This is a genomic window from Mycolicibacterium sp. CBM1 (assembly GCF_054073305.1).
On record NZ_JBSXPP010000014.1, the window covers coordinates 1 to 57,671 of the forward strand.

General features: G+C 65.3%; 49 protein-coding genes (1 of these 49 running past the window's edge). 17 read left to right on the forward strand and 32 right to left on the reverse strand.

Annotated elements, in window-relative coordinates:
* Nucleotides 1–54 precede the first annotated feature (54 nt).
* The 4 genes from ACXDF8_RS18290 (at nt 55) to ACXDF8_RS18305 (ending at nt 5,434) form a co-directional block, all read left to right on the forward strand.
* Nucleotides 55–1,199 (forward strand): IS3 family transposase gene (locus tag ACXDF8_RS18290; RefSeq protein ID WP_457221679.1). Its coding sequence is split into 2 segments (ribosomal slippage): nt 55–322 and nt 322–1,199, totalling 1,146 coding nucleotides; the frame shifts between segments, so codons are not numbered across the junction.
* Nucleotides 1,200–1,366: 167 nt separating this feature from the next.
* The gene (locus ACXDF8_RS18295) at nt 1,367–2,452 is read left to right on the forward strand and encodes a C39 family peptidase (RefSeq protein ID WP_457224699.1); all 1,086 of its coding nucleotides are present in this window, start codon (nt 1,367–1,369) and stop codon (nt 2,450–2,452) included.
* A 57-nt stretch (nt 2,453–2,509) separates the two neighbouring features.
* The gene (locus ACXDF8_RS18300; RefSeq protein WP_457224700.1) at nt 2,510–3,700 is read left to right on the forward strand and encodes a C39 family peptidase; all 1,191 of its coding nucleotides are present in this window, start codon (nt 2,510–2,512) and stop codon (nt 3,698–3,700) included.
* Between the two features lie 90 nt (nt 3,701–3,790).
* Nucleotides 3,791–5,434, forward strand: a complete 1,644-nt coding sequence (locus ACXDF8_RS18305; protein WP_457224701.1) for a peptide chain release factor 3 — start codon at nt 3,791–3,793, stop codon at nt 5,432–5,434.
* Nucleotides 5,435–5,446: 12 nt separating this feature from the next.
* Here ACXDF8_RS18305 and ACXDF8_RS18310 read toward each other — a convergent pair whose 3' ends face one another.
* The 18 genes from ACXDF8_RS18310 to ACXDF8_RS18395 form a co-directional block, all read right to left on the reverse strand.
* On the reverse strand, nt 5,447–6,676 hold the full coding sequence (locus ACXDF8_RS18310; RefSeq protein WP_457224702.1) for a cysteine desulfurase-like protein: 1,230 nt from the start codon (nt 6,674–6,676) through the stop codon (nt 5,447–5,449).
* Between the two features lie 26 nt (nt 6,677–6,702).
* Nucleotides 6,703–8,430 carry an amidohydrolase gene (locus tag ACXDF8_RS18315; protein ID WP_457224703.1) on the reverse strand — a complete coding sequence of 576 codons (1,728 nt, stop codon included), beginning with the start codon at nt 8,428–8,430 and terminating at the stop codon, nt 6,703–6,705.
* Nucleotides 8,431–8,467: 37 nt separating this feature from the next.
* Nucleotides 8,468–10,126 (reverse strand): ABC-F family ATP-binding cassette domain-containing protein, encoded by a 1,659-nt coding sequence (locus ACXDF8_RS18320; protein ID WP_457224704.1) that lies wholly within the window; start codon nt 10,124–10,126, stop codon nt 8,468–8,470.
* Between the two features lie 71 nt (nt 10,127–10,197).
* Nucleotides 10,198–11,232 (reverse strand): glycoside hydrolase family 6 protein, encoded by a 1,035-nt coding sequence (locus tag ACXDF8_RS18325; protein WP_457224705.1) that lies wholly within the window; start codon nt 11,230–11,232, stop codon nt 10,198–10,200.
* 69 nt (nt 11,233–11,301) lie between these two features.
* Nucleotides 11,302–12,099: an IclR family transcriptional regulator gene (locus ACXDF8_RS18330; protein ID WP_457224706.1), complete on the reverse strand. Its 798-nt coding sequence runs from the start codon at nt 12,097–12,099 to the stop codon at nt 11,302–11,304.
* A 47-nt stretch (nt 12,100–12,146) separates the two neighbouring features.
* Nucleotides 12,147–12,626 carry a CAP domain-containing protein gene (locus ACXDF8_RS18335; protein WP_457224707.1) on the reverse strand — a complete coding sequence of 160 codons (480 nt, stop codon included), beginning with the start codon at nt 12,624–12,626 and terminating at the stop codon, nt 12,147–12,149.
* Between the two features lie 64 nt (nt 12,627–12,690).
* A complete protein-coding gene (locus tag ACXDF8_RS18340; protein ID WP_457224708.1) occupies nt 12,691–14,187 on the reverse strand; it encodes an MCE family protein in 1,497 nt (498 codons plus the stop codon).
* Nucleotide 14,188: 1 nt separating this feature from the next.
* A complete protein-coding gene (locus ACXDF8_RS18345) occupies nt 14,189–15,319 on the reverse strand; it encodes a virulence factor Mce family protein (protein WP_457224835.1) in 1,131 nt (376 codons plus the stop codon).
* 2 nt (nt 15,320–15,321) lie between these two features.
* Nucleotides 15,322–16,584, reverse strand: coding sequence for an MCE family protein (locus ACXDF8_RS18350; RefSeq protein WP_457224709.1), 1,263 nt, complete (start codon nt 16,582–16,584; stop codon nt 15,322–15,324).
* A gap of 44 nt (nt 16,585–16,628) precedes the next feature.
* On the reverse strand, nt 16,629–17,963 hold the full coding sequence (locus ACXDF8_RS18355; RefSeq protein ID WP_457224710.1) for an MCE family protein: 1,335 nt from the start codon (nt 17,961–17,963) through the stop codon (nt 16,629–16,631).
* Entirely contained in the window at nt 17,960–18,988 is a 1,029-nt protein-coding gene (locus ACXDF8_RS18360; protein WP_457224711.1) for an MCE family protein, read from the reverse strand. Before ACXDF8_RS18360 ends, ACXDF8_RS18355 begins: the two co-directional genes overlap by 4 nt.
* On the reverse strand, nt 18,985–20,361 hold the full coding sequence (locus ACXDF8_RS18365) for an MCE family protein (RefSeq protein WP_457224712.1): 1,377 nt from the start codon (nt 20,359–20,361) through the stop codon (nt 18,985–18,987). The genes ACXDF8_RS18360 and ACXDF8_RS18365 overlap by 4 nt, the downstream gene beginning before the upstream one ends.
* A 7-nt stretch (nt 20,362–20,368) precedes the next feature.
* Nucleotides 20,369–21,223, reverse strand: a complete 855-nt coding sequence (locus ACXDF8_RS18370) for an ABC transporter permease (RefSeq protein ID WP_457224713.1) — start codon at nt 21,221–21,223, stop codon at nt 20,369–20,371.
* Nucleotides 21,220–21,978, reverse strand: coding sequence for an MlaE family ABC transporter permease (locus ACXDF8_RS18375; protein ID WP_457224714.1), 759 nt, complete (start codon nt 21,976–21,978; stop codon nt 21,220–21,222). The genes ACXDF8_RS18370 and ACXDF8_RS18375 overlap by 4 nt, the downstream gene beginning before the upstream one ends.
* A gap of 525 nt (nt 21,979–22,503) precedes the next feature.
* Complete coding sequence (locus ACXDF8_RS18380; RefSeq protein ID WP_457224715.1) at nt 22,504–23,169, reverse strand: TetR/AcrR family transcriptional regulator; 666 nt, start codon at nt 23,167–23,169, stop codon at nt 22,504–22,506.
* Between the two features lie 169 nt (nt 23,170–23,338).
* Nucleotides 23,339–24,643, reverse strand: a complete 1,305-nt coding sequence (locus tag ACXDF8_RS18385; protein ID WP_457224716.1) for a Rieske 2Fe-2S domain-containing protein — start codon at nt 24,641–24,643, stop codon at nt 23,339–23,341.
* Between the two features lie 277 nt (nt 24,644–24,920).
* Nucleotides 24,921–26,504 (reverse strand): benzoylformate decarboxylase, encoded by a 1,584-nt coding sequence (gene mdlC, locus ACXDF8_RS18390; protein ID WP_457224717.1) that lies wholly within the window; start codon nt 26,502–26,504, stop codon nt 24,921–24,923.
* Between the two features lie 77 nt (nt 26,505–26,581).
* Complete coding sequence (locus ACXDF8_RS18395; protein WP_457224718.1) at nt 26,582–27,544, reverse strand: PDR/VanB family oxidoreductase; 963 nt, start codon at nt 27,542–27,544, stop codon at nt 26,582–26,584.
* A 336-nt stretch (nt 27,545–27,880) separates the two neighbouring features.
* Here ACXDF8_RS18395 and ACXDF8_RS18400 point away from each other — a divergent pair, with 336 nt between their 5' ends.
* On the forward strand, nt 27,881–29,341 hold the full coding sequence (locus ACXDF8_RS18400) for a benzaldehyde dehydrogenase (RefSeq protein ID WP_457224719.1): 1,461 nt from the start codon (nt 27,881–27,883) through the stop codon (nt 29,339–29,341).
* Between the two features lie 48 nt (nt 29,342–29,389).
* Here the strand turns inward: ACXDF8_RS18400 and ACXDF8_RS18405 are convergent, their stop codons facing one another.
* The 8 genes from ACXDF8_RS18405 to ACXDF8_RS18440 all read right to left on the reverse strand — a co-directional run bounded on the left by ACXDF8_RS18405 (nt 29,390) and on the right by ACXDF8_RS18440 (nt 37,521).
* Nucleotides 29,390–30,739 carry an FAD-binding oxidoreductase gene (locus tag ACXDF8_RS18405; protein WP_457224720.1) on the reverse strand — a complete coding sequence of 450 codons (1,350 nt, stop codon included), beginning with the start codon at nt 30,737–30,739 and terminating at the stop codon, nt 29,390–29,392.
* A 138-nt stretch (nt 30,740–30,877) separates the two neighbouring features.
* Nucleotides 30,878–31,702, reverse strand: coding sequence for an alpha/beta hydrolase (locus ACXDF8_RS18410; protein WP_457224721.1), 825 nt, complete (start codon nt 31,700–31,702; stop codon nt 30,878–30,880).
* 5 nt (nt 31,703–31,707) lie between these two features.
* Nucleotides 31,708–32,721, reverse strand: a complete 1,014-nt coding sequence (locus ACXDF8_RS18415) for an LLM class flavin-dependent oxidoreductase (RefSeq protein WP_457224722.1) — start codon at nt 32,719–32,721, stop codon at nt 31,708–31,710.
* 79 nt (nt 32,722–32,800) lie between these two features.
* Nucleotides 32,801–33,214: a GlcG/HbpS family heme-binding protein gene (locus tag ACXDF8_RS18420; RefSeq protein ID WP_457224723.1), complete on the reverse strand. Its 414-nt coding sequence runs from the start codon at nt 33,212–33,214 to the stop codon at nt 32,801–32,803.
* 268 nt (nt 33,215–33,482) lie between these two features.
* Complete coding sequence (locus ACXDF8_RS18425; protein WP_457224724.1) at nt 33,483–33,872, reverse strand: nuclear transport factor 2 family protein; 390 nt, start codon at nt 33,870–33,872, stop codon at nt 33,483–33,485.
* An 81-nt stretch (nt 33,873–33,953) separates the two neighbouring features.
* Nucleotides 33,954–34,913: an SDR family NAD(P)-dependent oxidoreductase gene (locus ACXDF8_RS18430; protein ID WP_457224725.1), complete on the reverse strand. Its 960-nt coding sequence runs from the start codon at nt 34,911–34,913 to the stop codon at nt 33,954–33,956.
* A gap of 125 nt (nt 34,914–35,038) precedes the next feature.
* Nucleotides 35,039–36,664 (reverse strand): FAD-dependent monooxygenase, encoded by a 1,626-nt coding sequence (locus ACXDF8_RS18435; protein WP_457224726.1) that lies wholly within the window; start codon nt 36,662–36,664, stop codon nt 35,039–35,041.
* Nucleotides 36,665–36,735: 71 nt separating this feature from the next.
* Nucleotides 36,736–37,521: an enoyl-CoA hydratase gene (locus tag ACXDF8_RS18440; RefSeq protein ID WP_457224836.1), complete on the reverse strand. Its 786-nt coding sequence runs from the start codon at nt 37,519–37,521 to the stop codon at nt 36,736–36,738.
* 420 nt (nt 37,522–37,941) lie between these two features.
* Between ACXDF8_RS18440 and ACXDF8_RS18445 the strand changes: the two genes are divergently transcribed.
* Entirely contained in the window at nt 37,942–38,799 is an 858-nt protein-coding gene (locus tag ACXDF8_RS18445) for an SDR family oxidoreductase (protein WP_457224727.1), read from the forward strand.
* Nucleotides 38,796–39,656, forward strand: a complete 861-nt coding sequence (locus ACXDF8_RS18450; RefSeq protein ID WP_457224728.1) for a fumarylacetoacetate hydrolase family protein — start codon at nt 38,796–38,798, stop codon at nt 39,654–39,656. Before ACXDF8_RS18445 ends, ACXDF8_RS18450 begins: the two co-directional genes overlap by 4 nt.
* A 63-nt stretch (nt 39,657–39,719) precedes the next feature.
* Here ACXDF8_RS18450 and ACXDF8_RS18455 read toward each other — a convergent pair whose 3' ends face one another.
* On the reverse strand, nt 39,720–40,592 hold the full coding sequence (locus ACXDF8_RS18455; RefSeq protein ID WP_457224729.1) for a TIGR03619 family F420-dependent LLM class oxidoreductase: 873 nt from the start codon (nt 40,590–40,592) through the stop codon (nt 39,720–39,722).
* A 241-nt stretch (nt 40,593–40,833) separates the two neighbouring features.
* Between ACXDF8_RS18455 and ACXDF8_RS18460 the strand changes: the two genes are divergently transcribed.
* Complete coding sequence (locus ACXDF8_RS18460; protein ID WP_457224730.1) at nt 40,834–41,844, forward strand: LLM class flavin-dependent oxidoreductase; 1,011 nt, start codon at nt 40,834–40,836, stop codon at nt 41,842–41,844.
* Nucleotides 41,845–41,930: 86 nt separating this feature from the next.
* Nucleotides 41,931–42,665: a GntR family transcriptional regulator gene (locus ACXDF8_RS18465; RefSeq protein ID WP_457224731.1), complete on the forward strand. Its 735-nt coding sequence runs from the start codon at nt 41,931–41,933 to the stop codon at nt 42,663–42,665.
* Between the two features lie 83 nt (nt 42,666–42,748).
* On the opposite strand, the gene ACXDF8_RS18470 is transcribed toward ACXDF8_RS18465, so the two are convergent.
* Entirely contained in the window at nt 42,749–44,389 is a 1,641-nt protein-coding gene (locus ACXDF8_RS18470) for a class I adenylate-forming enzyme family protein (protein WP_457224837.1), read from the reverse strand.
* Nucleotides 44,390–44,993: 604 nt separating this feature from the next.
* Here ACXDF8_RS18470 and ACXDF8_RS18475 point away from each other — a divergent pair.
* From ACXDF8_RS18475 to ACXDF8_RS18495, 5 genes are all read left to right on the forward strand, one after another.
* Complete coding sequence (locus ACXDF8_RS18475; protein WP_457224732.1) at nt 44,994–45,818, forward strand: cupin domain-containing protein; 825 nt, start codon at nt 44,994–44,996, stop codon at nt 45,816–45,818.
* Nucleotides 45,815–47,059, forward strand: a complete 1,245-nt coding sequence (locus ACXDF8_RS18480) for a DUF3500 domain-containing protein (protein WP_457224733.1) — start codon at nt 45,815–45,817, stop codon at nt 47,057–47,059. The genes ACXDF8_RS18475 and ACXDF8_RS18480 overlap by 4 nt, the downstream gene beginning before the upstream one ends.
* Nucleotides 47,060–47,530: 471 nt before the next feature.
* Nucleotides 47,531–48,538, forward strand: a complete 1,008-nt coding sequence (locus tag ACXDF8_RS18485) for an LLM class flavin-dependent oxidoreductase (protein WP_457224838.1) — start codon at nt 47,531–47,533, stop codon at nt 48,536–48,538.
* On the forward strand, nt 48,535–49,374 hold the full coding sequence (locus ACXDF8_RS18490; RefSeq protein WP_457224734.1) for an alpha/beta fold hydrolase: 840 nt from the start codon (nt 48,535–48,537) through the stop codon (nt 49,372–49,374). Before ACXDF8_RS18485 ends, ACXDF8_RS18490 begins: the two co-directional genes overlap by 4 nt.
* 13 nt (nt 49,375–49,387) lie before the next feature.
* Nucleotides 49,388–50,917, forward strand: coding sequence for a M28 family peptidase (locus ACXDF8_RS18495; protein ID WP_457224735.1), 1,530 nt, complete (start codon nt 49,388–49,390; stop codon nt 50,915–50,917).
* Nucleotides 50,918–50,922: 5 nt separating this feature from the next.
* On the opposite strand, the gene ACXDF8_RS18500 is transcribed toward ACXDF8_RS18495, so the two are convergent.
* The 3 genes from ACXDF8_RS18500 to ACXDF8_RS18510 all read right to left on the reverse strand — a co-directional run bounded on the left by ACXDF8_RS18500 (nt 50,923) and on the right by ACXDF8_RS18510 (nt 53,998).
* On the reverse strand, nt 50,923–52,155 hold the full coding sequence (locus tag ACXDF8_RS18500) for a cytochrome P450 (RefSeq protein WP_457224736.1): 1,233 nt from the start codon (nt 52,153–52,155) through the stop codon (nt 50,923–50,925).
* Between the two features lie 11 nt (nt 52,156–52,166).
* Entirely contained in the window at nt 52,167–53,153 is a 987-nt protein-coding gene (locus ACXDF8_RS18505; RefSeq protein WP_457224737.1) for a PDR/VanB family oxidoreductase, read from the reverse strand.
* A gap of 71 nt (nt 53,154–53,224) precedes the next feature.
* Nucleotides 53,225–53,998 carry an IclR family transcriptional regulator gene (locus ACXDF8_RS18510; RefSeq protein ID WP_457224738.1) on the reverse strand — a complete coding sequence of 258 codons (774 nt, stop codon included), beginning with the start codon at nt 53,996–53,998 and terminating at the stop codon, nt 53,225–53,227.
* 203 nt (nt 53,999–54,201) lie between these two features.
* Here ACXDF8_RS18510 and ACXDF8_RS18515 point away from each other — a divergent pair, with 203 nt between their 5' ends.
* Nucleotides 54,202–55,395, forward strand: coding sequence for a 4-hydroxybenzoate 3-monooxygenase (locus ACXDF8_RS18515; protein WP_457224739.1), 1,194 nt, complete (start codon nt 54,202–54,204; stop codon nt 55,393–55,395).
* 136 nt (nt 55,396–55,531) lie between these two features.
* On the opposite strand, the gene ACXDF8_RS18520 is transcribed toward ACXDF8_RS18515, so the two are convergent.
* Nucleotides 55,532–56,503 (reverse strand): helix-turn-helix domain-containing protein, encoded by a 972-nt coding sequence (locus ACXDF8_RS18520; RefSeq protein WP_457224740.1) that lies wholly within the window; start codon nt 56,501–56,503, stop codon nt 55,532–55,534.
* A gap of 177 nt (nt 56,504–56,680) precedes the next feature.
* On the opposite strand from ACXDF8_RS18520, the gene ACXDF8_RS18525 reads away from it, so the two are divergent.
* Nucleotides 56,681–57,214 (forward strand): 2,4'-dihydroxyacetophenone dioxygenase family protein, encoded by a 534-nt coding sequence (locus ACXDF8_RS18525; RefSeq protein WP_457224741.1) that lies wholly within the window; start codon nt 56,681–56,683, stop codon nt 57,212–57,214.
* A 34-nt stretch (nt 57,215–57,248) separates the two neighbouring features.
* Nucleotides 57,249–57,671, forward strand: partial view of an MFS transporter gene (locus ACXDF8_RS18530; protein WP_457224742.1) — the 5' end (the start) only. Its footprint extends 882 nt past the window's final position; only the first 423 of its 1,305 coding nucleotides appear in the window; the start codon lies at nt 57,249–57,251; its stop codon lies beyond the right edge, outside the window.

Genomic DNA, 57,671 nt, shown 5'->3' on the forward strand with positions numbered 1-57,671 from the left:
AGCAAGTTCTAGAGTCCTGTAGCCCGATGGTGGGCGAGAAGGGACGATGAACGTATGGCTGGTCGGAAGCGGAACTCCGCAGAAGACATCGTGCGCAAACTGCGCCGTGCGGACGAACTGGCCGCCGAAGGCAAGACCGGCGAGGAAATCGCAGCCGAACTCGAGGTGTCTGCGGCGACGTTGTACAACTGGCGTCGCGCCTACGGCGGGATGGACACCGATGCCGCCAAGGAACTCAAGGAATTGCGCGAACAGAACGCCCGACTGAAGCGATTACTGGCCGAGGCCGAGCTGGTCAAAGACGCCTTGCGGGAGGTCGCAAAGGGAAAATTTTAGGCCCAGCTGCCAAGCGCCGCGCCGTCGGCATGCTCACCTCCATGATGGGCATGTCGGAACGGTTGGCGTGCAAAGCCGTTGGGCTGCCCCGCTCCACCTGCCGTCGCCTGCCGTTGTCGCAGACCCCCGCCGATCCCGATGCCGAGATGCGGGCCTGGCTGCGCACGTACGCGACGAAGAACCCATGCCATGGGTTCCGCCGTGCCTGGGCGGCGTTGCGCTACGACGAGCGCCGTGAGGTCAATTTGAAGAAGATCCACCGGCTGTGGCGCGAGGAAGGGCTGCAGGTGCGGGTGCACAGTCCGCGCAAGCGGGCCGGGGTGTCGTCGATCCCATCGATCGAGGCCGATGCCCCGAACGTGGTGTGGGCGATCGACTTCCAGTTCGATTCCACCGTCGACGGCAAGGCCATCAAGATCGCCTCGATGATCGACGAGCACACCCGCGTCTCACTGCTGCACATCGTTGAGCGGTCGATCACCGCCGACCGACTCGTCGCCGATCTCGCCAACGTGTTCGCCGCAGCGGGTGGGCCGCCGAAGGTGCTGCGGATGGACAACGGTCCGGAGTTCATTTCCCAAGCGCTGCAGCAGTTCTGTGACGGTCGGACTGGTATGTCGTATATCCCGCCAGGAGCGCCATGGAACAACGGACACATCGAATCGTTCAACAACCGACTACGCAAGGAGTGCCTCAACCGCAACCACTGGAACACCCTGCTCGAAGCCCGCGTGGTCATCGGCGACTTCAAGCACGAACACAACTACCGGCACCGCCACTCGGCCCTGGGCTACCGCACCCCGGCCGAGTACGCTGCCGTCTGCAGCTGCACCCACACCCCGATGGACTGCAACATCAACTGAAACTGGATCACACCACCCCGACTCAAGAACCGGGTGGACTCAGAATCGGGGACTCGCCAATGTGGGCGGGGGCCGACGTGACATCCATCAAGCGGGCTGGGCGACTGACGACATTCGGCTTCGCAGTCGGGGCCGGTCTGCTGATCGCCTCGGGCGCAGGCGCCGCGGTGGCAGCCGCCGCGCCCGATGACTCCGGGCACACGGCGACCACGAAGTCCGCGGCGGCGGGCAGCACTTCATCGGCGCGCTCGGCCCGTCCGACGTCCGGTAGCGCCGCAAAGACCACGCCGGTCCGCGCGAGCAGCTCGCGCAACGGCTATTCCGCACCCGTTGTCCAGCTGCATGCCACCAAGCGGGCAACGCCTGCGACCAGTGCGCCGCCAGGCTCCGCGACTGACGACAGTGACGGCATCAATGTTGTCCCGACCGCGTCCGCCAAGCAAGCCGCCCCGAAACGCGCTCCTGGACTTCCCACCCCAGATCAGGCGCTGCAGACCATCGCCGAGGGCCTCGGTGGCGTGCGCCGCAACCTTGATGATCTCCGCGGGAAGATCGAGACGTTGGTCCAGAACCAGATCGCCGGTTTCCAGAACAGTCTTCTGGACCTGCAGATCGATCTTCAGCGTCTCGTCAGCAACAAGCCCCTGCTGTACGGCAATCCCGCCAACTCCCAATTTTGGGCGGCTCAGGGTGACGAAACCGCCTATCTGATGGCCGCAGTCATGGCCATAAATCGGCTCACTGGTGAGACAGTGACCGCAGATTCCCTCGTGGCTGAGGCGATGGCTACCGACAGCACCATTCGGCCGGACCGCAAGATGTACCTCGGTCCGACCACCTCTGACTATGTCTGGCCCGCCGACGCGTACCAACTGATGGAAAAACACGGAGTCACGGTGACCTCCACGTTCTACAACCTCAGCCAAGGGCGCCGCGCGCTCAACGCGGTGGAAACCGCACTGGCCGAAGGCAAGACTGTCATCACGACCATCAACGGCCCGACCGTCTCGATTCTCGATCCCACACAACAGGATATGGACCAGCACCCCGTGGTGGTGCTCGCGATCGACGTCACCAACAACGTGGTCTACTTCAACGACGGCGCGCTGCCTGAGGGCGGCCAGAAACGGACGATGTCGCTCGACAAGTTCATCGACGCCTGGCGCGCCTCGTTCTACAGCACCACCTTCGCAGAGGCGGCCGCTGTCACGCCGCAGACCGAATCGCCGGCGACCGAGGCGGTCGCCGCGTGACTACCACTCCAGCGATCTCGATGATTGTCATTCACGTCGATGCGGGCGGGGGCCAACATGACTTCAATTAAGCGCGCGGGACGACTCACCACTCTCGGCTTCGCCGTAGGAGCGGGCTTGCTGATCGCCGCCGGCGCCGGTGCCGCGGTCGCGAGCGCCGCACCGGAGGACTCCGGGCACACCTCAGCCGGCAGCTCGTCGGCGTCGAGCAACTCGGCATCGGCAGCGCGTTCAGGCCGACCGTCAAGCAGCACGACAGCCGGAGCCAAGCAGACCCGCGCGGTCAGCACACGTGGCGACTATTCCGCTTCAGTGGTGCAGCTGCACACCCGCAAGCCGTCGAGTGCCGCCCCGACGTCATCTCGGACCACCTCCGCCACCGCCACCCAAGAACTCGCTTCGCCGCCCGCTCCGTCGGTCAAACAAGCATCGGCTCCGCGTGTCCCGGCAGCCGTCAAGGCACCGCAGGCGGCCGTTGACGTCGCACGCGATCTGAACACCCTGCACCGCAATCTCGAGCTGCTGATCCGCCACCAAGTCGACGACTGGCGCGACAACCTGACCGCCCTGCGCACCGACCTGGCCGCAATATTTGGCCCGGCCCGACGCCCCACCAACCCGGATATCCCCGCGGACGAAACACCCGGGGTGATCGGCAAGCCGCGCACTCGTGAGGTCTATTTCGTCTATCAGGGCGATACCAATACCTGCGCCCTGTCGACGGCCGCGATGCTGATCGGCCAACTGTACGGTCGCGACAAGATGCCGACCTGGGAGCAGATTGTCACCGAAGCGGCCACCACATCGAGTTACACCACACCCGGCAAGCCAATCTACGACCGGGTCAACGACACATTTGTCACCACCAAAGATGTGGTGCAGCTGCTGGCGACTCACGGGGTCGAGGTGAAGGCGACTGATTACACCCGCGGGCAAGGCGACCTGGCGTTCTCGAACCTCAAAGCGGCGCTGAGTCAAGGTGATTCGGTGGCCGTCTCGGTCAAGGCGCAGATCATCTGGGGACGCGGCGCACCCGATACCGCGTACAGGGCTGACCACCTGATCACCGTGCTCGGTATCGATACGACCAAGAACCTCGTCTACGTCAACGACAGTGCCTTTAAAGAGGAAACGGGTAAGGGCATGGCCATCGAGATGAAGGTGTTCATGAGCGCGTGGGCCGCCGACTCGTACACGACGCTGACCGCCGTGGCCGCGACGACGTCCCAAACCGCACTGACCGCCTGAGCGCGTAGGTCGCTCGGAGCGCGCCGGCCACGGTTCGACCCGTTCCCGATTAGAGGTTTTGCGCGGTCGGCAAATACCATCGACAGCGCAATGACAGATCACGACCTGGACGTCCGGACCCCCGGTGCGACCGCCGCGGCGACCCGGCTGGCAGCCGAAGCCGGCCGCCGCCGCACCTTCGCCGTCATCAGCCATCCCGACGCCGGTAAATCGACACTGACCGAGGCGCTGGTGCTGCACGCCAAGGTGATCACCCAGGCGGGCGCCATCCACGGCAAGGCCGGGCGACGCGCCACGGTGTCGGACTGGATGGAGATGGAGCAGGCCAGAGGCATCTCGATCACCTCGACGGCGCTGCAATTCCCCTACCGCTCCCCCGACGGCCAGGACTGCGTCATCAACCTGCTCGACACCCCCGGGCACGCCGACTTCTCCGAGGACACCTACCGGGTGCTGTCCGCCGTGGACTGCGCGGTCATGCTGATCGACGCGGCCAAAGGCCTCGAACCGCAGACCCTGAAACTGTTCCAGGTGTGTCGCCATCGGGGCATCCCGATCCTCACGGTGATCAACAAGTGGGACCGCCCAGGCCGCGACGCCCTGTCACTGCTCGACGAGATCGCCGAGCGCATCGGCCTCAAGCCCACCCCACTGACCTGGCCGGTCGGCATCGCCGGTGATTTCAAGGGGGTCCTGGACCGCCGCACCGGCAACTTCATCCGCTTCACCCGCACCGCCGGCGGCGCGACCGCCGCGCCCGAGGAGCACATCCCGCCGGCCCGCGCACACGACGCCGCCGGAATCGACTGGGACAACGCCGTCGAAGAATGCGAACTGCTGACCGCCGACGGCGGCGAGCACGACCAGGAGGCGTTCCTGCGGGGTGAGACGACGCCGGTGCTGTTCACCTCGGCGGCCCTGAACTTCGGGGTGAACCAGCTGCTGGACACGCTGGTGCGGCTGGCGCCGCCACCGAGCGGCCAAGCCGACGTCGACGGCAACGTCCGCCCGGTGGATGCGCCGTTCAGCGCCTTCGTTTTCAAGGTGCAGGCCGGCATGGACTCCGCCCACCGCGATCGCATCGCCTACGCGCGGGTCTGCTCGGGCACCTTCGAGCGCGGCGACGTGCTGACCCACGCCGCCACCGGAAAGCCGTTCGTCACCAAGTACGCCCAGTCGGTGTTCGGCCAGCAGCGCTCGACACTGGACAACGCCTGGCCCGGCGACGTGCTCGGCCTGGCCAACGCGGCGGCACTACGCCCGGGCGACACGCTCTACCGCGACGTCCCCGTGCAGTTCCCGCCGATCCCCAGCTTCTCCCCCGAGCACTTCGCGGTTGCCCGCGGCACCGACCCGAGCAAGCACAAGCAGTTCCGCAAGGGCATCGAGCAGTTGGAGCAGGAAGGCGTCGTGCAGGTGCTGCGCTCCGACCGACGCGGGGACCAGGCGCCGGTGCTGGCCGCCGTGGGACCGCTGCAGTTCGAGGTGGCCACCCACCGGATGGCCACCGAGTTCAGCGCGCCGATCGCCCTCGAGCCGCTGCCGTACACGGTGGCCCGCATCGTGGACCCCGAGGACGCTCCGTTCGTGGAGAAGCAGGTCTCGATGGAGGCCCTGACCCGCACCGACGGGGTCATGCTGGCATTGTTCACCACCAAGTGGCGGCTGCAGGGTTTCCAGGAAGACAACCCCACCGTGCGGCTGAGCCCGCTGGTGGCCGCCGGCGACGCCTGACCCAGAGCCCGGCTACCCGCCGAGGTAGGCCGCCAAGGCGGCCAGCAGCCGATCGACGTCGCCGATGTCGGAGTACGGGCTCAGCCCGATCCGCAGCCCGCCGTCGGGCAGACCGAGATGGCGGGCGGGTTCGTAGGCGTAGAACGATCCCGCCGGGGCATTGATCCCCTCGCCGGCCAGGTATGCACTGACGTCGGCACTCCGGTGCCCGGCGAAGGTCACCAACAACGTCGGGGTGCGGCGCTCGGCCCGCGAATGCACGCTCACCCCGGGCAGCTGCCGCAGGCCGTCCTCGATGACGAAGCGCAGTTGATCCTCGTGCCGGGCGACGGCGGTCATGCTCGCGACCAGGCGTGCGCGCCGGTCTCCGTCGAAACCGGTCATGCCGGCGATGAAGCCGACCGCGGCGCTGACGCCGGCCATGATCTCGTAGGGCAGCGTGCCGAGTTCGAAGCGTTCCGGGATCTGATCGGTGGACGGTGTGAGCTTGTCGGGGTGAAGATCTTCGAGCAGCGCGGGCCGCGCGGCGACGACGCCGCAGTGCGGTCCCAGGAACTTGTACGGCGAGCAGGCGAAGAAATCCGCGCCCAGGTCGGCGACGTCGACCACGCTGTGCGCGGTGTAGTGCACGCCGTCGACGTAGAGCAGCGCTCCCGCCGCATGGGTGTCGGCGGCGATGGTCTGGATGTCGGGCATCGTTCCGATGAGGTTGGACGCGGCGGTCACCGCGACCAGTCGAGTGCGGTCGGTGAGCAGGGCGGCGACGTTGGCGGCGGGCAGTTCCGCGGTGTCGGTGTCGAATTCGGCCCAGCGCACGGTGACACCCGCGCGCTGCGCGGCGAACAGCCAGGGCCGGATGTTGCCGTCGTGGTCCAACCGGGACACGACGATCTCGTCGCCCGGGCGCCACGTCGCGGCCAGGGTGCGGGCCAGGTCGAAGGTCAGTGCGGTCATGCTGCGCCCGTAGATCACCCCGCGCGGGTCGGCATTGAGCAGCTGACCCATCGACTTCCGGAACGCGTGCACGATCGCCTCGGCATTGCGCTCGGCGGCGGTGTTGGCGCCACGGTTGGACAGTGGGCGCAGCATGGCGTCGCGGATCGCGTCGGCGACGACGTCGGGGGTCTGCGACCCACCCGGACCGTCGAAGTACGCCGTCCCCGATCGCAGAGCCGGAAAGCAGACCCGGATGGCGTCGACGTCGAGATCCGGTGGTCGCACGGTGTCACCGGTGAAAGTCATCGCAGCACAACCCCTTTCGGCGAAGCTCAGCAGTGCGGTGGTTGGACGTTGCCCAGCAGGGCCTGGTCGTAGCCGGGGGCGACCTCCGCGACCGACGCCATGAAGCTCTCCAGGTCGACCGGGCGGCCCGAGATCCAGGTGCCCAGTACCTGCATGGTGTCTTGCAGTCGCGTCGGGTCGACCAGGTAGGGGTCGGTGTTGAGCAGCACGAAGTCGGCCAGCTTGCCGGTCTCGATGGAACCGATCTCGTGTTCGCGCTTCTGCTGCCAGGCCGCGTTGATGGTGTGGGCCTGCAGCGCCTCGTCGAGGGTGAGGCTCTGTTCCGGTGCGTGCACCGCGCCCGACGCGCTGCGGCGGGTGACCGCGTTTTGGATGGTCAACCACGGCAACGGCGGTGACACGAATCCGTCGTTGTGGAAGGTGGGCCGCACGCCACCGTCATAGGCATCCCGGTAGGGCTGCCAGCGGGCGCCGTAGGACGGTTCGAACATGACACCGTCGTAGAGGTCGCCCCAGTAGAGGGCTTGGAACGGTGACATCGACGCGGTGACCCCGAGGCTGCCGGCCCGGATGCACTGTTGGCGGCTCGGCGTGGAGAAGTGCTCGATGCGCCAGCGGTGATCCGATCCGGTCAGCCCGTGGGCGCCCAGCGCCGCTTCGTACCCGTCGAGCAGGATGTCGATACCGGCGTCGCCGTTGACATGGGTGGCGATCTGCACACCATCCACCACGAATTCCTCTGTCAGCGAGAGGAATTGGTCAAGCGTGTAGTTCATCACCGAAAGCCCCGGCGCGGTGCCCACTGGGATGCCGGCGATCCTGGCGCGATCGGAGTCGAGGTAGGGGACGCTGATCGACGCGGTGCCGATCGACGGGCTGCCGTCCATCCAGATCTTGTAGCCCACGCGCCGGATCATCGGTGACAGCTCGCCGAAATCCAACTCCGAGTGTGCCCCGGTGTCATACGTCGTCTGATACAGCGAGTAGCGGATCGGGCAGCCGGGCAGTTGGGCCAACGCCTCCAGTGGCCCGCGCAGCCGACTCACGAAGGCCATGTCGCACGCGGCGGTGAAACCGTTGCGTGCCAATGTCGAATACCAGGCACCGAGATTGGCCAGCGGTGAGGGGACGACACCTGGCAGGAAGGCGGCGAGCGCGACCATGAAGGCCTGGGTCTCGAAACCCACTCCGCCCGCTGTCCCGTCCGGCCGCCGGGTCCATCGCGCGTCGGGGGTGTCCGCCGGTGGTGTCGCCCGATGCCAGCCGAACACCGGCATCGCCTGGGAGTTGAAATACAGTGCGTGCCCGGTGATGTCGAGGATCAGCACCGGATGGTCGGGGAAGTACCTGTCCAGCCTCGTGCGATCGGGCATCGGGATGGACAGCAGCAGTCGGTCCAGACCGGAGAACAGCAGCGGTTGTCCGGCCGGGGTGCCGGCGCGTAGTTCGGCGAACAGGGCTTCTACGTGCTGCCAACTCGGATACCCCACGAACGGGGCGATCCAGTGTGCCGGTTGCTCGCAGAGCACGGCGGCCGGCACCGGGTGGTCGTGGGTCTGGATGAAGCCGGGCATCAGCACGGTCGGACCGAGATCCTCGACCGGACCGTCGGGTGCGGCGGCCCGGCACTGCTCGAGTGAGCCGACCGCGACGATCCGGCCGGTGTCACGATCCACGGTGACGGCTCGGGCCCGCGGCTGGGCGGGGTTCATGGTGATGACCGACGACGCTGCGAGAACCGACCGAGAGCCCACCGCATCTCCTATCCGTTGGCGCACACCGTACCGTGGCCTACAGCTCGGTGACGGCTCCAGCGTCGACCAGCCATCGCCGATCCAGCCGGACGTTCGCCAGCATCCGGCGGTCATGGGTCACCAGTAGTAATGCGCCGTCGTAGCTGTCGAGCGCCTGCTCGAGCTGCTCGATGGCCGGCAGATCGAGGTGGTTGGTGGGCTCGTCGAGGACCAGCACATTGGTGCCGCATGCCTGCAGCAAGGCGAGCCCGGCACGGGTGCGCTCACCGGGGGACAGTTCGTCGACGGGGCGCTCCACGTGATCGGCGCGCAACCCGAACTTGGCGAGCAGGGTCCGCACGTCGGCGGTCGACCACGTCGGCACCCGCTGCTCGAAGCGATCGACCAGCTTGTCGGTACCGGTGAATTCGGCACGGGCCTGGTCGATTTCGCCGACGGCGACGTTAGCGCCCAGGCTGGCCCGGCCCTCGTCGGGCGGGCGGTGACCCAGCAGCAGACGCAACAGGGTCGACTTGCCGGCTCCGTTCGGGCCGGTGATCCCGATCCGTTCGCCGGCGTTGACTTGGAGCGACACCGGTCCCAGACGGTGATCGCCTTGGCGCACAACCGCATTGTCCAGCGTCGAGACCACGGAGCTGGAACGTGGCGCCGCCGCGATGGTGAACTCCAGATTCCACTCTTTTCGGGGTTCGGCCACCTCTTCCAGGCGGGCGATGCGGCTCTCCATCTGCCGCACCTTCTGTGCCTGCTTCTCACTGGACTCGCTGGCCGCGCGCCGCCTGATCTTGTCGTTGTCGGGTGCCTTGCGGATGGCGTTGCGCACACCCTGGCTCGACCACTCCCGTTGGACGCGGGCGCGCGCCACCAGGTCGGCCTTCTTCTCGGCGAATTCCTCGTATTGTTCGCGCCGGTGCCTGCGGCCGACTTCGCGCTCTTCCAGGTAGCTCTCGTAGCCGCCGCCGAATACGGTCGTGGTGTTCTGGGCAAGGTCCAGCTCCAGGACGCGAGTCACGCTGCGGGCCAGGAACTCCCGGTCGTGACTGACCAGCACCACACCACCGCGCAGGTCGCGGACGAAGTCCTCCAGTCGGGCCAGGCCGTCGAGGTCCAGATCGTTGGTCGGCTCGTCGAGCAGCACGATGTCGAAACGCGACAACAGCAGCGCGGCCAGTCCCACCCGCGCCGCCTGCCCGCCGGACAGGGCGGTCATCAACGTCGTCTGCGGTCGCACCGACGAGGTATCCAGCCCCAGCCCGGCCAGCACCTCAGGCATCCGGTCGTCGAGGTCGGCCGCACCGGAGGCAAGCCAGCGATCCAGCGCGACCGCGTAGGTTTCGGCTGGGTCGATGCCCGAGGCAGCGGGTTCGGCCAGTGCGGCGGCCGCCGACTCCATAGCGATCGTCGCTTCCGCACACCCGGTGCGGCGGGCGATGTAGGCGGCGACGGTCTCCCCCGGCACCCGCTCGTGCTCTTGGGGCAACCACCCGACGAACGCGTCGGTCGGCGCCAGGCTGACCGTGCCCTCCAGCGGTTCGAGAGCCCCGGCCAGGATCTTCAGCAGCGTGCTCTTGCCGGCACCGTTGGCGCCGACGACGCCGACGACGTCACCGGGCGCCACCGTGAGGTCCAGGCCCTCGAAGAGTGTGCGATGGGCGAATCCGCCGGCCACGCTCCTGGCGACAAGGGTTGCGGTCATGGCCTCATCGTCGCATCACCGGTCTTCGACCGGGGTGGTGTGCGGCCGTCCCGGCGACTGGTTTGCGGACACTAGTGCCCGGCGTTGCGCGCCAGGTCGATCGCGTACTGGTTGATGAACCGACCGGCCCCGGGCTCACCACGCCCGCAGGATCCGTCGGATTCACCGGGGCGCTTGACCCACAGGAAGGCGTCGATGTGCCCGTTGCCGGTGTCGGTCGTCGGGGCGACGCCCAGGGCCCGGCCGACGGGGTTGCACCAGTACAGCGGATCGCCTTCGACCGGGCCGGCACCGTTGCGCGAGGTGTCGATGACGTAGTGGGCGCCGTTGGTCTGCCCGGAGATGGCCTCGCCGTAGCCGATCTCCTCGTCGGTGGTGAAGAAGTTCGCGGTGTTGAGGCTGAATCCCCGCGCCTTGCCGATATCGACCTGGTTGAGCCGGGCGGCCATCTCGTCGGCCCCGACCCAGCGGGAGTGGCCGGCGTCGACGTAGACGGCGGTCGCCGGGTTGGCGCTGAGTGTGTCGACCGCGTAGCGGATCAGGTCGAAACGCTCCTGGCGCTGGTCACCGGACAGGCAGTCGGCCATGGCGAGCGCGTCGGGTTCCAGGATGATCGCCGCGGGTCCGCCGCCGATGTCGGCGGCGACGGTGTTGATCCACCCGCGGTAGGCGTCACCGGAACCGAAGCCGCCGGCGGCGAAGCTGCCGCAGTCGCGGTGCGGGATTCCGTACAACGCCAGCAGCGGAATCGTGCCGGCCGCCTGTGCCGCGCTGATGTACTTCGCGTCGACCGCGGGCGTCGACAGCTGGTCCATCCAGTACGCCTGCGGGGTGTTGGCGACGTAGGTCAGCTCGGGGCTCGGCGGGTTGGCGCTGTTGGCGGCCCGCATGGCCGCTGAGTTGGGGTTGACGTACAGCGGCAGGCCGGCCAGCGGGTTGACGTCCTCCGCCAGCCGGATGGACGGAGCGGGCACCACCGGCGCCGGCTCGGCGACCAGCACCTGTCCGGCGAGAGCGGCAACCGTCAGAACGGGGGCGATCCAGCGCGTGAGGGCACCGGCAGCACAGAACGTCACCGAAAGAAAAGTAGTGCTGCGGCCCGACAAGTGCCAACTGCCGCTGGCTGCCGCCCCACTTCACCTCCCACGTTGCGTCTCACCCGGTGAGCAATGCGGTCAGGCCGGGCTGAGTTCCACGTCCAGCCGAGGTTGCGGGCGCCGCTGATCCAACGCTCTGGCGATACCGAATGCCGCCGCCATAACCGCGGAACTCCACTTGCGTGCCGAGGCCTGACCGACGGGCGTTACCACGGCCACCGCCGCGTGCACCCGGTCCCCTTCACCCCGGATCGGCGCGGCGCACGACACCACTCCCAGGCTCATCTCTTCGATCGCCACGGCAAACCCCCGACGCCGCGTGTCGGCGAGTTCGCGGCGCAAAGCCCGGGCGGAAGTCTTGGTAAACGGCGTATACGCCGCCAACGGCCGGGCAAGGATTCGGGCCCGAACCTCCTCTGGCGCCGCGGCCAACAGCGCTCGGCCCACTCCGCTCGCGTGCAGCGGCAGCCGTCGGCCGACCCGACCGACCGTATCGACGGCGTCCACACCGGCGATCTTCTCGATCAGCAAAGCGTGGTCGCCGTCGATCACGGCGAGCTGGACGTCGTGGCGGGTGAGGTCGTGCAGACCGTGAAGGAACGGCATCGCAGTTTCGCGTACGCTGCGGCTGCGCTGCGAGCTGGCAGCGATCTCCAGCAACGTGTTGCCCACCGTGTAATCACCACGAGACGTTCGCTCGAGCGCTCCCCACGCGGCCAGCTGCCGCACAATGCGATGCACCGTGCTCACCGGCAGACCCGTCGCGCGAGCCAGATCTGAAAGTGACAACGCTACTTCGGTCCCGGCGAACGCCTCAAGAATCATGCCGGTTTTCTGCAGGACTGTCTGCCCCGGAACCCTATTCTTTCCAGACACCCACTTCTCCGTTCTTCACGATGCCGGGCAGCGATGGCCGGATCTGACTAACCCTGTTCGGGCTTCCCGTAGACCGCGACCACGACGCTCCGGTCCAGACTGTTCTCCGACCACACCCCCATCTGTGTGAACGCACAGTTCTGCATGATCGCGAGATATTCTGGGACGGAATACCATTGGTTCATCACCTCGATGCCGGAAATCGCGAGAGCGGGATTGATCGCGATCGTCTCTGCGACGACGCCGTGGTATCCGGCAGCGTTGGCGCGGTCCTGCGGCATCGACCCGTCCGAGCCGACGTCGCCGGAGAGGTCGCGGTTGGCCATCAGGTCGTCGGTATGCCATTGAGCAGCAAGTTGGAGTTGCAGATTGGGCGCCACATCATTGGTGCAACCCGCGCGATGCTGAATCGTGAACACATTGGCGATCACCGAGTTGTTCAGCCGCTTGTTGTCCGCGTGCGCCGGGGCCACACCGATGCACATCACGAGCGCCACGGTCGCCGCGGCTGCCGCCCACCACCTCATCACAACACCCCTTTCTCTCTGCGGAGTCTGACCGACGCGGCAGACGAGGACTGCCCGGCGATGGTCAGTTCCTCGCATTCGGGGGAAGCAGCAAGTCCTGCCAGGATGCGCGTCCAGAAGAGCCGCCGGCCAGATCCGACTGGCTGTAGACCTGACCGTCCGGGCCGACGTAGGTACCGGTTGTCGGGTCGTACTGCGCAGTCGCCAAGGCCGGCATCTCGGGCGGTGGCGAACCCGCCGCCGGCGACAGCCCCGCAGACGGAACCTGTTGCGCCGGAGCAGCATCCGATGCCAGTTGCGGCACATCTTGACCCGACAACGTGGCGTTGGGGTCACCCTTCCAGTTGTATCCGTCATTGAGAGGGACGTACTGTTCGTTGCTCTCGCACATCTTGACCGTGGGTGCGCGCTTACCCGGCACCGTCTCACACGGGATGTTTCGCGCGCCACGCACGGCGATCAATGATGAATCTTGCGGCACCCGGCAGTACAGGTCCCCGAGTGGACGATCCGGGTAATCTTGCAGGCTCGGCACTCGCCGCTGCTGGGTCGGTAGGAACCCGGTCGTACACGGCGGGGGAAGATTCACCTGGAGGTTCAGCCCCAAATATGCGCCGCCGGCAGCCGGGCCTTTGAGGTAGCGATCGGCGACCCCGGCAGCCTGCATCATCGCAACCCCTTGCGGGACAAGCACCAAGAGCTGCTCGAGATCCGGCTGATAGGTCACGGCTACTTGTCCTACGCTGGCCAGATTGGACAGCAACACCGGCAGCGTCGGCTGTAGTTGCTCGACGAGCTGACGTGCCTGCTCGGCAGCCGGTCCGCCGTTGCGCATCAGCTCGTCCACGGCGCCGTTGTTGGCCTCGAGCTGCCCGGAGATGGTGGCCAGATGTGCTGCCCAGGACCGGATGGCACCCGCGGTGTCGGACTGGGAGTCCAGCACGGCAGGGCCGTGGTCGATGATCGTGGTCAGCGCATCCAGGTGCTCGCGCGCGCCGATCGCGAGGTCACTAGATCCCCGAACGATCCGGCCGATCTCGGGTCCCAGGCCGCCAAAAGCGGTGAATGACTCGTCGACGACGGTCTTGAGATTGTCGCGCGGGATGGCTTGCAACCCCCGGTTGGTGACGTCCATCAACTCCCCGGTGTCGTTCGGCACTGAGGTGCGGCCGACGGGAATGACGTCGCCGTTCTTCAACGGCACCGAGTTGCCGTCACGGGGAAGCAGCGCAACGTATTGCTCGCCGACCGCGGACTGGCTGTGCACCTCGGCGTCGAGATCAGACGGGATCGCGATACCGGAGCGCATGGACAGCACCGCTTGCGCCCCGGAGTCGGTCAAACGCACGTCACTGATCTTGCCGACCTCGACACCGCGGTAGGTGACATTGCCGTTGGTGTACAGCCCCGATGCGTTCGGCAGGTCGACGGTCACCTGGTAGCGGTCCACCCCCAGCAGGGCCGGAAGCTGGATGTACCCGACCAGCATGACAGTTCCCGCGGCGACCGAAACTACGGCGAAGATCAGGAGCTTGGTCAGAATCTGTCTGGATAGCCGCATCTCAGCGCCCCTGGTCGAAGTGATAGGGCACCAGTATCGGATTTCCTTGCGTGTACGGGCTGGGCAGCTGGCCGATCGTGCGGCCCCACTGCAGTTCGAGCTCGGTGAGATTGCCCTCCCACCGCGTGCCGGTGAAGTAGGACTGGTCGATGCGACTCAGCGTCAAGTCGAGGATCAGGGTTATGTTTCCGTAATCCCCACGCATCCAATTGCTCAGTGTTTCCTTGGGATACGGGAATGTTGCCAACATGCTCAGCGATCGAGTAAGCGCTGGACCAGCATCGGCCAGCGAACGCAGCACCGGACCAAGATCGGTGATCTCCTTGACCAATGCGTCTTTCGTTTCGCTGACCGAGGTGGCGGTCAGCGAGCTGAGCTTGCCGATCTTCTCCAACGCCACTCCCAGGTTGTCGCGCTGCTCCTTCAGCACCGCCAGCGCATCGGGAATGCTCGTCAGCGCCTTATCGAATACCGCTTGCTGGCCGGCGAATTGGCCAGAGAGTCGATTGACGCTATCCATAGCCGTGATGATGTCGTCGCGTTGATCGTTGAGGTGCCCGACGAAAGTGTCGATCTGACTGAGCAGGCTGCGGAGATCGCCTTCGCGCCCGCCGAACGCGGTGCTGAGGGCTTTGGTGATGTCCTGGACCTGCCCCAGTCCGCCATTGTTGAGTAGCAGCGACACCGCGGCCAGTGTCTGTTCGGTGGTCGGATAGGCGCCCCCGTGGTCGAGGGGGATGAGGGACCCATTGTGCAATTTCCCCTGCGGCGGAGCGTCGGTCGGTGCAGACAGCTCGACATGCAACGATCCGAGCAGGCTGGTCTGTCCGATCTTCGCGATCGCATTGGCCGGCAGATCCACGTCACCGTCGAGAGTCATCGACACAACGGCGTGCCATCCCTGTCGTGCGATCTTGGTGACGTTTCCGACGGTCACATCCCCGACGCGGACCCTCGAATTCTGCTGGAGATTGGTGACATCGGGCAGTTCGGCAGTCACCTCGAACGAGCCCGGCCCGCCTCCCGCGGTTCCCGGCAATGGCAGAGAATTCGGCCCGCGCCAGCCGCATGCCGACACAGTCGCCGCGCACACCACAACGAGCACCAACGCGCGCAGCGATCGGTAGGAAATGGTCACCGCGAGCCCCCTTCCGGCGGAACCATCAAGCCGGGCAAGCCCGCACTGGGATCTGTGGCGACGGCCTCGGCCGGCAATGCCGCGGGCGGTGCCGCGGGCGGTGCCGCGGGCGGTACATAGTCCGGCCGCATCCAATCTTCGCTGTAGGTGACCTCGTTCGGTCTCGCCATCGCACCGACAACCGGCAGTGGTGCGGTCAGACCGATCGCGGTCCCGATCGGCGGGAAATTGTACTGGCGGTTCTTCACGATCGGCGCCAGGTACTGCACGCACAGTTTCGCCGACTGCTCTGCGTTCAAGCGCGACGCGGCCTGAATCGCGCCACAGATGAACGAGATTGGATCGGCGAAGTTGTTGATCGCCAGCGCACCGCTGATCGACCCCTGAGCGGGTTGATAGATGTTGACGAAGTTCTGTAGCGACGTCGGGGCAACATGCAGCAGCTGTTTGATGTCGTCCAGGCTCTCGCCGAGTGCCTTCGCTACCGAGGCGAGTTTCTCCACCGACGTCCCCATACTGGGCCGGATGTCGGCAACGAAGCCACGAACGTCGCGCACGGCGGCGTTGAGGTCTGCGATGGCCTTGCCGACCTCATCGGGGTCGTTGGCGAGCAGGCCGGTGACAGTAGCGAAATTCTGGTTCAACTGGCTCATCAAATCGGTGCTGGTCTGCAATGCAGACACCAGCGTGGCCAGGTTCTGCACGGTGCCGAACGTGTCAGCACTGTGCTCACTGATGGCTGAAATAGCCTGTGACAGCTTGATAGTCGCGTCACGCATGTCGACGCCTTCGCCACGCAGATTGTCCGCGGCAGTATTGATGAATGCGCCGAAAGTGCTCACCTCGCCTGGTTTTGCGGGTTGCATCGTGTCGGCGAGTTTCTGCAACTGCGCCCGAAGATCGTCCCATTCCACCGGCACCGCGGTTCTGTTCTCCGGGATCACGGCACCATCCGCCATCGCTGGTCCGCCCGTATAGGCGGGGCTGAGTTGGATGGCGCGTGCTGTCACCAGAGTCGGCGCGATGATCAAGGCGTTCGCCTGCAGCGGCACTTTGTAGTTGCTGTCGACCCAGAAAGTGATCTTGACCCGCTGAGGCTGGGGCTGGATCGTGTCGATCTTGCCGACCGGCACCCCGAGAATTCGGACCTCGTCACCGGGGTAGACGCCGTTGGCGTTGGCGAAGTACGCCGCGATGCGAGTGCGATGGCCGTTCGCTTCGGTTCGCAGCACGCCCACCACGCCGGCCGCGAGCAGCAAGGCCAATGCGATGGCCAGGCCCGCGCGCAGATAACGCCTACTCCTCACTGTGGCGCTCCGGGCGGTTCGGGAGCCGTGCCAGGCCCGTCGGCCGCAGCAGGCTCACCGGGAGCGGGAAAGAGCACGGGCGCTGGTGGTTCGGGGGTCGAGGCCATACCCGGTGGTGCGACCGCCGGTGGACCCGGTGGCGGTCCGCCGGGAGGCGGTGCGGGCAGTGGCTCGCGGTACGGATACCGCGGGTCGCCAGGGTTGCCGGTGATGGCGTCGGGCAGAGTCAAATTCGGTTCACCACCTTGACCGGTACGGGGGAACGGGACCGGCAGTGCCGGTGTGGCCGGCTGTCCGACCGGCGGGTCGGTCCGTTCCGAGGGCAGTAACACGTGCGGGTCCAGACCAAGATCGGAGAACGCCGCGTCGATGAAGGGCTGGGTGAACTGACCGGGCAGAAGGTTGGCGATGTAGTTCATGAAGAACGGCCCGGAAGCCACCGATTCGCCCAGCGACATCGAGTAGGCGCCGAGCATCTTGATCGACTGCTGCACCTGTGCTTTTCGATTGTCGAGGATCGTAAGCACGCCGTTGAGCTTGTCCAGCGCGGGACGCAACTGAGCCCGATTGTCCGCGACGAAGCCGGAGAGCTGCCGCGACAGCGACGACAGACTGCCCGAGATGTGGTCCATCGCGGCGCTCTGCTTACGCAACTCGGCCAGCAGCGCATTACTGTCCGCGATGAGTGCGACCACTTGGTCGACCCGGGAGGCCAGCACCGATGTGGTCTTGTTGGCATTGGCCAACAGATTGCGCAACTCCGCGTCGCGGTCGTCGATGGTCTGCGAGATCCGGGCCACGCCGGCGACGGCCGCGCGTAGATCCGCCGGCGTGTCAGAGAAGGTGTCTGCAACCACACGCAACGAGTCTGAGAGTTGGGTGGTATCCAGCCCGTTGATGGTATTTGCCAAGTCCCCCAGCGCATCCGGAATCTGGTATGCCGGCGTGGTCCGTTCGGCGGGGATTGGTCCGCTTAGTTCACCGGAACCGCGGGGAACCACCTCCAGAACCTTGGCACCGAGGATGCTCTTGGTCTTGACGGCGGCCTCGGTGTCGTCGCCCAGCCTGATGTCGTCCTCGACGGTGAAGTCCACCTTCACTCGGGGCCCGTCCAGAGTGACACTGGATACCTGGCCGACTCGATACCCCGCCACCTGGACCGGCGCACCGACTCGTAGGCCGCCGGCTTCGGTGAAGTAGGCCGAATAGTGATCGGCACTGTCGAAGAACGGCACCTTGTCGTACTCGAGTGCAACCACCACGGCACCGGCGATCAGCGTGACGCCGAGTACGCCGGTCAAAACTGGGTTGCGCTCACTGAACGGCTTCATTTGGGCGCACACCGCCCGGTATCTTGGCCCGCCACTTTGACGAACACTGGTTGGCCACCCTTCCCGTTGACCTTGAGCAGGAGGTCGCAGAGGTAGAAAGCGAAGAAGCTGCCGTAGAGGCCCTGCCGACCGAGGATCTTGTACGAGTCGGGCAATGTCGCGAGGAGATTGTCGAAGTACTCGTGGTCGGCGACGACGATGGCCGACGATCGATCGGTCTGAGCCACAGTCTCTTTCAAGGGGGTTCGGATCTGGCCGAGCAGGTCTGCGACGGTGACGGCGGCGTCATCGGCTGAGGCGATCCCGTCGGCGATCGCGGTCTTCCGCGAAGCGAGTGCGTGCACCAGCTCCGACAGTGCGTCCACGCCCTTGGTGAACTGGTCACTCTTGGCGCCCAGTGAACCGAGAACGGTGTTGAGGTTGGTGATGACTTCTCCGATGAGCTGATCCCGGTCGGCGAGGCCGCCGGTCAATTCCGCGGTTTGCGCCAGAAAGGATTTCAGGCTCGTCCCCTGTCCTTGCAACGCCGAGATGAGCTGTCCGGTCAATGCATTGACCTGTTCCGGGTTCAGCGCACGGAACAGCGGCCGGAACCCGCCGATCAGTGCATCGAAGTCCAGCGCAGGCTCTGTGCGCTGCAGCGGGATCGTCGCGCCGGGCGGTAACCGTTTGGTGTCTCCGGCGCCTTCCTCGAGGGCAACGTAGCGTCCGCCGTAGACGTCTTCGAACCGCACCAGCGCACGCGTGCCCTCGGTGAGCAGCACCGACTTATCGGCGGAGAATTCCACCATCGCGGTGCCCCGCGGGGTAATCGTGATATGCCGGACTTTGCCGACCTCGACACCGGCCACTCGGACGAAATTGCCACCCTGTAAGCCCGAGACGCTGACGAACTCCGCCTTGTAGGTCTGTTGATCCTCGAAGCGGAACTGGCCGAAGATCGCCACCAACGCGAAGGTCCCGAGCGCGCAGACGGTCACGAATGCCACCAGGCGAGCGACGATGCCCCCCAGTCCGGTTCTCATGGCTGTGTTCCCGTCTGTTCCGCCGGTTGCTGCGGCTGGTCGTTGCTTGGCGCCGGTGGCAGTCCCGGCCACAGTGGTGTCCCACCGGGGCCGTACAACGGCGCTCCATAGGCGGGTGCACCCGGATAGGGCACGGGACCGATGGCCGGCGGACCCGCTCCTCGAATACTGGGCGGCTCGGGCACGGCACGCGTGGCCGGCAGGAAGTCGAGCCACCATGGGTGGGCGATGCCGGGGTTTGGACGGATATCCACTCCGGTGCCGAATCCGGTGTTGGTCACCAGCTGCCGCAGCGGCCAGTTGTTGTCCACGATGGGCAGCGACCCGCAACTCGGCTTGCCGCCCGGACCGCCCTTGGCGGCGACGACCGGAAGATTGTCGGGATAGCGGTAAGGATCTTTAGCGAACAGCAACGCTGCGTCGAGCGTGGTCGTCCGACCGTTGCCGCCGGCTCCGGCATAGCCGCCGCCGGCATTCAGGAACCACTCCGCCCCGACGAGCATGCAAGTGAACGACGGGCTGTACTTGTAGAGCAGGTCGGTGGTCGGCGCCAGAATATTGATCGCCCGGTTCCAGTCGCCGCGGATCGTGGTGAGCAGGTTGGTACCCGCATCGGCAAATCCGATGGTGCTCAGCAACAGGGTGTCCAAGTCCGTGCGGCGTGCCACCACGGTGTCACTGGAGGTCGTCCCCGACCGGAGTGTGGCGATGATGTCCGGCGCTGCGGCACTGTACGTGTCGCCGAACCGGGCCAGTGACTGCCAACCCTGCTGCATAGCGTCCGAGCGCGGGTTGATGGCCAGTAACACCTCGTTGGCGGCGGTGATAGCACGCCCCATTCGTTCACCCTGGCCACGCAGCCCCTCGGCGAACGCACTGAGCGTTGCGTTCAGCTTCGCCGGGTCGATCTGGTGAACTACCGATACCAGGCTCTCGAACAGCGTGTTGACCTCAGTGGTCGTGTTCCGGGACCGGATGATCGAGCCCGCCGAAATACGCTTGGCCACAGGATCTTTTGGCTCGATGAGATCGACATACTTGGCGCCGAACGCGGTGCTCGCCTTGATCTCGGCCTGCACATTGGCCGGGATGTACCTGATCTGGTCGGGAAACAGATCCAAGGCGAGCTCGACCGACTGCGGCCTGGAGCGCACCGCGGCAACTCTGCCGACTTCGACCCCCCGCAGCTTGACCTTGCCACCGGTCTCCATGACCAGCCCGGCCCGCTCCGAGGACAACGTGACGGGCACGTACCGGGTGAACGAACGATTGAAGATGGCAAGCGACAGCCCGATCAGCGCGGCAACGACGAGAATCAGGATCAGTGTCCACCACCGGGGGCTGATCCAGTTCTCCACAGGACGTCGATTCATTCGCGCACTAACCCGCGAGGTGGAAGTTGCCGGTCTGCCCGTAGGCAGCCATGGACACGAACAATGTGACGGTGACTGCCGACACCAGTGAGGCACGCACCGCCCGGCCCACCGCCTCACCGACGCCGGCCGGTCCGCCCGTAGCGGTGAATCCGTAGTAGGTGTGCACCAGCATCACCACCACCGCCATGGTGATGGCTTGGAGGAACGACCAGACCAGGTCGGTCGGATTGAGGAACGTGTAGAAGTAGTGGTCGTAGACGCCGGTCGATTGCCCGTAGATGAAGGTGGTACCGGATCGTGCCGCGAAGAATGACATCAGCACCGCAACGCAATAGAGCGGAATGACGACGACCACGCCGGCTACCAGGCGCGTCGACGCGAGATAGGCAACGGTGCGGATTCCCATGACTTCCAGAGCGTCGATCTCCTCGCTGATCCGCATGGCCCCGAGCTGTGCCGTCGCACCCGCACCGATCGTGGCAGCCAGCGCGATACCGGCGGTCAGCGGCGCGATCAGGCGGACGTTGAGGTAGGCCGATCCGAATCCGGTCAGAGCCTCGACACCCAGACCCGCCAGCTGGTTGTAGCCCTGCACCGCGATCAAGGCGCCGGCAGAGAAAGTGAGGAAGCCGACGATGACCACCGTGCCGCCGATGACAGCGAGTGCCCCCGTGCCCAGGCTCATCTGCGCGATCAGCCGTACTGTCTCGATCTTGTAGTGCAGCAGCGCATCTACGACGCATCGGATGGTGCGGGCGTAGAACTGGGCCTGGGCGCCGATCCGGTCCCAACCGCTGATCCACTTTCTGACGGTGCGCGCAATCCGGGGATGGAGCACGCTCGGAGATGCCGCCGTCACATCGTCACCTTGACGCCGACTGCGGTCACGAGCACGTTGATCACGAACAGTGCCATGAAGGAATACACCACCGTCTCGTTGACGGCATTTCCGACGCCTGCCGGCCCACCACCGACCGAGATGCCCTTGTAACAAGCGATGAGGCTGGCCGCCAGTCCGAACAACAACGACTTGGTCATGGACAGCGCGACGTCGGGCAGTCCGGTCAACAGTGTCAGCCCCGCGGCGAAAGCGCCCGGTGTGACGTGCTGCAGGTAGACGGAGAAGAAGAATCCGCCAATCAACCCAACCAGGGTCACCAGCGACGACAACATGAAGGCGACAAGCGTTGCACCGAGCACTCGGGGAACGACGAGCGCTTGGATGGGGTTGACTCCCAACACCTTCAAAGCGTCAAGTTCTTCTCGGATCGTGCGCGCGCCGAGGTCGGCGCACATCGCGGTGGCCCCCGCCCCGGCCACCACGAGCACCGTCACCAGCGGACCGATCTGGGTGACTGCGCCCAGGGCCGCGCCCGCTCCGGAGAAGTCGGCCGCACCGAACTCCGTCAGCAACACGTTGAGGGTGAACACCGAGAGCACGGTGAACGGGATCGCCAACATCAGTGTCGGGAGCACCGAGACACGTGCGACGAACCACGTCTGCGCCAACAGTTCCTGCCACGCGAAGGGCCGACGGAAGGTCAATACGGCCGTATCGAGCGACATCGCGAAGAACGCGCCCTGCGCCCGGAAGACCCGGTTCAGCGTGTCCATCGCGATACCTCGCGTCGGCGGGTCGTGACGTTGTCAGCGAAGGCGAATGCCCGCCTGCGCCGGCAGCTTCGTGCGCCCACGGCAAATCTGGGTGCGCGATCGCCGCGCTCACCTGCATCGACTTCCGGCACCGGTTCTCCCATGATCCAGATCACTCCCGCTGTCCGATGTGAACTATGCGGTAACACATCACGATGTGTCAACAAAGATGTCACAGCGTCAGAATTGTGATGTTACGAAGCAATGTGCGCTGTTCAGCGCATCGGCAAGGTGTTAGCGCACCCGTTGTCAACGCCGCACCCCGGCCGGACGTTTGTGTGACCTCGCCAATACACGGCTGGGATTGTTACCCACGTCACCACGAGCTACACAGCTGAATCTTTTACTGAGTGGAAGCTGGGAGCGAATTTTTCAGCCGCCGGAGCGGACCGTCAGGTTTCAGCCACCGCGACCGTGCGCGCAGCACAGCAGAAACGCCGCCGCGCGACACCCTGCGGGTGATGGGCGAGCGCCCAATTCGTTTGTTTAGGTTTGACTTTCGTCGATCGGCCGAGGGCCCAGCGCAGATGTCAACCGCACAAGTTGCTCGGCGTAGTAGTCCCAGAATTCCTGAGATGCCGGATCCAGTCCGACGAATGCGCGCGCGAAGGCAGGTAGCGTCACGGGTGCACACGCCGCGGCGAAGATCGCTAAGGTCAGAGCGCCGACGTCGAGGTCTTCCCGCCACTCGCCCTGTTTCTGGCGAAGGCGATTCTTTTCTACCATCTCGATGAGCCGGCCTACTCGGCTGTCGCCAATGGGAAAGCCACCCTCAAGGCCTTCACGCGCCAGCGTACGAGTCCAGGACTCGTCGGAATGGGCCCACTGGACGAATTCGCGGGTGACGTCTGCGATCGGTTGCGGGCCACCGAGTATCCGGGCACTGCCATCCAGCCAGTCCTCGGTCAACGCGTCGTAAAGCCCTTGTTTGCCACCGAAGTGGTAGGTGATGAGTTGGTGATTGACGCCGGCTGCCGCGGCGATTCGCGCAACGCGCGCGTTCTCGTAGCCGTGCTCACCGAACTCACCGGCAGCCGCATGCAAGATTGCTTTCCTCGTGCGTTCCGGATCCCGCCTGTTGCGATCCGTACTACGCCGCCGCCGCTGAGTCGGCTTCGGCTCCTTCGCGGAACGAGCGGCTTTACCGGGCACGCCGGCAGCTTACCACTGAGTGGACAACTCATGGCCCCTGCGGCCGCCGCGCACGTGGCCCAAGGAGCATGGTGGCCGGTCGGTCACCTTCGCCATGCGACCAGGGTCGCGCACTGAAATTCGTTGGCCACGAACATGTCCGTGGCCGTGGATCCAGCGTAACGATGATTCACAAGATCACAGATGATGCTCCCAAGTCGGGCCCGGACTCGATACCACCCGCGTTGCCGGCCAGCGTACGGGCGCCCGCCTCGATGTGTAGAACATGGTCGGGATCGTAGGAGATGTTCTGCGGATCCTTGCCGGCGGCGACGTCGTGGACCATCTGCCGCAGCATTCGGCGCAACATCACGACGCCTTTGTCTGATGTCACCAATGTTTCCTCGCTGTGCAGGGTGATCGGCCCCTGCGACACCTGCGCCTCGGTATCGCCCGGGAACCTCTGCAGTTCGCCTTCGCTCAACTCGAAGAACAGTTTTCCGTTCTGCTTGATCCCGAGGATGATTCGCAGCAGACGATCGATCGACTTCGCCCGGGTCGAGATGAAGAATCGGTGATGAGTGTCGTCGACGGGAACTCCCCAGATCAAGCAATCATGTCGAACATCCGGATCCAGGCTGACGAAGTCGGGCAGGGCGATGATGTTGGGCAGGACCGAGTCGATCGACCACGTCATCTTCGATACCGAGCCATCGGCATTGGGACGATCGAACCTCTGGCGATAGGACACACCGCTCGCACTCTTGAAGTACTCCACCTCAATCCTGCTCGGATCGAAGAAGGACTCCGGGAACCCCGTGGTTCCAACACCTTCGAACTGATATCCGCTGTGCTGAGCGTGCAACCACATCGCGTGCACCGGATCGGCGGCGTTCTCGAAGGTCTGCAGCCAATTGCACTCCTGCAGCAGCCCAGTGACCTCCATACCCGGGGCCGGGATCGAGGCGAAGTATTGTTCGCCCTCCTCCAGGGGTTCCAGGCAGTCGAACCGCGGCAACGGCGGCTTCTTGTCGGGCGGACCCATGTAGACGAACAGCAGCCCGTAGCGCTCTTCGACCGGATACCAGGGTTGCCGAACCACATCGCGTCGTAGACCGCCGCCCGGTTCGCAGGCCTGATCGAGGCAGCGCCCTTGGACATCGAATTTCCAACCGTGGTAACAGCATCGGATGCCGTCGTCCTCGATACGACCGTAGAACAGACTGCTGCCCCGGTGGGCGCAACGCTCGAAGACCACTCCCGGACGGCCGTTGCCGTCGCGGAACACGATGAGATCCTCGCCGAGGATCCGAACCCGGTGCGGCACATCATTGGATAGGGCCTGCGCCGATGCGATCGGCTGCCAGTACCGGCGGAGCGCCTCACCCATCGGCGTGCCGGGGCCCGTTTCGGTCAGCTCGGCATCGTGATGCGGCTGGCGTCGGCCGTACCCGGTGCCGGTGTCGGTCTCGACGATGGTGGTCTCTGCGGTCATCGCTGCCTCCCTCGGTGGCTTGAGACACCCAGGCCGGGGCGTGTGCCTGCGGTGTGAACTGGCTCGTAAGGCCAGGCGGTCTGTAACGTGCGTCACGTCGACATCCGGATTATGACATCACCTTGATGAAAGTTTGTCAAGAACTCATCCCGGGGACCGCAGTGGTCTGCGGCCGGATTCCGTTGGACGTGCTGTCGCTTTAACTACGTTGTACCCCAGCATTTTTCGCGGTCCTGACCGGACCAGAGTGCAGTTGCGGTCTGACGGCGGGTGACGATCACATCGTGAGGGCCGTCGGCACTTCGATCAGTGCCGGCCGGCCGCTGGCCAGTGCAGCCGTGAAAGCGGCGGCGAAACTCGCCATATTGGTCACCGCAGTCGCCTCGACGCCGTATCCGCGGGCAATCTGTACGAAATCGATATCAGGAACGTCCATCGCGTCGGTCTGCGCGACACCGAGGACGTCGGCGAACCACCGGAGCGCCCCGTACGTGCCGTTCTTGAGGAGCACCACGATGATCGGGATGTTGTACCGGGCGGCCGTCCACAGCGCAGTGATGCCATAGTTCGCCGATCCGTCGCCGATGATGCCGACGACCTGACGGGTCGGTTCGGCCAGTTGGGCCCCTACAGCCGCGGGCAGGCCGAAGCCCAATCCGCCCCCGGCCGCGATGAACACGCTGTTCGGGTGTGACGAATCCAGTTGTGCCCAGAACGCGTTGAGGGTGGACGTCGATTCGCTGACCCACACCGTGTCCGCGGGAGCCAGCCCACGCAGCTCGGCGAGGAGTTCTTCTGGATCGACCCTGTCCCCGGATGCCGAGGGTGTGGGGTGCGCCGGCAGGGGTGGCAGCGCGGGTCGCCGCCCCGGGGTGACAGCGTCGGCGAGTCTACCCAGGGTGTCGGCCATCGCCGCCACATAGGCCTGCCCCATCGGGGCGCGGGCCGCCTCCGCGGGATCACTGGTGATGTGCAGCAGCCGTGCGCCGTCGGGCAGGTAGCTTCCCGGTTCGTACTGGTGGTAGCGGAAGACGGGGCCCCCGACCACCAGGATCACGTCGTGACCTGCCAGTGCCGCGCTCACGCCGCGAACCGACGCCGGCAGCGGGCCGCGGAAACTTCGGTGGCGGCTGGGAAACGACAATCGCGATGGCGAGGGAGCCAGCCAGACAGGCGCGGCGAGCGCGTCGGCAAGCCGTACCGCTTCGCCATTGGCGCCCTCGGCGTCGACGTCGGGTCCGAGCACCAGTGCGGGACTGTCCGCCGCGTCCAACAGCGCCGTCAGCGATGCCAGTTGGTCGTTGTCCAGACAGCCACCGGCCACGGTGCGCCGCTGCAGCAGATGTGTGGCTTCCCCGGGTGCATCCTGCGCCCAGTCGTCATAGGGCACCGCGACGAACACGGCCCCCTTGGCCGGAAGAGTGGCCATGTGGATGGCCTGGCTCATCGCTCTGGGAACGTCAGCGGCACAGGTTGGCTGGCAACTCCACTTGACCAACGGCCTTGTCAGCGAATCCGGCTCAACCACCGAGAGAAACGTCTCCTGGCCGACCGTGCTGCGGACCTGCTGGCCCGCCAGCAGCACCAGCGGGCTGTGGGTATAGACCGAATTCGTCAATACACCCATGGCGTTACCGGTTCCGGCAGCCGCGTGCAAACTCACCAACACCGGTTCGCGGCGTAGCTGGGCAAATCCATCCGCCATGGCCAGCACCGCACCCTCGTGCAGCCCCAGAATGTAACGGAAGTCGGTGGGCATGCCGGCCAGGAACGGCAATTCGTTGGAACCGGGATTGCCGAAAATCGTTGTCATGCCATGTAACCGCAACAACTCGAAGGTCACGTCACGCACGCTTGGCATTGGTCGAATCTCCTTCACAATCAGTCTGGGACATCCAGCGAGGGATAGTTCTAGCCGCGCCCCCGGCCGCGGGAGCGTCATAGATCGAGTTCGATCACGGGCTCAAAGGAGCGCGAACAACACGGTGTGAACAATCCCTGTGCGCGCTCCTCCTCGGACAGCACATCGTCGCGATGGTCCGGCCGCCCCGAGATCACCTTGACTACACATTCTCCGCAAATGCCCAGTTGACAAGACGACCGTGCCTCGATCCCATTGCGCCGCAGCGCATCGAGGATGCTCTCGGTCGCGCCGACGGGGACCTCACCGCCCGTCGAGGCCATCCGCACGACGAATTCCTGCCCCGGCTTCGATACCGCGGGCGGTGCTGTGAAGCGCTCCTTGTGAAGGGTGTGCTCGGGCCAGCCGAGTGCGGCGGCCCCGGTGAGGACATGGTCGATGAAGGGCTCGGGCCCGCATACGTAGATCGCAGTGTCGGGTTGCGGCGGTCCCAAGTCTCGGCGCAGGTCCAGCCTGCCCTCATCCGGTCCGTCGTCGAGGTGCAATGTCACCCGGGGGTGACCCTGCAGGAGTGCGGCGAACGAAACGTCGTCGGCGGTCCTGGCGCAGTAGTTCAGCGTGTACTCACCGCCGGATCTGTCGAGCTGTTTAGCCATCGACAGCAGGGGCGTGATGCCGATTCCGCCGGCGAAGAGTCGATGAATTGACACCGGTGCCAGGCGGAAACTGTTGCGTGGAACGGAGACCAAGATGCGGTCGCCAGTCCGGAATTCATGCATGGCCAACGAGCCACCGCGCGACGCGGGGTCACGCAGTACGGCGATCCGGTACTGCGTGCGATCCCCCGGGGTCCCGCACAACGAGTACTGCCGTGTCACCGCACCGCCCAACTCTGGTTTGTCGACGAGGACGTCGACATGTGCACCGGCTTCGTAGTCGGGCAGCAGTTCATCCCCGTCGGGGACGAGGTCGAGCACGACAACCCGGGGCGTTGCCATGGTTCGGTTGGCCACCACGGTCCTGATCCACGGTTCGGACACGATCACCCTGCCTGAAGTATGAGTCTGTTGTCGCGTTGCCTACGATTGCGATGCCGTCGCAGCACATTCCGGCCGGTCCCCGGTGGGGCGACAGCAAGCCAGCACCACCGTCCATCGTTGATGAATATTTGTCAAGATCATCGCCGCGCATATCGCGCGCGGGCCGGAGGGGCGGCATCCGGCCCGGAGATCCGGTCGGATTGGGCCATTGACGGGTCCGTCCGCCGAGCGTACCGTCCCATCTCATCGTTTACTGCGGATGAAAACTCATCCAGCAGTCGCTTGCAGCGCGGTCCGGGACCCGGAGAACGTGGTCCAACAATATCGGGAGAAACAATGGGGTTGCTGACTGACGACGCGTGGCACGGCAAGATCTGGACGGGTACATGGTCGGATGGCAGCGGGTCTCGCTGTGCCGCAATAGAACCGTCTACAGGTGGGGTGCTCGGTGAGATCGGCATCGCCACACCCGGTGATCTCGAGAAGGCGGCACGGCGCGCGGCCGATGCGCAACGACGCTGGGCATCGCTGCCTCACCATGAACGTTCTGCCGTGTTGCGCGCCGCCGCCGACGTATTCGAGGCAAACTCGGCCGAAATCATGGAGTGGCTGGCGCGAGACGCCGGGACCGCGAGTGGTTTCGCCGGGTTCCAGGTGCACACCAGCGCGCAGGAGTGCCGCGAGGCCGCGGCGCTATGCAGCCATCCCTACGGCGAATTGCTGCCCAGCAGTGATCCGAGGCTGAGCTTCTCGCGTAGGGTGCCCGCGGGTGTCGTCGGGCTCATCGCGCCCTTCAATGCCCCGTTGATACTGGCGGTCCGCGTCCTGGCACCGGCCTTGGCGCTGGGCAACGCGGTGATCCTCAAGCCGGATCCCCGCACGTCTATCTGCGGTGGCGCACTGTTAGCGCGGGTATTCGAGGAGGCCGGGCTACCGTCCGAAGTTCTACAGGTGCTCCCCGGCGGCGCCGAAGTCGGTGAGGCACTGGTCGTCGACCCCGCAGTCCGGGTCATCGCGTTCACCGGCTCGACCAACGCCGGACGCGCCGTCGGGGCCCTGGCCGGCCGACATCTCAAGCGCGCACACCTCGAGTTGGGGGGTAACTCGGCGCTGGTCGTACTCGGTGACGTCGATGTCGAACGTGCGGCATCCGTCGGGGCGTGGGGCAGTTTCAACCATTCCGGACAGATCTGCATGGCAACCAGCCGCCATCTGGTGCACGAATCCATCGCCGAGGAATACGCTGTGCTCCTCGCGGGGAAGGCCGATGCCCTCACCGTCGGGGACCCCTTCCGCGAGGATGTCGCTTTGGGCCCGCTCATCGACACGACCCAGCGTGACCGCGTCCACGCATTGGTCACCGCCAGTGTGGACAGCGGCGCCGTGCTCCGCGCGGGTGGCACCTTCGACGGTCTGATGTACCGGCCCACAGTGCTTTCCGATGTCGCCGTGAACATTCCCGCGTTCTGTCAGGAGATCTTCGGACCCGTCGCCCCGATCACGCCGTTCTCGTCGCTCGACGAAGTGGTGGGCATCGCCTCGGACACCGACTACGGCCTGAGCCTTGGCATCCTGACCAACGACCTGGCGACGGGATTAGCACTTTCCGAACGGATTCCCTCCGGTCTGGTGCACATCAACGACCAGACGGTCAATGCCGAGCCGAACGCTCCATTCGGCGGGGTCGGCGACTCGGGTACCGGCTCGCGCCATGGTAGCGCGCAAGCCAACATCGAGGCATTCACCGAAACACAGTGGGTCACGGTCAGAAGTCAACTGCCGCATTACCCGTTCTGACCCGGTCGACGGGTGCGGGGCGGCGGCATTGCCGCCGCCGCGTACCCGTCACAGTCGGGCCACCGGCAGCGGTACCGGGTAGCTGAAGAAGCGGCCTTGCGGGTCGTACTTGGCGCGCAGTGCCTCGGTACGCTCGGCACTCGGCGGGTCGAGGATCGCCATCGGGTGGACGAAGAGGTTGGAGTCGCCTACATAGCCACCACCCACCGTGTACCGATCGACGCGGGCCATGGCACCGGTGTGCCACGCTGCCATCTCGTCGTCCTGTGCGCCGTCGTCCCACACCGCGTAAGCCTGGATCGACATCCGGGTCTGGAGACTGAAGGCGGCCCGCGGGTCGCGGTATTCGGGCAGGCCCGGGATGAACCACAGACACGACCGAGCCGAGGGCAACGAATCCAGGATGGCTCGGGACTCCTGCCAAAGACCGGGGTCGTCGATGTATTCGTCCTTGATCCACAGGTTGTCCGACAGATACCGCAACCCCTCCGGGTACATGCCGTCGAACATCACCTGGAGTTGGTCGATGGTGGACAGGAAGGGCGACTGGTGGAAGATGGCCCGGTCCAGGCCGGGCGCGTTCTCCAACGGCGCCAGTCGCTGCGCCGCGTGCTCGAGATCCTCGCCGAAGGCATACGCGGCGATGGTCAGCACGGTGTCGTCGTGACCGAAGGCCGGGTTGCTTCCGGCGATCAACAATCCCGGCGTTCCCAGGGATGCGACGTCGAGGTACCACGGCAGGAGCTCGTCGAAGGCGGACAGCGGGTGGATCTGCACCGTCGCTGCGATGGCCGGCATCGGGCGTAGCTCCAGATACATGCGGATCATGATGGCGAAGAAGCCCGGTCCGCTGCCACGGGCGGCCCACAGCAAGTCGGCGTGCTCCTCGTCGGTGGCGTGAACGATCTGACCGTCGGCGGTCACAACGTCGATGGCGTACATGCTCAATGCGGCCGGCCCGAGTTCGATTGAGTTGAAGCCCATTCCGCCGCCGAGGATGTAGCCGCCCATCCCGACCGTGGGACAGTGACCCACCGGGAAGTACAGGTTGTGCGGCAGCAGGGCGGCAGCGAAGTCGGCGTTGTGGACGCCGGGCTCGACGATGGCAGTGCGGTTGAGCGGGTCGATGTCGATGTTCTTGAGCTGGGACAGGTCCAGCAGGAGACCACCGTCGCGGACATGGTTGCCCACCCAGTTGTGCCCGCCCGACCGAATGCCGACGGTCAGCCCCTCGGCATTGGCGAGCTTGACGGCGCGAACGACGTCGTCCTGGTTGGCGGCGACGACGATCACCGCCGGAAAACGGCTCGGCTTCAGTCCATTCCACACTGCCGCACAGCGGGCCTGCTCGTAGCCGTCGTCACCGTGGCGGTAGAACGCGCCGGTAAACGTAGTCATCGCATAGGTACCTATTCGTCGTAGTGATCATGAACTTGCGACGCAGACACGCCAGTTCCACTGTGCTGCAGTCTTATTGCCATTCGCATCGAATCGACGACCTCGCCGAGTCTGGTGGTGGCGAGGGCATCACCAGAATCAGGAAGGACGACCGCCGGGCATTGGCATGGTTGCGAATGGATTCGCTGCGGCGACCTCTTCGGCGGCGACTTCCGGTTCGATGAGCTCCGCCCGGAGGAAATCGACCGACAACTCGGTCATGGTGCGGTTGTACCGGGGTGTCATGTCGAACTCGTGGTCCTGGCCGGCCGCCAGATGTAGCTCTGCGCGCACTCCGGACGCGACGAGTGCATCGAAGATCCGCAGACTTGCAGCCGGGTCCACCAGACGGTCACCGGCACCGTGAATCAGCAGCGAAGGTGGGAACCGACCGCCCACGTAGGTGAGCACGCTGGCCGCGTCGGCGGCCGCCGCCGTCGCAGCCTCGCCGAATAACATCTGAGCCGGCATCTCACCCGGCCCCGGCGTCAACGAGACCCGTGCCGCGGGGTAGTACGACACGACGGCGCCGACCGGTGGGATGCCCCCGCCGGCGCCGCCCGCGACGAGAAGCGCGAGCTGTGCTCCAGCGCTATGCCCCTGCAGGACAATGCGGCCGGGATCTACACCCAGTTCTTCGGTGTGCGCACCGACCCATCGCAGCGCGTCGCATACGTCCTCGACGGGCGCGGGCCAGGCCGCGGTGTCGAGCAGTCGATAGCCGACCGCCAACGCGGTGATCCCGCGGTCGGCAAGAGCCTCGCAGCGAGCATGCACCGCGCCGCGAGCACCCTGGGCGAACCCGCCACCGTGAATGACCAGCACCGCAGTCCGCAGGTCTCGATCCGACCGGCTGGCGAAGATATCGAGGCACTGGCGTGGATCTGCGCCGGCGGTGTAGCCGACGGTCCGAAACTCAGCCATCCCGATCAGCCGATCTCCGCGGCGCGAAGCCGCGGAATGACCTCGCGGCCGAAGAGCTCGTGGTTCTTGCGCAGCTCCGCCTGGTCGTAGATGTTGAAGGTTGCCATGAAATTGCCGGCTCCCAGCGCTTGGCACTGGCTAATGATGCTGTCGGCAACCTGTTGCGGGGTCCCGTAGATGAGCTCGTCCTTGCCCACCGGCTTCTCGGCGGTGTCAGGCATCCGCATCGCCTCGGTGCTGACCGCGAAGAACTCTCTGAGGCCGTCGTGCGCGGCGGCCTTGGCATGACCGAGTTCGGATTCGTCGGCGACGAGCGTCACCCCGCGCCGGATGGCGACACGGTCGGGGCCGGTGGGCATTCCCGCCGCCCGGGCTCCCTGCTGGTATGCCTCGAACACCGGGACCAACTTCTCGACGTCGGCGAATCCGCTGCACATTTTGAGCCCTCGCGCCCCCGCCCTGGCAGCTGACTCCGGGCTGGTGGAGGCGGTCCAGAACGGCGGATTCGGCTGCAGGAACGCCGGGGTGATGCGGACGTCGTCGAACGAGAAGTGCTTACCGTGGTGGGTCACCAAGGGCTTGCTGATCGCGGCCGCCAGCACCTCGAGGGTTTCGGCATGCACCTCTGCTGCATGCTGCGGTGAGATGCCGACGATCGCCAGCTCCGGCGGGATACCGCTCACCACCCCGATCTCCAGCCGCCCTCCGGTCAGGTGGTCGAGCATCGCGAACTCCTCGGCAACGCGCCACGGTGTCGCGTAGGGCGACACGGTACCCAGGACGCCAAGGCGCAGGGCAGTGGTGCGTGCGGCGAGATGGGCGATCACCAGGTTCGGCGAGGGGCTGTAGCCCGGCCCGAAGTGGTGCTCACTGAACAGGATCCCTTCCCATCCCAGGCGCTCGTCGTCAGTCCACAGGTCGATGTAGCTCTGGAACTGCTGTTGCACGGCGGCGGGATCGTCGTGTAGCGCCGGATCGTGCACCGAATGGAAGAACTCGAAGAGCCAGGGCTTGATCATGGTTGTGTGCCTCCGTCGGGATTCGGGCTCGCACTGCCGATTGGCCGGCACTGCCGATGACTGTGGTGCCGAAGTGGTGTCACCACTGCGTTTGCGATTTCAGCGCGGCCTCGGCGAACTCGGCGTCCGTTTCACCGTCGGCGCCGCCAACACCAATGCCACCGATGACCTCGCCGTCCACGATGATCGGTGTGCCCCCCGGCACAGCGAGAAGATGTGGATCCAACAGATGCGGCGGCGCCGCAGCCATTCTCGGATCCGCCGCGAACTGGGCGAACAGCGCGGTCGGCAGTCCCATCACCGCGGCGGTGTAAGCCTTACGGCGGCCGGTCTCCACCGCCACCGGCCCCACGCCATCGTCGCTGAGCACGATCTTCGTTATCCCGCTGCGGTTCACGATCGACACGCTCAGGTGCAGACCACGTTCGCGGCCCTTGTCGATCACGTGTCGAGCCGCCAGCAGCGCCGCGTCGAACTTCAGGGGCTCTCTCATGATCTCTCCTCGACCACGCAGGAAGGGCGCCGGCCCAGTCTCACCGGCAAGGGCCGGCGAAGCCCGGCCGCGGTCAGATGATTATTCATCAGACGATATGCCACAAGCTACGCGCGCTGGAGCATCCAGTCAATGCCACCGACCGAAACTCCGTTAACGTGGGGACAGGGGCACAAGCCGAGCACCACGATGCACTGATCCTGCTCTGCGGCAGCCGATCTCTGCTCATACGGCGCGCCGTGCCTGTGTGTACGCCCACGATTTTCGGTTAGCCGGGCGGCATCCGTCGCGCCATCTGCAGGTGGGCCAACCACCACACGTCATCCTCACGAACCCACACTCTGGTGACCGCGGCTTGAATGACGAAGGGGGGCAATCCCGCAGCGAGGTGGACACCAAACTGCTGAAGACAGCTCACCGTGGCCATAGCGCCGAATTCCCGAACGACTGGTCCGATCACCACCAAATCAACCGGCCGCGGCCGGCCTTGCGCTTCGGCGATGAACTCGCGTGCATCGTGGATGTTGCCCAAAGGGCCGTGCACGGCAACGAAGTCCGGGTGCAGCAATGCACGCAATGGTTCCGTTGTCTCTGCCGTGAACGCCGCGGCCCACTGCGCTTCGGCCTCTTCTATGGTGGCCAGCCTCGGTGCACTCACCTGTCATCTCCCGAAAATGATTGCGGTGTAGCCCTATCAGGCGATTACGTCGATGGGATCGACCAGTGCCGACATTGCCCGCTAGACCATTTCGATCTCAGCAAGTCGCTCCAGGAGTTCAGTGGAGGGAGTCTTGACGGGATCGATACCCTTAACCGCCTGCGCCCATCCCGAGTGTTGGGTCGGGGCCTGATCGAGTGCTTCACCCAACGTCTCGATGGTCCAGGCACGCTCGTCGTTGGCGATGTGATGGCCGACCGACCACCCGTCGAATACCGTCACGTCGTCGCCGACGATCCCGAACACACGACCGGTGAACCGACACTGCGGTGAAGCCAGGAATGCCACCATGGTGGCGGTGTGATCCGGCGCCATCCGGTCGAAACCGTCGCTAACCTCCTGCATGAGCTCGGCGGCGACCTGTGCGCTGACCCGGGTGCGAGCGACGGGCGCCAGTCCGTTCACCCGAACTCCGAGTTCAGCCAGTTCGATTGCACAGGCGACGGTCAACGCCGCGACCCCTGCCTTCGCCGCGACGTACATCGGGTTTCCCGGCTGCGGTGCCAGAGCGACGCTCGAGGACGTGTTGACGATTCGTCGACCCGCCTGCGCACCGCGCTCCCGCCAGTGCGCAGCTGCCCAATGACATACCGCACCGGTGCCCGTCAGACATACGTCCACAGTGCGCTGCCAATCGAAACGTGTTATCTGGTCGATGCTTCCGAACCGCGTTATGCCGGCGTTGTTGACAACGATGTCGAGCCGACCGAACGCGCCGAGCGCCGTATCGATGATTCCTTTTGCGGAATCCCAGTCCGAGACATCGGAGGCATCCGCTACCGCGCGTCCACCGGCCTGGCGAATCAATTCGGCCACTTCCTCGGCCGGCCCCGCGGACGGCGTACCGTCGCCACCGATCTCCCCCCCGAGGTCGTTGACGACAACCGCCGCGCCCTCGCGCGCCAGCGCAAGGGATTCCGCGCGACCAATGCCACGGCCACCACCGGTGACGATGGCGACCTTGCCTTCGAGATAACCCAACTGACTCTCCCTTTCGTGTGGATTCCCGCTTCCGCCAGGCAGCCAAGACTGTTCCGGGCCGCTGTTAGAACGCGCCTGCGGTCAACCGCCACGCGGGTGTCTTCCCCAGCATGACTTCGGTCAGCCTATCGGCCGGACGACGGTTCTGGATAACTTTCATCAAGGTGGCTTGATCCGATGAACTCAGCTGACCCGGCCCGGCCGACATCTTCCGTGGTGCCGGCAGACGAGCGCGGACCGAACCACCGCTCGATAGCCGCGCGTAAGCGCCGTTCGTCATCCATGTCGTAGGTATCCGAACACCACGCGACATAACCGTCAGGGCGAATCAGCAGGGCCGACAGCGATGATCCCGGGACCGACGAGGTCACCACGTCGATGCGGTCGTGCCAGCCGTTGGCGGCCTCCGCCGCCTGCCCGCCACACAGATCAACCAGGACCGGACGGGCCGTGTGCAGTAACTCCGCGATTCGTCGCCCGTCAGCCAGCTGCAATTCCGGTACGAAGCGGCCGGACAATCGGTGTTCATCGGCGACGTCGTAGCGCACATCGGAACCGGCGAGAAGGTGCGCGATGTGTTCGGCCACTGCGGGAATGGCAAGCAGCTCCCCGACAAGTGATCGCAGGGCGGTGTGCTCGCCGCCGGGGGCCAGTAGGGTCAGCTGCGCCAGAGTGTGCATCATGACCCGTTCGCCCACGGGATGACGCTCGTCGTGGTAGCTGTCGAGCAGACCCTCCGGGGCCCAGCCCTTCACCTCGGCGGCGAGCTTCCATCCCAGGTTCATCGCGTCCTGAAGTCCCAGGTTCAGGCCCGGCCCGCCGATCGGTGGATGGACATGCGCGGCATCGCCCAACATCAACACGTTGCCGACCCGGTAGCGATCAGCCTGACGGGTGTTCTGACCGGCCATCCGACGCAGCGCATACGGCCCTGGACCGCTGGGGGCGGACACCTCGACATCGGTAGCGAGGATGCGCCGAACGCTGTCACGCACCTCTTCCACCGTCAGCGGAGTCTCGTCCTCCACAAGCTCGGCGTCGAACTCGATCGCTCCGACCATCGGGGGTCCGGGTGGGCGGTCGAGATAGAAGATGGCCCCATTGCCGAATCTGTTGAGTCCCGGATCAACTCGCGGACCACCGGGGACATCCCAGCCGCCGGCACGTCGCTGCTGATCGGGAACGGCAATGTGGGCCATCCGCGCCATCATCGGGGTCGTCACCCCCGGGAATCCGATTCCCATCCGGCGCCGGACCATGCTCCGGCCGCCGTCGGCGGCCACCAGATAACGGGCCTTCCACCGGCGGATGCCGTTCGGCGAACTGACCACCACCTCGATGCCGGCGTCGAAGTCGATCGCGAGCTCGACAACATCATGTTCCCAGTGGACCGTGGCACCGAGCGCGGCGACGCGCTGCGCCAGTAGCCGGACCAAACGTGGCTGGGGTATCGGCAGGTGGAACATCGGATTGTCAGGCACACCGGCCAATTGCACCGGCATTCCGGCGAAGACGTGACCCGGTACCGGAGCTGGCGGACCCTCCCCACCGGTGACGAGTTCGTAGAGCCCACGGATGTCCAGGGCCCGGACCACCTGACCTACCAAAGCATTGGCCTTCTGCTCATCGCTCGGGCCGGCCAGCCGGTCGACGACGACGGGATGCACCCCGGCCAACGCAAGCTCGGCGGCCAGCATCAGCCCGTTCGGGCCCGCGCCGACGATGAGGACGTCAGCGAGCAGGTCAGACACGGGCCCTCACATTCGCGCGATCGGATGGCAGCGCATCCCGGATCGGCCGTCGAAGTGGGCGGTTATGACCGCTACCGCCGCTCGATCGGTGCGCCGTGCACTTGCTCGCGGCCACGTTCGATCACCGATTCGCGGTTGGCGGCCACTGTTTCACTCACCTGATGGTTGTAGAGCCATGCCGTTGCGGTACACGCCTCCACTGCGAGGCCGTGGGCCTCGGCCGCTGCGTCGATACTCCGGTACGACGAGACCAGTGCTCGCACTGCGTTCTGGTTGCCGGCGGCAATCGATTCAGCCAGGGCCATTGCCGTGTCGAGTAGACGGTGGTGTGGCACGACCTCGGTGACCAATCCCGCTGCGGCAGCCTGCTCAGCCGTCAGATACTCACCACTGAGGCTAAGCCGGCGAGCCAGTCCCCGCCCGACGGCCAGCGGCAGGCGCACCGACATGCCCCACATCGGAAGCAGCCCTACTCGGGCGTGAGTATCGGCGAATCTGGCACGCTCCGAAGCGATCAACACGTCGCAATAGAGTGCCAACTCCAACCCACCGGTGACGGCGACTCCGTTGATCGCCCCGATCACCGGTTTGGTCATATCCGGCCATTGCGGTGAGAGGTCCGGAATGCCGCTCGCCAGCTCGCGAAGGTCCAAGCCTGCGCAGAACGCTGGATCTGTGCCGGTCAGGATGACGACATCGACGTCATCGTCACAGTTGGCGGCCCGCAGCGCGCTGAAGAGACATTCGCGCAACTCGCTGGAGAGCGCATTGCGGACGGTGGGCCGATTCAACGTGAGTATCCGTACCCGGCCTGCCGTCTCGGTCAGCAATACCTCCGTGGTCGCCGCGCCGGTCACCCGGTCGGCCTCGTCGGGGAGTGGCACCGTCGAAACTCCATTCTGTGGCGTCCGGAATGCGCCTCGGACACCCACGGGTCGAGCGACCGGTCGGGCAGACCGAAGAACCGTGCTGAATTTTCATCAAGCCGTCATCCGCCACCAGAATCGGGCAACGGACTCCAATCCGGTCACGATAACCGTGTCTGGCGCGCTGTGGTCGACCAGTCTTCCACCCAGCGAAAGCATTCGTACAACATCCGCACGAGTCATTCCGGCTTCCCGACAGCGCAGTGAGGCTGTGACACTCATGCAGGTCAGTGATGTGTACTATTCGGCATCACCACGGCTGGCGTTCGCCGTGGGCACCACAGTCGCGCCCTGCCGGTAGCCGTAATCTTGGCTTACGCACGGCGCCGTCACTCAGACGGAAGGCAGGTCATGTCCCCCGCCGCACTCTCTGGTCGAACACTTTTCATCACCGGCGGTAGTCGAGGGATCGGACTGGCCATCGCGATACGCGCCGCCCAAGACGGGGCGAATATCGCCTTCGTCGCGAAGACAGACGTTCCCGACCCACGTCTGCCCGGGACGGTACACACCGCGGCCGCAGCTATCGAGGAGGCCGGTGGCCGTGCACTGCCCATCGTGGGTGACATCCGCGACGAGGACGTCGTTGCCGAGGCAGTAGCGAAGGCGTACAAGCACTTCGGCGGCATCGACATCGTCGTCAACAACGCCTCGGCGATCGCCTTGAGCGGCTTCGGCGACCTCTCTATGAAGCGCTACGATCTCATTCAGAGCATCAACGCTCGCGGCACGTTCGCGGTTATCAGTGCGGCGCTGCCCCACCTGTTGGAATCACCGCACGCCCACGTACTCACCCTCTCGCCACCATTGAACCCTGATCCACGGTGGCTTGCCGAGTACGCTCCCTACACGATCAGCAAGTACGGGATGACAATGCTGACACTCGGCTTGGCCGAGCAGTACCGGTCGCACCCGTTGTCGGCGAACTGCCTATGGCCCAAGACACTGATCGGCACCGCAGCGGTGCAGAACATCGTGGCGGCCGATGGCGGGTTGCAGTCGTCCCGCCGGCCCGAGATCATGGCCGATGCGGCCGCGCTCGTGCTGGGGCAGGCCCCAGGTGCGGCCACCGGACAGACCCTGATCGACGAGGATCTGCTTCGCGCCTCGGGTGTCAGCGATTTCGGCCGGTATCTCTGCGATGGAGCCACCGAACAGAGCCTGCAGCGGGATCTGTTCATATCTGACGAGGAGATGGTGTTGCGATGAAGCTGCTGACCTATCGGTTTGCTGGTCGAGAGTCATTCGGCGTGGTCCGCGGGGATCAGGTCATCGACGGGCCGGCCCTGTTCAACGAACCGATCGTTTCGTTGAAGCACCTGCTCGAACTGGACCTTACCGACGAACTCCGCCGCCGACTCCCCGATGCGCAGGCCAGCCATCCGTTGGCTGATATCGAATACCTCCCTCCGATAACGGATCCGGCGAAGATTTTCTGCGTGGGCGTGAACTACCAGGATCACCGCGACGAGACCGGCACCACCGCGAAACCGGACCATCCGACCATCTTCACCCGTTTCGCAGACACCCACGTGGGACATCAGCAGCCGATCCGACATCCAGCCAACACCAGCCAACTCGACTACGAGGGCGAGGTCGCGCTGGTGATCGGCCGAACCCTCGCCACCGGCGCCTCCGATGCGGAGCTGGCCGCGGGCATCGCTGGCCTGTCTTGCTACAACGACGTGAGCGCACGCGACTGGCAACTGCACAACAGTCAATGGATCCCCGGCAAGAACTTCGAGGGCGTGGGCTCCTTCGGACCCTGGTTGGTGACTCTCGACGAGTACGACGATCTCGGCGGGGTGGCTCTCACCACTCGGGTGAATGGCGAAGTGCTCCAGCACGCCACCCTCGACGACCTCATCTTCGACTTCGTGGACATCCTGCGCTACCTCACCGGATTCACCACACTGGCAGCCGGAGACGTCATCGTGACCGGCACCCCTGGGGGTGTCGGTCTGGTGGCCGACCCGCCGCGGTTTCTCCAGCCAGGGGATACCACCGAGGTGGAGGTGGACGGCGTCGGCATACTGCGAAATTCCATCTGCGAGCCCACGTCCTAGCGGGGTCCGTGGCGACGGCGCCGGCCCAACCCGCCAGTGCCGCCACCGGAGGGGCCTGCGAGATCAGCACAGCGCCTTGATGACCGCGGACAACGCACTGAGCTGTTGGTCCACCGTTCCGCCAAGGATGCGGTTTCCCAGGCCGATCCGATCGACACCGGCAAGCGCCCAGCGCTCGGCCGTCGCCGCCCAGGTCTCCGGGGGGTCGACGTGGGTCAGCAGTCGCGCCTCGACGCCGATCGACCGCGGGTCACGGCCGATTTCCTCGGCGAGGCTGCGCAGCCGGTTGACGACGCGCAGCGCGACTGCGGGCGCTGCCCCCAGTGGCGCGAACATCTTGTAGCCGTCGGCACAGCGGACGATCCGGCGCAGCACGGCGTCGGTGGGAACACCACCGGTGCCGAACGAGCCGCCGCCCACCCAGACCGGGATCGGCACGGCCGGACGAGGGCTGATTCCCACCCCTTCCAACTGGTGGAACCTTCCGCTGAAGTCGACCGACGGTTGGCACCACAGCAGCCGCATCACCTCGATCTGTTCCTCGAGTCGGCGGCCACGCTCGGCCCGCTGCTGTCCCAGCACCTCGACTTCCCGACCATTCCAGCCCACCGAAACGCCCAGGCGCAGCCGGCCTTCCGACAACAGTTGAACCTCCGCTGCCTGCTTGGCAGCAAGCACTGTCGGCCGAGTGGTCAACAGCATCATCGATGTGGAGATCTCGACCCGCCGCGTCACCGCAGCCAGGTACGCGGCGTGGGTGAACGCTTCGTGCCAGGGATCGTCGAAGGAGAAGCCCGGCGGGAACGGGCTGTCGCGGGTCGCGGCCACATGTTCGGAGAAGTTGAGCGTGTCGTACCCCAGCTCCTCCACCGCCTGAGCGAAATCACGGATCTCGCTCGCGGAACCGAAATAGGGTACGTCACAACCCAATCGCACAATCGAACCTGCCTCTCACCGCGATGGGAGACACCCACGGTGCATGTCCCCCGCCGCTCCAGCCCGAGCCGGTGAATAAGCTGCGAATCCGAGCCGGGGTCTTGCCACGTGTAACAGGAATATTATAGCGTCCGATGTGATATTTCACACGAACCGGTCTCCTGGCGTCCGCTTCCCGCGGGCCGCAATGAAAAGTGTCCAAACATCGGGCGCCTGAACCGATTCCGTCGAGAAGGGTCTCATGTTGGATATCGGACTGGCGATGGCCGTACGCAATCATCCCGATCGGCCTGAGCCACTGCCGAAGGTGTACAGCGACTACATCGACGACGCGGTGTACGCCGAAGAACTGGGCTTCGATCACGTGTGGGTCGGCGAACACCGGATGACCCCCTGTCAGTGGACGCCGTCGCCATTCGTCACCATGGGCGCGATCGCGGCGCGGACAACCAATATCCGGATGGCGCCGGGAGTCCTGTGCCTGCCCTTCCACAATCCGCTGCGGGTGGCCGAGGACTTGGCGGTGCTCGACAACATCTCCGGGGGCCGTGTCGACTTCGGGTTCGGTGTGGGATCGCAGTACGAGGAATTCCGCACCTTCGGCGTCGACCCGGCCAAACGTCTCGGCATGACCTACGAGTCGGCTGCGTTCATCAAGCGCTGCCTGACCGAATCCGAGACCTTCAGTCACCACGGCAAGCACTATCATTTCGACGAGGTCACCTTCACCCAGCGGCCCGTTCAGTCGGCAATCCCCTTCTACGCCTCGGCGATGGGACCGAAGAGCGTGGCGCTGGCCGCCAAGGCGGGATGCAACCTGCTGGCACCGCGGCAACCCGCCTACGACGAACACCTGCGCGCCGCCGGGCGCAACCCGGCAGAGCATCGGGCGGTGCTGCTGCTGATGGCGTGCGTGGCCAGCACCAGAGAGCGCGCCCTAGAGGCATCGCTGGAGGGCCTGCACTATTTCGTCAACTTCTACACGCTTCGCCGCGACGTCAACGGCATATTGCCAGACCCGTCGGAAGCCGAGGTGACCCGGGAACAGATCGCCGGAGGCAGCATGGGGTACATGGGCGTGCCCGCCGTGGGCTCCCCCGAGGACGTCACCGAGACGCTGCGCAACATCATCGGGGCCGTACCCGGCACCACCGGACTGATGCTCGGCTTCCGCCATGCCGGCATGCGCACCCCGGAGGTCCGCGAATCGATGCGGTTGTTCGCCACCGAGGTCATGCCGCACCTGGAGTGATGCCCTTCGGTGCAATGCCACTGCTGCACAGCTGACACGTCAGCTCTACACTCGACGGTAGACCATCGCGAACAAGGGATGCATCGTTGAGTGAACCCATGCCGGCGCCGCTTTCTCTTGGGGAAGCGGCCCACCAGCGGATCCGGGCCGATATCGTGTCGTGCCGCCTCCCACCAGGCCAACGGCTGACCGAACGCGGGCTGGCCGCGGAACTCGGGCTGGGCATCTCGCCGGTCCGTGACGCATTGACCCGGCTAGACCATGAGGGGCTGGTGCGGACCATTCCGCGCAAGGGCTACCAGGTCAAGCCAATGACGATCAAATCCGTCGACGCCATGTTCGACTTCTGGTCGATTATCGGCCCGGAAATCGCGCGCCGCGGAGTTGCCGCAGCATCGGATGCCCAGATCAACACCGCGCAAAAACTCGTCGAGGCCATTCAGCAAGTAAACGACCACGACAGCGCCCATCCCGACTCCACCCAAGAGGGAGTTCGGTTGTGCGACGCGCTGTTCGAGTTGCTGGCCGTGGCGACTGACAACGAGTACTTCGTCGACGCACACCGGCGCACCGCCAGCGAACTGGCGCGGGTGTGGACAATCGTTATCGATTCCCAACTACTCGACACCGGCCGTACGCTTGGACCGTTCGACGAGGCGGGCAAATCCATTGCCCGCCGAGATTCCGAGGCAGTCGCCGGCCTCATCAGTCGTTACATCGTCGAATCACACCACCGGGTAATCCGAACTCTCGCGCGGTGGCCGTCAGTGGTCACTTCGGAGGTCCGGCCTCTGAAGGCCGCGCGCTTCGCCGAGGACTGAACGCCGCCCAAGCTACCTCGATACACGGTGCTTGCGCCTGCGGCTATCTCGACTGTTCGAGTCACGTTATGGTTGACCATGATTCACCTGTCCGTGTCGGCCGCCACCGTGCCCGACGCGGTCATCGAACGCAAATCGCGCCGCAGGATCTTGCCGGTGAGCGTCTTGGGGATCTCTTCGACCAGCTCGACCTCGCGCGGGTACTTGTACGCCGCCATCGTCTGTTTGCAGAATTCGATCAATTCGTCTGGGGTACAACGGTGACCGTCCTTCAACGACACGAAGGCCTTGACGGTTTCTCCCCGGTAGGGATCCGGAACACCGACAACCGCAACCTCACGCACCGCCGGATGGCCGTACAGGAAATCCTCCACTTCCCGTGGCCACACCTTGTAGCCGGACGCGTTGATCATGTCCTTCTTCCGATCGATGATGTAGAACCACCCGTCGGCGTCCATATACCCCACGTCTCCGGTGCGCAGTTCGCCTTCAACGATTGATTCGGCGGTCTGCTCCGGTCGATTCCAGTAGGAAGCGATGACCTGCGGTCCGCTGACCGCGATCTCGCCGGCCTCTCCGACCGGCACCGGACGGCCCTCATCATCGAGCACCCGAACCATCGTGTTGAAGACCGGGATGCCGACCGACAGTGCCCCGCTGTGTGGATCGACCGGCCCCCTGAGCCCCAGTGGGGTCGCATGGGACGGCGAAGTCGTCTCGGTCAATCCGTAAATATTGTGGATTGCCACTCCGGTGCGATCATGAAAGTCATCGGCGAATGCCGGCGGCACCGGCGCGCCACCGGAATACAGCGCCCGCAAAGATCCGAAGTCGGCTCGCGGATCAGGTGAGGCCGCCAACAGGCTGCGCAACGCGGTGATGGCGGCGACGGTGAACGTGGGACGGTGGGTACGCATCGCGGTCAAAACGACATCGGGATTGAAACGATCGGTCAGCACCAATGCACACGCTGACGCCAGCGCCGCACCGACATGGCCCACCAGGCCGGTGATGTGGAACAGCGGAGCAACGCCCAAGATCACATCTTTCTCGTTGAGCGCCATCCACTCTCGATAGAGGTGGGAGTTGAACGCCATTCCGGCGTGCGTGATGACCGCCGCTTTGGGAACACCGGTCGTCCCTGAGGTGTAGACCAGAACGGCAGGGTCATCTGGGACGACAGGGCGCCGCTCGAAGCGCTGGCCACGGTATCGATCCAGAAGGCTCGTCAAGGGCAGAACATCTTCGCCGGCAACACCATCCGACACCGGAACCGCACAGTCGCCACGAAAATCGTCAGGTTGCACGGTGATGATCGCGCGCAACGGCGGGCGGCTCCAACTGCTCGCAGCCGCGGCCACGACGCTCTGGTAGAGCGGTTCCAAGCACACCAGTACCACTGCCCCGCTGTCGGTGAGAAGTTCGGTGAGCTCTCGCGCCTTGTTCATGGGGTTGATCGTCACGGCGACCGCACCGGCCCGCCAGATCCCGATCAGCCCGATGACGAAACCAGGGTTGTTCTGAAGGTACAACGCGACCCGATCACCCGGTCTCACACCCAGATCGGAAAGCGCGACAGCAAATGCGTCGGCCGCCTCGTCGAGTGCGGCGTACGTCATGGTCGCACCAAAATAGTGCAGCGCCGAACCGTCGGGGTTCGCCGTCACTGCCGCATCGGCGATCTCGTCCATCGTCGTTGCCGGCGGGGTGATGCGTGACGGCATACCGTGATACTGGGATAGCCATGGGGCGCTTTCGTAGCTGCTCACGGAGTAACCTCGCAGTTGTGGTCGGACGAGCGTACCGCCGGGCTGACCATCGGTTCGTCCGGCCGCTCGAAACCTGTTGGAAGGAACGTCTGTTCACTTGACGGACTGGTCGAACGGGCAGCCGCTGCCATCAGCGTCGCCTTCGCGACCGCAAATCGGGAGTTCGGCAGCAACACGCATCCACCTCTCTCCTCATATGCGCGAGCGGGGCTGATCCGCCCGACGCGGACACCCGGGGGAACCGCGCCGACCGACGACCGGGTTCGACCACAACATCAGTCTGATGAATCATTGTCAATGACCCGGATTTACTCTAGATTGTCGCGATCTGAATAGGTTACGGTAGAGCGGTCGCTGTGACCACGCCTGATCATCAGGATTGTGACGAGCATCGGTTCGGCTTTCGCGTCATCGGGAGACAAGAGCGTCGACAGTGTCGACAGTGGCGAACTGCGTTGATCCGGCGGCTATTCGGCGGCTCCGTGCCGATTGGTCGCGCACTTCCGGATCAGCCGACCTCCATCCCGATTTCCGCGACCAACGGCAGAGGAGCACTAGCGTGCAGTTCATCCGTCCCTTTGACGACAGCAAGGCCTTTGACACCGGATTCACCGGCTACCGCGCGCAATTCCTGTCCAATCTGGAAAGCGCGCTGATGATCAACAGCCACATCGAGCAGGGTGGCTGCGGACCAGGCTTGCACTATCACCATGTCGACCAGCTTTATTTCCTGCTCCGTGGTCACATGACCGTGCAGCTGGGTGAGTCCGTGCACAGCGTCGAGCCCGGCACGCTGGTGATCATCCCGGCCGGTTTGCCGCACCGAAACTGGAACGACGGGCCCGGCAGCGAAACCCACTTCGAGATGATCATCCCTGCGCCGGCGCCCGGTGCACCGATCGCCTACCAAGTCGATTCCGTCGACGACGTCCCGGCCGAGTGGCGCACCGAGCTGCCCGGTTGCGTCGAGGTTTTGTCCGCTGAACGGATGCAGAATCCGCTTCCCGGCTTCCGTATGCAGCCACTGTTGAGCGCCGAGTCGGGTATCGACAGCGCAGTGATCATGTATGCCGAGGTCGATCCCGGGGGTGCCGGGCCCGGTACACACATCCATGAATTCGACCAGTACTACCTCGTTCTCGAAGGCGAACTCACCATCGAGGTCGCCCTCCAAACACACACGGTGGGCCCGGATACGCTCGTCGTGCTACCAGCCGGCGTTCCACACCGTCAGTACAACTCCAGTCAGAGCGTCGAGCGGCACCTCACGATCAACACCCCCGCCCCTGAGCAGGGAAAGCCGTGGGATGTGGGCGTCGAGTTCGCGGCTAACGGTGTCGTCCATGCCGCCATCGGTCTGACCGACACGGGTGTGCTGAAGTGAGGTCACCCCGAGATCGCCTCAAGCTCTTCGGCGGTCGGCCGAAGGGCCTCTTTCCGCTGACAGACGGCCGTTTCGACCACAGTAAGGACTTTTCCGGAGTCGCGGAATTCGCCGCAGGCCATCCGCTTCCGCCGGTCGTGGAGAACGCCACGACCCCGTTCGTCGGCATCACCGTCGACGGCACCGCGCAACCTGGCCTTCATCAGCTCGCCGACGAGATCGATACCCGCGACATCGTCGCTGCGGCGACCCGATTCGCCGCCACGCTCAGTACCGAACAGCAGGCCGTGGCGGTGTGGCCTCTCGAGGCACCGCAGTGGCGGATGTGGTCCAACGCCTTCCCCGATTGGGATCCGCACGGCATCTGCTTGCAACATGTTGGCGACGGCCAGCGCAATGCCGCGATGGAGGTCGTGGCGCAAACACTCAGTGAGACCGGGTACGCGATCACCCGAGACCTCATGCGGCTCAACGCTGCTCTGGGTGAGTTGATCGACGATTACCACGACACGTTGACCGAGTGGATGTACTTCTTCGCCCTGTTCGGACACCCGTCGAAGGATCAGCCGTGGGGATGGCAGTTGTGGGGCCATCATCTGGACCTCAGCTGTTTGGTCCTCGGCCGCCAGGTGGCGCTGACCCCGATGTTCATGGGCGCCGAGCCCTGTTTCGCCGATGGCGAGGACGGCCACGGCATCTCCGTTCTGCAAGCCGAACGGCAAGTTGGCCTCCAGATGTTCGACGCCCTGTCGGCCGCCCAACGGTCGAAGGCCACGCTGTATCCGTCGATGCGCACGAGCGACCTGCCGCATGCCATCAACGGCGCGATCAATGGCCGCCACCTCGCCGGCGCCGGCGAGGACAACCTTGTCCTGCCCTACCAGGGGGTCTGTGCCGATGAGCTCAGTCCCGGCCAGCGGGAGGCGCTGATAGCGGTGTGTGATCCCTACTTGGACCGGATGCCCGGGGGCGCACGAGAGGCCAAGCGCGCCGCCATCGAGCGTCACCTCGACAACACCTGGTTCGCCTGGATCGGCGACGGCGATCGCGACGGCGCGAATTACTATCGCGTGCAAAGCCCGGTGGTGCTGATCGAGTACGACAACCATCCGGGAGTGTTCCTCAATAATCCGGAACCGGAGCCGTTCCACATTCACACGGTCGTGCGCACGCCCAACGGCAACGATTACGGCAAGGATCTCCTGCGCCAGCACTACGCGCGCCATCACCGCACGCACTGACCCGGTTGGCGTGACGTGCGAGCGGCGCTGACTCGCCCTCTCCCGCCGACCACATCGAACGTTCGCTCGGCGTGGGTGAAGCACCCCGCCGGGGCGCATATTCACCCCATCGTGGTGCTGCCCTGGCGTTTCGGAGCTGACTAGCGTTGCCGCAGAATCCCTTTGGCGCCCTACTCGTGACTGCGCCCGCATCGTCCGGACCGCGTCATGCCCGCAGGAAATGCTCGAATCCGCACCCAAATCCGTTCAGACGACGCCCTTGACACTGTGATATCTCACTGTAGGCTGAACGAAACATCACGGCTGTGAGCTGGCGCACTATCGCGGCCCACATTGCTGAACCGCACAAGGAAGGTGTTTCTAGTGAAAGTCGACCTATTTACGCCGGTCATCTATTACGGACCGCTCGCTGATGTCGAAGACTGGCCCTTAGCCCCACGCCTGTTCGACAGCCAAAGCGGCGTGAGATCGATGCGGGCGGGTTTCGAACAGATGGCCGCCGGGTTCGAAGCGGGTTTCGACTCCCTCAACATCGCCGAGCACCACTACTCCACCTCGCAGATGTCACCTTCGCCACACCTGTTCGCCGCCGCACTGGGGGAGTATCTGCCCGAGGCCAATATCGGCGTCATGGGCACCGATCTCCCGCTGCACAATCCGGTGTTCGTCGCCGAACAGTATGCGTCGCTGGACATCATGCTCAACGGCAGACTTCGGTTCGGCCTGCTCCGAGGAACCCCCAATGAGTACCTCACCTACGGCACCAATCCATGGGAATCGCGGGAGCGATTCGAGGAGGCCGTCGAACTCGTCATCCGCGCCCTGACCGAGCCCGAGCCGTTCGGGTGGGAGGGTCGCTACTACCGGTTCCGCAACATCGCCGTCTTTCCCCAGTCCGTGCAGGTGCCCCACCCGCCAATCCTGTTGTCGGCAAACAGCGTATCCTCGGCGCAGTTCGCAGCCCGGATGCGCTGCGACGTAGGTGTCAGCTACTACTCGGCAGAGCAAGCCGCGCCCAGTATCGCCGCCTACCGGCAGGCAGCCGAGGAACACGGCTGGACGCCGACCGCGGACAACATCGTCTACCGCCAGTTCGTGTACGTCGCCGAGACGGACGAGCAGGCACGCGAGGAAGTGCTCGCGGCGAACTGGCCGCATGGTTCGGGAATGTTCAGCTCGAGGAACCCCGAGCTGATGACCGTGATGGCCACCGCAGGGGCAGCACAGGCGGGCGCGCCCAAGGGTTTCGTCGCCGACCCGAGTAAGGCGCCGTCGCCGTTCGGCAGCGCGTGGGTGGGTAGCCCGGAAACTGTGATCGAAAAGATCCGCGCCGCGCAGCAGGTGCTCGGCATGGGGCGGGTGGAGCTGACCCTCGCCGGTATCGCCGGTTCGTGCAGCCACGAACAGATCCTGCGCGGCATCAAGCTCATCGGCAAAGAAATCATTCCCGAACTACACCGCGAAGAGGCTCATCGATGAACGACGCCAGCTCTGTGGCAACCATTGCCCATCCCGGCTCAGAGCAGGAATTCCGCTCCAGCACTGTAGAAGTCGACGGATTCTGCGTCGAGTACTTCGAAGCCGGTACCGGAGATCCGCTGGTCGTGTTGCACGGCGCGGGCGGTCCTGTCCTCACCCCGGCGCTACACAACCTGGCAGCTGCGCACCGCGTTCTGGTCATCCAGATGCCGGGCTTCGGTGCCCAGCTCAACGACCGGCATCAGACGTTTGCCGAGTTAGCCGAGACGGTTGCACAGGTTGTCGAGGCACTGGGCTACGAGAACTACCACCTCCTCGGTTCCTCCATCGGCGGTGCGGTGGCGCTGCAGATCGCGCTGGCTCACCCGGAGCGGCTCCTGTCCATGGTGCTCGAGGGCCCGGCGGCGTTTCGGGTTGGCGCGTTCGACCCGCAGTCGGCGCCGTCGGTGGACGACCTGCAGCGCCGGTTCCGGGCACAGCCCGATCGCGAACCGGCCTGGCAGCCAGGAGATCCCGCCGTCATGGCCCGTACCTGGCCACTGGTCGAGCGACTGATGTCCAACGCGGAGACCGAGGACGCGGATCTCACCCGGCGCCTGCCTGACTGCGCGGTGCGCACGCTGGTCATCTTCGGCGACCGCGACGGGATCATTCCACCGGAGAACGGCCGTACCTACCGGCGGCTGATGCCGAACTGCAGTCTGATTCTCGTCCATCGCGCCGCCCACGACATCCAGTCCGACCGGCCCGAGGCATTCAGCGAACTCGTAGGCGAGTTCCTCCAGCGCGGTTGGCATTTCCTGCTCCCGGACGCATCGACCCTGATCAATCCCTAACGATCGGCACCCGGTGCAGGAGTGGTTCGGCCTTGCGCTGCCCGGTCCGGTGACTGGGCAGGTCCTCGACTTCTCCCGTCGCGACCTGCCCATCATCGGGCCGCCCGAGACGTCCGGTGCCGCGGAGCTGAGTGGTTCGCGGCTCCACGGTTACGTCGACGACGTGTGCGCCTTCAGCGACCTCAGCCGGCGCAAGGGTGAGCGGCTGTGGGGCCGACTAGCGGGCGGCGAGGCGGCCGAGCGCACCGTCGACTTCGTTACGCAGCACTTCCGCGCCGCCGGGATAACATCGGTGCAGCCGGTCCAGATCCCGTTCACCCGCCTCCTCCACCCTGCCGACTGGGCAGTCACGCTCCTGGGCGATACCGCTCTCACCGAAGCCACGCACGTTACCCTGGCCTCGGCCGTCCCCATGGAAGGCCATGGTGCCGTGGACCGCGCCGGGGGCGGCCTGACCCCCGATCTCTCCGCAGCGCACCAGGATCAGCCACTGGCGGCCCATGTCCGAGGGCCCGTGGTCTACGTCGACGACGCGAGTCCGGTCGCCATCGCTACCCGCGCGGTCGCCGGCCGGATCGCCGTACTGGCGCTCCGGCCACAGCCGGCTTCGTTCTACGGTCAACTGGCCGAACGGGTCGCCGCACTGATCGCAGCCGGCGCTACCGGAGTCGTCGCGATCCATCACCTCCCCGGCAACATGCAGACGGTCGCCGGCCTGTCACCGCCCGACACACCGTGTTTCACGGTAGGGGGCCGAGACGGAGCATTCCTGCTCGCAGTGCTCGAGAAGGCAGCTCGCCTCGGTGTGATGGATTCTGTGCGACTTGACATGAACGTTCGGTACGAGCCGGCTCGATCGCTGACCGCGCGCGCAGTGCTCGGCAAGCTCGAGGGGCGCACGACAACCAAGAAGGCGATTCTGGTCAGCGCCCACTCCGATTCGTTCTTCACAGGCGCCAACGACAACGCGACGGGCGTCGCCGCGCTGATCGCTCTGGCCCGACACTACGGTGGCGGCCCCCGACCGGATCATGATCTGTACTTCTATCTGAGCCCCGGACATCATCACGGCACCGGCGGCATGCGGGAGTTGGCGTCGCTGATCCCCGACATCGCATCCCGTGTTCAGTTGGCCATCAACCTCGAACACATCTCACAAGCCGCGATCTACCCGAGCTATATGAACCGCGTCAGCGACGATTACGGCGGAAGTGACTACGAACTGATGCCGACCGGGTGGGACTCGCCGGGTCGAGAACTCACCCTGTCGAACGGATCGGCCGCCCTGAGACAAGTGATCGCGCAGGCCGCCGCGCAGACCATGTACACCGCGCCGGCTCGCATCTCCGAGCCGGCCATCGCCGAGCCGGCCCACCTCGCGGCTCTCGGCGTGGCCTGCCTACAGGGGGTGGAAACCGGGCCGTGGTTTCACACCTCCGGCGACGAGCCGTGCACGGTCACGCCGGAGGGTCTGCAACGCGCCGTGCACTTCTACCGAATGATCATCGACATGTGCGCCACGGGAGCGTTGGACCGCAGCTAGTCGGCTCACGCCGGGACTAGCGTAAGGGGCAACGATTCGAAGGCACGCAAGGTGTTGTTGTGATGACGCCGTGGGGTGCCTGCCAATTCGATCGCGGAGAATCGCTTGATCATCGCCGCCAGCAATGCTTCGGCTTCCAGCCGGGCGACGTGTTGGCCCACGCACTGGTGGACACCCATACCGAACCCCACGTGCCCGGAAGGATTGCGGTCGAGCCTGAAACGGTCGGGTTCGTCCCACCGCCGCGGGTCGCGGTTCGCCGAACCGAGGAACATCAGGATCTTCTTGCCTTCGGGGACAACATGTTCACCGACGGCAATCTCTCGCGTCGCGGTGCGGAAGAAGGTCTGGACCGGCGACTCCAACCGAACCGCCTCATCGAAGGCGATGCGAATCAGATTCGGGTTGTCACGCACCACCTGCCATTGTTCGGGATGCGTCGCAAAGGCATGCAGCACCGCCGAGATCCCCAACACGGTGGTGTCGACTCCGGCCGAGAGCAATGACCGCACGATCAGCGGTGCCTGCTCGTGTGTGATATCGCCCCGGTCGGCGGCGTCCCATATCTGAGCACCGAATGTCGGCTGGCCGTCGAACACCTCGGTAGCCAGCGCGTCACGCTCGCACTGTGCCATGACCCACCCCGATAGCTCGCCGATGCGTGCGGCACCGCGTTGGACGAGCGCGTTGTTGGGGCCGAACGCGTTGAAGATGTGATCCCCGTAGGGCAGGAGAGCATCTCGCCCCTGCCTGCCGATGCCCACCGCATCGGGGAACACCCGCAGTGGGAAGACGCGAGCGATATCGGCGACACCATCGAGTGTGGTGCTATCGGCGAAGCGGTCGACGAGTTGCTCAGCGTCGGAATACCAGCGCTCGCGAAGGCCCCGCAACGATCGGACGTTGAGGATCGAGGACAGGACGTGGCGGGGCGCGTCGTGCCGCGGCGGGTCGCTCTCCAACAGCAGGCTCGGCACCCGCCACGGCCTGTCTCGACGAAAGTTGCTCAGTCCCACACCCGCCGCGGATTCGAACGACTGCCAGTCCACGAGAGCCGCGTGCACGTCGCCGTACCGGCCCATGGCGTACACGTCATACCGCGACAGGTAGAGCAGCCGGCCGGCGTCGCGCAGTTGCCGGTGGAAGTCGGTCGGATCCTCCAGAATGTCGAACTCGAACGGGTCGGCGTCGCTGCGGGGCAATACGCCTGTCGCCGAGGCCGTCTCGGTGGGTGTCACGGTCACTCCCCTCAGAGATCCAGTACCAGGAGATCCGAGCAGGAGCCGGAGACACACGGCAGCATGCTCGTACCGCGCCGGCGCTCCTGGTCATCGAGCAGCGAGTCGCGATGGTCGGGGATGCCCTCGATCACCGTCGTCTCACACGTTCCGCACAGTCCGCGTCCGCACGAGGAGAGCACGGTAACCCCGGCCGCCGCGATGCTGTCCAACACAGACTCGCTGGGCGCGACCCGAATCGAGATGTTCGAGCGCTGCAACCGCACCGTGTAGGGCGTGGATCGCACGGGCGCGGGTGTCGCCTCGGCGACGAAGCGCTCGGTGCGGACGCTCCCCCGGGGCAGGTCCTGACCAAGCCGCTCCACCTCGCCGAGCAGCCCCGCCGGCCCACAGCAGTAGATCTTGGCCCCCTCGGGCAACGCCGCGATCCGTTGCGACAACGGCAGCAGCCCGTGGGAGTCGAACGGCCAGAACGTCACTCGATGCGAGTGGCGCACCAGCTGCCCGGTGAACGCCATCGACTGGATCGATCGTCCGCCGTAGAGCAGCGCCCAATGGATGCCCAGGACTTCGGCCTGATGAATCATCGGGAGCAGCGGGGTAATCCCGATTCCGCCGGCGATGAACAGGTAGCCGGTGGCGGGCGCCATCGGGAAGTTGTTACGCGGACCGCCGACACCGACCGTATCGCCGGGTCGGATGTTGTCGTGGATATAGCGAGAGCCACCACGACCGTTCTCTTCACGGAGCACGGCGATCTCATAGGAGTAGGCATCCCAGCGGTTCCCGCACAGCGAGTATTGGCGCACCTGACCGGTGGGCAGATAGACGTCGATATGCGCGCCTGGCGACCAGTCCGGCAGCCGGGCGGCGTCCGGACTGCGCAGGACCACATGGCGAACACCGTCTGCGATCTGAGCCACGCTCGCCACGTGCAGCGTGAGTGTCACCTGCCGCGCGTTCGGGTGCGACACTCCGGCCTCCACAGTAGTGCTCATCACCCGACCATCGCTAAACCCTGGGCCCACCCTCAATACGATTGCCATTCAATGGAAGCGAATGTCTCCCATTACAGGCGTCCGGTCGACGTGACACCCATCGAGCCCAGGCTGCGGCGGATGCCATGCGCCGTCGCGATCAGAGCCGAGATGTGGTTGGTGGCGGTGTCGTCACGCGGCACGATCACCGAGAGCGCGCCGACGACAGCGTCGCCGGCACCCCTGATCGGCACCGCGATCCCCGTCGCGTCGGGGTGGATGTAACCAGGGCAGACGGCGCTGCCGGTGGCCCTGATCTCGGCGAGCGTCGCACGCAAGACTTTGCCGTCGGTGATCGTCTGCTCGGTGAACCGGGGCAGGGGACCCGCGGCGATCCGCTCCTGTGTCCCAGAATCGGCATGGGCCAGCAGGACCAGTCCCGCCGAGGACGCGTAAACCGGCAGCCGCCCGGCGATCCTCGTCAGGTTGATCACGGCACGGGGAGCGCTCAGACGCTCGATGAACAGCACGTCGTCGCCATCGAGTACGCCGATCTGGACGTGATGGCCGACTACGGCGTGCAGGTCCTCCAGGAAGGGCATGGCCACGTCGCGCAGACCACGGGTCGGGGAAGCGCGCGACGCGAGTTCCCACAACCGCATGCCGATCCGGATCCGACGCTGCCCGTCACGGTGCAATAGCCGGTGTTCCACGAGTTCGTCGACCAGACGCGATGCGGTGGACAGCGGCAGCGCGGCACGCTGGGCGATATCGGTCACCGACACCGCAGCGCTATCGGCGTCGAAGACCTCCAGAATCCGGACGGCCCGCTCTAACACGGACTCCCCCGATGTCGACCTGGCCATCACTGCACCATCGCAGCAATACCGGCCCGGTGCGATCGCTTTCGCGCGACTCGCCGCACAGCGGCTCGGCTCCGGCGAGAACACCGCTCCACCGGCACAGAGCCGCAGACCCGACGGCCGGCATCTCCGCCGAGATCGTGGCTGGCCACGACACCCGGGCTATTTCGCCCAGTGGAAGAACGGGGTGGGATGCTCAGGCCCGCATGACGTTCACTGAGTCGGTGCGCACCCAAGTCGCGATCATCGGCGCCGGCCCTGCCGGCATGCTGCTCTCCCACCTTCTCGCCGCCGACGGCGTCGACTCGATAATCGTCGAGACGCGCAGTGAGGACTACGTGCTCGCACGGATCCGTGCCGGCATCCTGGAACACTCGTCGGTGGAGCTGCTGCGGTCGGTCGGGTTGGGCGCACGCCTCGACGCCGAGGGGCTGGAGCATCGCGGCATCTACCTCCAACTCCCCGGCCACCGGCAACACCTCGATTTCGTCGATCTGGTCGGGCGAAGCGTACGGGTATACGGGCAGACCGAAGTCCAGAAGGATCTCGTCGCGGCCCGTCGAGCCGGTGGTCAGCAGATCATCTACGACGTCACTGATGTTGCGCTCCATGACATCTCCACCGAGTCGCCCCACCTGACGTTCACCTCCGACCAGCGCCCCGAACGGCTCGACGCCGACGTGATAGTAGGGTGCGACGGCTCGTTCGGGCCGAGTCGCACCGCGATTCCGGAGGACGTCATGAAGGTGTGGCGGCGTACCTACGATTACTCGTGGCTGGGCGTGCTCGCGGACGTAGCTCCCTCCACGGACGAGCTGATCTACGCTTGGCACCCCGACGGCTTCGCCATGCACTCGATGCGATCGGACGCGGTCAGCCGTCTCTACCTGCAGGTGCCGAACGGCACCGACGTCAAAGACTGGTCCCACGAACGGATCTGGGATGCACTGTCTGCCAGGTTGGGCGACGGGATCGAGGGTTGGACCCTGCAATCCGGACCGATCACGGAGGCCAGCGTGCTGCCGATGCGCAGCCACGTCCAAGCGCCGATGCGTCACGGCCGGCTGTTCTTGGCCGGCGACGCCGCGCACATCGTGCCGCCGACTGGCGCCAAGGGGCTCAACCTGGCCATCGCCGACGTCGCCCTGCTGGCACCGGCGTTGACGGCGCTACTGAAGAAACACGACCCCGTCCCCGCCGACACCTACTCCGAGACGGCACTACGCCGCGTGTGGCGGTGTACCCACTTCTCCTGGTGGATGACGAGCATGCTGCACACCAGCGGAGACCCGTTCGACGCGGAATTGCAGCAGGCCCAACTACGTTGGGTGTTCTCCAGCACCGCGGCGGCGACCGGACTTGCCGAGAACTACGCCGGGCTGCCGTTGACGGCGCACTGAACTCGCAGCGCCCAAGCCTGCGCGGGCGAGCCGCTCCTCGACCTCACGACGCGTGGTGTTAGCGGTATCGCCGAGTCCCGGCATGTCCATGGCACAGTGGTCCGCACTGGCCGGCGTCGTGCGCCCGAAGGACACGTCAGTCGCGATGCGGTTCGCTCGCCGGAACCCATTCGATATCGGGGTGGCGCCGGATTTCCGAAGGCGTCACGCCGTATCGGCGTTTGATCATGGTCGTCAGGTGGGCGTGCGAGCTGAAGCCCCACTGTGCCGCGATATCGGCGACTGTCGCGCGGGTCGACGACGATGACCGGATCGCCTCTACCGCACGATCGAGCCGCTGCTCGCGGATGAGGCGGCTCACCGATGTGCCCGAATGGGCGAACGTCCGGTTGAGATGGCGCAATGTCACGCCGATGGCGTCCGCGACATGGGCCGCCGAAAGGCTCGGGTCAGAGATGTTCGCATCGATGAACGATCGCGCACGCAGCACCCTCGCCGCCGAGACGTCCTTGTCGATACCGGACACCAACGCGACGGATTGGAGCACCGACGCCACATCGCATCGATCGAACACCGACCCCACATCGTGCGTGGAGTCGACCAGATCTGCCAGTGCGCGGGCACCCGCGGCCCGGATGCTGACCAACACGGGATGCCTGACGTCGGCGGTGCCGAAACGTTCGCGCAACGCCTCGCCGGGGATGTCGATCAGCACCTGACGCATCGCCGAACCGAAGGCGAACAGATAGGGCTGAAGGGTCGGATAGATGATGACGTCCCCGGCACGGACCGGGAAGCACCCGTCGGCGTGATAGAAGAAGCCCGAGCCCTCGAGCTGGATCGAGGCAAAGATCGAGTCCTTGGGATGAGCCCGCACCAGGGCGGGTGTCCGCTCGACAAGGTGCGCGTTACCCCGAATGTCGGCCAGCTTGAGTTCGCCGACGTCGACGTTTGATTCCTCGGCACTCAGGCCGTCCATCCGATACGTCGCGCAACGAAGCCCGACCAGCACCGACGTGTTGTAGTTCTCCCAGTATTCGAGTCGTTCATCGGGTTCGACGTCGTGGGTTCGGAACGAGCGGACAGGCGACGCGCGGCGCTCGGACATGGGCCTCCAACCAGCGGTGCTCTGCCGAGAGCCCGCAACGAACCTTTCTATCCGGTCCATTGTCGGCCGCGTGGTCCTGATTTCACAAGAAAGCCGGCCGGAATCAGAAAGCACACGCAACCGGTGAGGCAGTTCACTCGATGCAGCCCACGTGACCTATCGAACAAGGATCGACCGATGCCCGAGCTACCCCGCACCGAATTCTGGCAGGATCTCAAACCGATCGCCGACTGCCTGAAGCCTGACGCCCAGCCCGAAGTCTTCCATCAGTTCGCCCCCGTCGACGACGAGCGCTACTACGTTCCGTTCAGCGATACCGTCGCCTCGCGCCCGCTGTGGATTTCACCACGGGACAACCGCTGGGCCGACATTCTGTGGTCCAAGTCGGCGGGCTTGGTGAATCGGCATTACCACCCGCACGAGGTCTTCGCCTACACGATCTCGGGGAAGTGGGGCTACCTGGAGCAGCCGTGGACGGCGACCGCGGGTTCCTTCGTCTTCGAGACCCCCGGCGAGGGCCACACCCTGGTCGCCTACGAGCACGAGGAACAGATGCGGGCCTTCTTCGTCGTCAAGGGGCCACTGATCTGGCTCGACGAGAACGGGAACTCGGTCGGCCATTTCGACGTCCACGACTACTTGGCACTGTGCCGGGAGCACTACGACAAGAACGGGATCGGCGCTGATTACGTCGACACCCTCATCCGCTGATCTGCGACGGACGAAGCGAAAAGGCAACCGCCGGATGACTTCTGCCGAAGTGAGCGCGCACAACGCCAGCCGCCCGTATTCACCACCACCGCGCGGAGGCCACTACGAGAACGTGCTTCTCGCAGTGTTGTTCGGGACGTTCGGATTTGTGTTCTTCGACCGCCTCACGCTCAACTATCTGACCCCGTTCTTCAAAGACGAACTGGGCCTGAGCAACTCCGACATCGGTCTACTCGGCGGAGTGCCCGCTCTGACATGGGCAGCGTCGGGATTACTGCTCGGGTACCTGTCCGACCGCACCGATCGGCGCAAGCCCTATCTCCTCGCGGCGATCGCGGTCTTCACGCTGTTCTCCGCTTTGTCGGGCATGGTGGGCGGTATCGCCACGCTGGTCCTGTTGCGGGCAGTCATGGGGGCGGCCGAGGGCGGGGTTCTGCCCCTTGCGCAGCCGATGATG

Excerpts from the sequence above, each read along its gene's own strand:
- ACXDF8_RS18415 (WP_457224722.1), bottom strand. The coding sequence starts at position 32,721 with ATGATCAAGCCCTGGCTCTTCGAGTTCTTCCATTCGGTGCACGATCCG.
- ACXDF8_RS18510 (WP_457224738.1), bottom strand. The coding sequence starts at position 53,998 with ATGGCCAGGTCGACATCGGGGGAGTCCGTGTTAGAGCGGGCCGTCCGG.
- ACXDF8_RS18450 (WP_457224728.1), top strand. The coding sequence starts at position 38,796 with ATGAAGCTGCTGACCTATCGGTTTGCTGGTCGAGAGTCATTCGGCGTG.
- ACXDF8_RS18405 (WP_457224720.1), bottom strand. The coding sequence starts at position 30,739 with ATGACTACGTTTACCGGCGCGTTCTACCGCCACGGTGACGACGGCTAC.
- ACXDF8_RS18490 (WP_457224734.1), top strand. The coding sequence starts at position 48,535 with ATGAACGACGCCAGCTCTGTGGCAACCATTGCCCATCCCGGCTCAGAG.
- ACXDF8_RS18410 (WP_457224721.1), bottom strand. The coding sequence starts at position 31,702 with ATGGCTGAGTTTCGGACCGTCGGCTACACCGCCGGCGCAGATCCACGC.
- ACXDF8_RS18335 (WP_457224707.1), bottom strand. The coding sequence starts at position 12,626 with ATGAGGTGGTGGGCGGCAGCCGCGGCGACCGTGGCGCTCGTGATGTGC.
- ACXDF8_RS18520 (WP_457224740.1), bottom strand. The coding sequence starts at position 56,503 with ATGTCCGAGCGCCGCGCGTCGCCTGTCCGCTCGTTCCGAACCCACGAC.
- ACXDF8_RS18355 (WP_457224710.1), bottom strand. The coding sequence starts at position 17,963 with ATGAAGCCGTTCAGTGAGCGCAACCCAGTTTTGACCGGCGTACTCGGC.
- ACXDF8_RS18300 (WP_457224700.1), top strand. The coding sequence starts at position 2,510 with ATGACTTCAATTAAGCGCGCGGGACGACTCACCACTCTCGGCTTCGCC.
- ACXDF8_RS18485 (WP_457224838.1), top strand. The coding sequence starts at position 47,531 with ATGCGGGCGGGTTTCGAACAGATGGCCGCCGGGTTCGAAGCGGGTTTC.
- ACXDF8_RS18525 (WP_457224741.1), top strand. The coding sequence starts at position 56,681 with ATGCCCGAGCTACCCCGCACCGAATTCTGGCAGGATCTCAAACCGATC.
- mdlC (WP_457224717.1), bottom strand. The coding sequence starts at position 26,504 with ATGCCAAGCGTGCGTGACGTGACCTTCGAGTTGTTGCGGTTACATGGC.
- ACXDF8_RS18420 (WP_457224723.1), bottom strand. The coding sequence starts at position 33,214 with ATGAGAGAGCCCCTGAAGTTCGACGCGGCGCTGCTGGCGGCTCGACAC.
- ACXDF8_RS18375 (WP_457224714.1), bottom strand. The coding sequence starts at position 21,978 with ATGGACACGCTGAACCGGGTCTTCCGGGCGCAGGGCGCGTTCTTCGCG.
- ACXDF8_RS18360 (WP_457224711.1), bottom strand. The coding sequence starts at position 18,988 with ATGAGAACCGGACTGGGGGGCATCGTCGCTCGCCTGGTGGCATTCGTG.
- ACXDF8_RS18460 (WP_457224730.1), top strand. The coding sequence starts at position 40,834 with ATGTTGGATATCGGACTGGCGATGGCCGTACGCAATCATCCCGATCGG.
- ACXDF8_RS18470 (WP_457224837.1), bottom strand. The coding sequence starts at position 44,389 with ATGCCGTCACGCATCACCCCGCCGGCAACGACGATGGACGAGATCGCC.
- ACXDF8_RS18365 (WP_457224712.1), bottom strand. The coding sequence starts at position 20,361 with ATGAATCGACGTCCTGTGGAGAACTGGATCAGCCCCCGGTGGTGGACA.
- ACXDF8_RS18445 (WP_457224727.1), top strand. The coding sequence starts at position 37,942 with ATGTCCCCCGCCGCACTCTCTGGTCGAACACTTTTCATCACCGGCGGT.
- ACXDF8_RS18400 (WP_457224719.1), top strand. The coding sequence starts at position 27,881 with ATGGGGTTGCTGACTGACGACGCGTGGCACGGCAAGATCTGGACGGGT.
- ACXDF8_RS18305 (WP_457224701.1), top strand. The coding sequence starts at position 3,791 with ATGACAGATCACGACCTGGACGTCCGGACCCCCGGTGCGACCGCCGCG.
- ACXDF8_RS18385 (WP_457224716.1), bottom strand. The coding sequence starts at position 24,643 with ATGACCGCAGAGACCACCATCGTCGAGACCGACACCGGCACCGGGTAC.
- ACXDF8_RS18515 (WP_457224739.1), top strand. The coding sequence starts at position 54,202 with ATGACGTTCACTGAGTCGGTGCGCACCCAAGTCGCGATCATCGGCGCC.
- ACXDF8_RS18310 (WP_457224702.1), bottom strand. The coding sequence starts at position 6,676 with ATGACTTTCACCGGTGACACCGTGCGACCACCGGATCTCGACGTCGAC.
- ACXDF8_RS18340 (WP_457224708.1), bottom strand. The coding sequence starts at position 14,187 with ATGCGGCTATCCAGACAGATTCTGACCAAGCTCCTGATCTTCGCCGTA.
- ACXDF8_RS18505 (WP_457224737.1), bottom strand. The coding sequence starts at position 53,153 with ATGAGCACTACTGTGGAGGCCGGAGTGTCGCACCCGAACGCGCGGCAG.
- ACXDF8_RS18320 (WP_457224704.1), bottom strand. The coding sequence starts at position 10,126 with ATGACCGCAACCCTTGTCGCCAGGAGCGTGGCCGGCGGATTCGCCCAT.